51 protein-coding genes and 1 riboswitch (1 of these 52 cut by a window edge) are annotated in these 56,983 nt (G+C 72.6%); of the genes, 31 read left to right on the top strand and 20 right to left on the bottom strand.

What is annotated here, in order from left to right; all coding sequences use genetic code 11:
- From ACTG9Q_RS30045 to ACTG9Q_RS30025, 5 genes are all read left to right on the top strand, one after another.
- A protein-coding gene (locus ACTG9Q_RS30045) for a phage baseplate assembly protein V (protein WP_455576309.1) crosses the window boundary here: on the top strand, positions 1-757 show its 3' end. The gene continues 1,154 nt to the left of window position 1, outside the view; 757 of the gene's 1,911 nt are visible here — the last part of the coding sequence; the start codon falls outside the window, past its left edge; the stop codon is at positions 755-757.
- 10 nt (positions 758-767) lie between these two features.
- Complete coding sequence (locus tag ACTG9Q_RS30040; protein WP_455576308.1) at positions 768-1,175, top strand: GPW/gp25 family protein; 408 nt, start codon at positions 768-770, stop codon at positions 1,173-1,175.
- Positions 1,175-3,118, top strand: coding sequence for a putative baseplate assembly protein (locus ACTG9Q_RS30035; RefSeq protein WP_455576307.1), 1,944 nt, complete (start codon positions 1,175-1,177; stop codon positions 3,116-3,118). Before ACTG9Q_RS30040 ends, ACTG9Q_RS30035 begins: the two co-directional genes overlap by 1 nt.
- Entirely contained in the window at positions 3,118-3,654 is a 537-nt protein-coding gene (locus ACTG9Q_RS30030) for a phage tail protein (protein ID WP_455576306.1), read from the top strand. Before ACTG9Q_RS30035 ends, ACTG9Q_RS30030 begins: the two co-directional genes overlap by 1 nt.
- Positions 3,655-4,739: 1,085 nt before the next feature.
- Positions 4,740-5,663, top strand: a complete 924-nt coding sequence (locus tag ACTG9Q_RS30025; protein ID WP_455576404.1) for a zinc ribbon domain-containing protein — start codon at positions 4,740-4,742, stop codon at positions 5,661-5,663.
- 373 nt (positions 5,664-6,036) lie between these two features.
- Here ACTG9Q_RS30025 and ACTG9Q_RS30020 read toward each other — a convergent pair whose 3' ends face one another.
- Positions 6,037-8,595 (bottom strand): choice-of-anchor D domain-containing protein, encoded by a 2,559-nt coding sequence (locus ACTG9Q_RS30020; RefSeq protein WP_455576305.1) that lies wholly within the window; start codon positions 8,593-8,595, stop codon positions 6,037-6,039.
- A gap of 50 nt (positions 8,596-8,645) precedes the next feature.
- On the opposite strand from ACTG9Q_RS30020, the gene ACTG9Q_RS30015 reads away from it, so the two are divergent.
- Positions 8,646-10,064 (top strand): COG1470 family protein, encoded by a 1,419-nt coding sequence (locus tag ACTG9Q_RS30015; protein ID WP_455576304.1) that lies wholly within the window; start codon positions 8,646-8,648, stop codon positions 10,062-10,064.
- A gap of 3 nt (positions 10,065-10,067) precedes the next feature.
- Here the strand turns inward: ACTG9Q_RS30015 and ACTG9Q_RS30010 are convergent, their stop codons facing one another.
- The 6 genes from ACTG9Q_RS30010 to ACTG9Q_RS29985 form a co-directional block, all read right to left on the bottom strand.
- Positions 10,068-16,118, bottom strand: coding sequence for an NACHT domain-containing protein (locus ACTG9Q_RS30010; protein WP_455576303.1), 6,051 nt, complete (start codon positions 16,116-16,118; stop codon positions 10,068-10,070).
- 35 nt (positions 16,119-16,153) lie between these two features.
- Entirely contained in the window at positions 16,154-16,786 is a 633-nt protein-coding gene (locus tag ACTG9Q_RS30005; protein ID WP_455576302.1) for a response regulator transcription factor, read from the bottom strand.
- Between the two features lie 96 nt (positions 16,787-16,882).
- Positions 16,883-17,530 (bottom strand): response regulator, encoded by a 648-nt coding sequence (locus ACTG9Q_RS30000; RefSeq protein ID WP_455576301.1) that lies wholly within the window; start codon positions 17,528-17,530, stop codon positions 16,883-16,885.
- Positions 17,527-19,725 (bottom strand): ATP-binding protein, encoded by a 2,199-nt coding sequence (locus ACTG9Q_RS29995; RefSeq protein ID WP_455576300.1) that lies wholly within the window; start codon positions 19,723-19,725, stop codon positions 17,527-17,529. The genes ACTG9Q_RS30000 and ACTG9Q_RS29995 overlap by 4 nt, the downstream gene beginning before the upstream one ends.
- Positions 19,726-20,276: 551 nt before the next feature.
- Positions 20,277-20,999 (bottom strand): hypothetical protein, encoded by a 723-nt coding sequence (locus ACTG9Q_RS29990; RefSeq protein ID WP_455576299.1) that lies wholly within the window; start codon positions 20,997-20,999, stop codon positions 20,277-20,279.
- A 273-nt stretch (positions 21,000-21,272) separates the two neighbouring features.
- The gene (locus ACTG9Q_RS29985; RefSeq protein ID WP_455576298.1) at positions 21,273-21,896 is read right to left on the bottom strand and encodes a TetR/AcrR family transcriptional regulator; all 624 of its coding nucleotides are present in this window, start codon (positions 21,894-21,896) and stop codon (positions 21,273-21,275) included.
- Positions 21,897-22,036: 140 nt separating this feature from the next.
- On the opposite strand from ACTG9Q_RS29985, the gene ACTG9Q_RS29980 reads away from it, so the two are divergent.
- From ACTG9Q_RS29980 to ACTG9Q_RS29950, 7 genes are all read left to right on the top strand, one after another.
- Positions 22,037-23,158, top strand: a complete 1,122-nt coding sequence (locus ACTG9Q_RS29980) for an acyl-CoA dehydrogenase family protein (RefSeq protein WP_455576297.1) — start codon at positions 22,037-22,039, stop codon at positions 23,156-23,158.
- 68 nt (positions 23,159-23,226) lie between these two features.
- Positions 23,227-24,357, top strand: coding sequence for a CaiB/BaiF CoA transferase family protein (locus ACTG9Q_RS29975; protein ID WP_455576296.1), 1,131 nt, complete (start codon positions 23,227-23,229; stop codon positions 24,355-24,357).
- Positions 24,358-24,561: 204 nt separating this feature from the next.
- A complete protein-coding gene (locus ACTG9Q_RS29970) occupies positions 24,562-24,723 on the top strand; it encodes a hypothetical protein (RefSeq protein ID WP_455576414.1) in 162 nt (53 codons plus the stop codon).
- Positions 24,724-24,908: 185 nt separating this feature from the next.
- Positions 24,909-25,403 (top strand): helix-turn-helix transcriptional regulator, encoded by a 495-nt coding sequence (locus ACTG9Q_RS29965; RefSeq protein ID WP_455576295.1) that lies wholly within the window; start codon positions 24,909-24,911, stop codon positions 25,401-25,403.
- A 66-nt stretch (positions 25,404-25,469) separates the two neighbouring features.
- The gene (locus tag ACTG9Q_RS29960) at positions 25,470-26,264 is read left to right on the top strand and encodes a murein transglycosylase (protein WP_455576294.1); all 795 of its coding nucleotides are present in this window, start codon (positions 25,470-25,472) and stop codon (positions 26,262-26,264) included.
- 37 nt (positions 26,265-26,301) lie between these two features.
- On the top strand, positions 26,302-26,628 hold the full coding sequence (locus tag ACTG9Q_RS29955) for a hypothetical protein (protein ID WP_455576293.1): 327 nt from the start codon (positions 26,302-26,304) through the stop codon (positions 26,626-26,628).
- The gene (locus ACTG9Q_RS29950) at positions 26,625-26,978 is read left to right on the top strand and encodes a DUF3817 domain-containing protein (protein WP_455576292.1); all 354 of its coding nucleotides are present in this window, start codon (positions 26,625-26,627) and stop codon (positions 26,976-26,978) included. Before ACTG9Q_RS29955 ends, ACTG9Q_RS29950 begins: the two co-directional genes overlap by 4 nt.
- A 35-nt stretch (positions 26,979-27,013) precedes the next feature.
- On the opposite strand, the gene ACTG9Q_RS29945 is transcribed toward ACTG9Q_RS29950, so the two are convergent.
- From ACTG9Q_RS29945 to ACTG9Q_RS29920, 6 genes are all read right to left on the bottom strand, one after another.
- A complete protein-coding gene (locus ACTG9Q_RS29945) occupies positions 27,014-27,442 on the bottom strand; it encodes a phosphatase domain-containing protein (RefSeq protein ID WP_455576291.1) in 429 nt (142 codons plus the stop codon).
- 101 nt (positions 27,443-27,543) lie between these two features.
- Positions 27,544-28,356, bottom strand: coding sequence for a spermidine synthase (locus ACTG9Q_RS29940; protein WP_455576403.1), 813 nt, complete (start codon positions 28,354-28,356; stop codon positions 27,544-27,546).
- Between the two features lie 29 nt (positions 28,357-28,385).
- Positions 28,386-28,790: an adenosylmethionine decarboxylase gene (gene speD / locus ACTG9Q_RS29935; protein WP_455576290.1), complete on the bottom strand. Its 405-nt coding sequence runs from the start codon at positions 28,788-28,790 to the stop codon at positions 28,386-28,388.
- Positions 28,791-28,815: 25 nt separating this feature from the next.
- Positions 28,816-29,982 (bottom strand): type III PLP-dependent enzyme, encoded by a 1,167-nt coding sequence (locus ACTG9Q_RS29930; protein ID WP_455576289.1) that lies wholly within the window; start codon positions 29,980-29,982, stop codon positions 28,816-28,818.
- An 87-nt stretch (positions 29,983-30,069) separates the two neighbouring features.
- Entirely contained in the window at positions 30,070-31,647 is a 1,578-nt protein-coding gene (locus ACTG9Q_RS29925; RefSeq protein ID WP_455576288.1) for a solute symporter family protein, read from the bottom strand.
- On the bottom strand, positions 31,644-32,027 hold the full coding sequence (locus ACTG9Q_RS29920; RefSeq protein ID WP_455576287.1) for a DUF485 domain-containing protein: 384 nt from the start codon (positions 32,025-32,027) through the stop codon (positions 31,644-31,646). The genes ACTG9Q_RS29925 and ACTG9Q_RS29920 overlap by 4 nt, the downstream gene beginning before the upstream one ends.
- Before the next feature lie 632 nt (positions 32,028-32,659).
- Here ACTG9Q_RS29920 and ACTG9Q_RS29915 point away from each other — a divergent pair.
- Genes ACTG9Q_RS29915 through ACTG9Q_RS29900 form a run of 4 tightly spaced genes read left to right on the top strand, consistent with a single transcriptional unit; the run spans position 32,660 to position 37,506 of the window.
- Positions 32,660-35,905 carry a nitrate- and nitrite sensing domain-containing protein gene (locus tag ACTG9Q_RS29915; protein ID WP_455576286.1) on the top strand — a complete coding sequence of 1,082 codons (3,246 nt, stop codon included), beginning with the start codon at positions 32,660-32,662 and terminating at the stop codon, positions 35,903-35,905.
- A gap of 45 nt (positions 35,906-35,950) precedes the next feature.
- A complete protein-coding gene (locus ACTG9Q_RS29910; RefSeq protein ID WP_455576285.1) occupies positions 35,951-36,391 on the top strand; it encodes a roadblock/LC7 domain-containing protein in 441 nt (146 codons plus the stop codon).
- A gap of 7 nt (positions 36,392-36,398) precedes the next feature.
- Positions 36,399-36,929: a DUF742 domain-containing protein gene (locus ACTG9Q_RS29905; RefSeq protein WP_455576284.1), complete on the top strand. Its 531-nt coding sequence runs from the start codon at positions 36,399-36,401 to the stop codon at positions 36,927-36,929.
- Positions 36,910-37,506, top strand: a complete 597-nt coding sequence (locus ACTG9Q_RS29900) for a GTP-binding protein (RefSeq protein ID WP_455576283.1) — start codon at positions 36,910-36,912, stop codon at positions 37,504-37,506. The genes ACTG9Q_RS29905 and ACTG9Q_RS29900 overlap by 20 nt, the downstream gene beginning before the upstream one ends.
- An 82-nt stretch (positions 37,507-37,588) precedes the next feature.
- Here ACTG9Q_RS29900 and ACTG9Q_RS29895 read toward each other — a convergent pair whose 3' ends face one another.
- Both ACTG9Q_RS29895 and ACTG9Q_RS29890 read right to left on the bottom strand, forming a co-directional pair.
- A complete protein-coding gene (locus tag ACTG9Q_RS29895; protein ID WP_455576282.1) occupies positions 37,589-37,825 on the bottom strand; it encodes a hypothetical protein in 237 nt (78 codons plus the stop codon).
- Between the two features lie 51 nt (positions 37,826-37,876).
- Positions 37,877-38,545 (bottom strand): TetR/AcrR family transcriptional regulator, encoded by a 669-nt coding sequence (locus ACTG9Q_RS29890; RefSeq protein WP_455576281.1) that lies wholly within the window; start codon positions 38,543-38,545, stop codon positions 37,877-37,879.
- A gap of 63 nt (positions 38,546-38,608) precedes the next feature.
- Here ACTG9Q_RS29890 and ACTG9Q_RS29885 point away from each other — a divergent pair, with 63 nt between their 5' ends.
- From ACTG9Q_RS29885 to ACTG9Q_RS29875, 3 genes are read left to right on the top strand one after another with little or no spacing between them, the layout of a single operon-like run.
- Entirely contained in the window at positions 38,609-39,760 is a 1,152-nt protein-coding gene (locus ACTG9Q_RS29885) for an acyl-CoA dehydrogenase family protein (protein WP_455576280.1), read from the top strand.
- A gap of 12 nt (positions 39,761-39,772) precedes the next feature.
- Positions 39,773-40,924 (top strand): acyl-CoA dehydrogenase family protein, encoded by a 1,152-nt coding sequence (locus tag ACTG9Q_RS29880; RefSeq protein ID WP_455576279.1) that lies wholly within the window; start codon positions 39,773-39,775, stop codon positions 40,922-40,924.
- Between the two features lie 26 nt (positions 40,925-40,950).
- Positions 40,951-42,024, top strand: a complete 1,074-nt coding sequence (locus ACTG9Q_RS29875; protein WP_455576278.1) for an alcohol dehydrogenase catalytic domain-containing protein — start codon at positions 40,951-40,953, stop codon at positions 42,022-42,024.
- A gap of 72 nt (positions 42,025-42,096) precedes the next feature.
- Here ACTG9Q_RS29875 and ACTG9Q_RS29870 read toward each other — a convergent pair whose 3' ends face one another.
- The gene (locus ACTG9Q_RS29870; RefSeq protein WP_455576277.1) at positions 42,097-42,756 is read right to left on the bottom strand and encodes an extensin family protein; all 660 of its coding nucleotides are present in this window, start codon (positions 42,754-42,756) and stop codon (positions 42,097-42,099) included.
- Positions 42,753-43,592 carry a hypothetical protein gene (locus ACTG9Q_RS29865; RefSeq protein ID WP_455576276.1) on the bottom strand — a complete coding sequence of 280 codons (840 nt, stop codon included), beginning with the start codon at positions 43,590-43,592 and terminating at the stop codon, positions 42,753-42,755. Before ACTG9Q_RS29865 ends, ACTG9Q_RS29870 begins: the two co-directional genes overlap by 4 nt.
- A gap of 266 nt (positions 43,593-43,858) precedes the next feature.
- On the opposite strand from ACTG9Q_RS29865, the gene ACTG9Q_RS29860 reads away from it, so the two are divergent.
- From ACTG9Q_RS29860 to ACTG9Q_RS29820, 9 genes are all read left to right on the top strand, one after another.
- A complete protein-coding gene (locus ACTG9Q_RS29860) occupies positions 43,859-44,560 on the top strand; it encodes an energy-coupling factor ABC transporter permease (protein WP_455576275.1) in 702 nt (233 codons plus the stop codon).
- Positions 44,557-44,883: a PDGLE domain-containing protein gene (locus tag ACTG9Q_RS29855; RefSeq protein ID WP_455576274.1), complete on the top strand. Its 327-nt coding sequence runs from the start codon at positions 44,557-44,559 to the stop codon at positions 44,881-44,883. The genes ACTG9Q_RS29860 and ACTG9Q_RS29855 overlap by 4 nt, the downstream gene beginning before the upstream one ends.
- Complete coding sequence (cbiQ, locus tag ACTG9Q_RS29850; protein WP_455576273.1) at positions 44,880-45,617, top strand: cobalt ECF transporter T component CbiQ; 738 nt, start codon at positions 44,880-44,882, stop codon at positions 45,615-45,617. Before ACTG9Q_RS29855 ends, cbiQ begins: the two co-directional genes overlap by 4 nt.
- Positions 45,614-46,339 carry an energy-coupling factor ABC transporter ATP-binding protein gene (locus ACTG9Q_RS29845; protein ID WP_455576272.1) on the top strand — a complete coding sequence of 242 codons (726 nt, stop codon included), beginning with the start codon at positions 45,614-45,616 and terminating at the stop codon, positions 46,337-46,339. Before cbiQ ends, ACTG9Q_RS29845 begins: the two co-directional genes overlap by 4 nt.
- 193 nt (positions 46,340-46,532) lie before the next feature.
- A riboswitch (glycine riboswitch) is annotated at positions 46,533-46,623 on the top strand.
- A gap of 260 nt (positions 46,624-46,883) precedes the next feature.
- A complete protein-coding gene (gene gcvT, locus ACTG9Q_RS29840; RefSeq protein WP_455576271.1) occupies positions 46,884-47,972 on the top strand; it encodes a glycine cleavage system aminomethyltransferase GcvT in 1,089 nt (362 codons plus the stop codon).
- Positions 47,973-47,991: 19 nt separating this feature from the next.
- Positions 47,992-48,372 (top strand): glycine cleavage system protein GcvH, encoded by a 381-nt coding sequence (gene gcvH / locus ACTG9Q_RS29835; protein WP_455576270.1) that lies wholly within the window; start codon positions 47,992-47,994, stop codon positions 48,370-48,372.
- A gap of 1 nt (position 48,373) precedes the next feature.
- Positions 48,374-49,645 carry a serine hydroxymethyltransferase gene (locus tag ACTG9Q_RS29830; protein ID WP_455576269.1) on the top strand — a complete coding sequence of 424 codons (1,272 nt, stop codon included), beginning with the start codon at positions 48,374-48,376 and terminating at the stop codon, positions 49,643-49,645.
- Between the two features lie 57 nt (positions 49,646-49,702).
- On the top strand, positions 49,703-51,064 hold the full coding sequence (locus ACTG9Q_RS29825; RefSeq protein WP_455576268.1) for an L-serine ammonia-lyase: 1,362 nt from the start codon (positions 49,703-49,705) through the stop codon (positions 51,062-51,064).
- 184 nt (positions 51,065-51,248) lie between these two features.
- Entirely contained in the window at positions 51,249-53,078 is a 1,830-nt protein-coding gene (locus ACTG9Q_RS29820) for a glycoside hydrolase family 6 protein (protein ID WP_455576267.1), read from the top strand.
- Between the two features lie 214 nt (positions 53,079-53,292).
- Here ACTG9Q_RS29820 and ACTG9Q_RS29815 read toward each other — a convergent pair whose 3' ends face one another.
- The 3 genes from ACTG9Q_RS29815 to ACTG9Q_RS29805 all read right to left on the bottom strand — a co-directional run bounded on the left by ACTG9Q_RS29815 (position 53,293) and on the right by ACTG9Q_RS29805 (position 54,212).
- Positions 53,293-53,583, bottom strand: a complete 291-nt coding sequence (locus ACTG9Q_RS29815) for a hypothetical protein (protein ID WP_455576266.1) — start codon at positions 53,581-53,583, stop codon at positions 53,293-53,295.
- A 162-nt stretch (positions 53,584-53,745) separates the two neighbouring features.
- A complete protein-coding gene (locus tag ACTG9Q_RS29810) occupies positions 53,746-53,961 on the bottom strand; it encodes a hypothetical protein (RefSeq protein WP_455576265.1) in 216 nt (71 codons plus the stop codon).
- Positions 53,958-54,212: a hypothetical protein gene (locus tag ACTG9Q_RS29805; RefSeq protein ID WP_455576264.1), complete on the bottom strand. Its 255-nt coding sequence runs from the start codon at positions 54,210-54,212 to the stop codon at positions 53,958-53,960. The genes ACTG9Q_RS29810 and ACTG9Q_RS29805 overlap by 4 nt, the downstream gene beginning before the upstream one ends.
- A gap of 306 nt (positions 54,213-54,518) precedes the next feature.
- Between ACTG9Q_RS29805 and ACTG9Q_RS29800 the strand changes: the two genes are divergently transcribed.
- The gene (locus ACTG9Q_RS29800) at positions 54,519-55,859 is read left to right on the top strand and encodes a helix-turn-helix domain-containing protein (RefSeq protein ID WP_455576263.1); all 1,341 of its coding nucleotides are present in this window, start codon (positions 54,519-54,521) and stop codon (positions 55,857-55,859) included.
- 101 nt (positions 55,860-55,960) lie between these two features.
- Positions 55,961-56,848, top strand: coding sequence for an IS5 family transposase (locus ACTG9Q_RS29795; RefSeq protein ID WP_455576262.1), 888 nt, complete (start codon positions 55,961-55,963; stop codon positions 56,846-56,848).
- Positions 56,849-56,983: the final 135 nt, after the last annotated feature.

Raw genomic sequence — 56,983 nt, 5'->3', positions numbered from 1 at the left:
CGAGGGCGGCTACCACACGCGCTTCGTCGTCAGCGGCAGGCAGGACCGCTCGCTGCTGCGCCTCACCGCCGCGGGCGCCGCCCGTTCGAGCCCCACCGACGGGCTGGTGTGCGCGGTGGTCACCAACGCCCAGGACCCGGACAGGAAGGGCAGGGTCAAGGTGGCCATGCCCTGGCTGTCCCCGGACTACGAGTCCGACTGGGCGCGGGTGGCGCAGGTCGGCGCGGGCAGGCGCAGCGGGGTGCTGTTCGTGCCCGAGGTCGGCGACGAGGTCCTGGTGGGCTTCGAGTTCGGCGACGCCCGGCGGCCGTACGTCCTGGGTGGACTGATCAACGACAACTCCGCGTACGGGCACCTGTCCAGCGCGGTGAACGGCTCCGGCGCGGTCGTGGAGCGGGGGATGGCCTCGCCCGCGGGCAACCGGCTGCTGTTCCGCGACGAGCTGCCGCCCGGACCGCCCGGCGCCGCGCCGCCGACGAAGTCCGAGATCGTGCTCGGCACCGGCGACGACCAGCTCGCCCTGCGCATCGACCAGGCCGCCGGGACCGTGGCCATCACGTGCAACCCGACCCCGCCGGTCAGCAAGGGCCTCGGTGAGCTGACCATCGAGTGCGGCCAGGGAAAAGTCACGATCAAGGCAGGGCTTGGCGGGCTGTCGCTGGAAACCGACGGCGCGCTGTCCCTGAAAGGCCAGACGGTCAAGGTCGAAGGTCAGATGCTGACCGAGATCAAGGGCCAGATGATCAAGCTGAACTAGGAGGCCGGACGTGTCGGCAGACTTCGTGGGCGCCGGGTGGGCCTTCCCGCTCGGGGTCGGCGCCCAGGGCGGCATCGCGCTCGTGCGCCGCGAGGTGGAGTTGGAGCAGGCGATGCGGCTGATCCTGGCCACCTACCCCGGCGAGCGGCCGATGCGGCCGGACTTCGGCAGCCGCATCCGCGACTTCGTCTTCCGGGCGATCGACCCGGCCACCATCGCCGAACTCGCCCACGAGGTCCGCAGGGCGCTGCTGCGCTGGGAGCCGAGGGTGGACGTCGAGGTCGTCGACGTGCGCCCGAACCCGGACTCGGGGGGCACGCTGTTCATCGACATCCGCTACCGCACCAAGGACACCAACGACCGCCGCAACCTGGTCTTCCCGTTCTACACCATCCCCGAGGACGGGAGTGATTACTGATGCCGCTGCCGACGCCCAACCTCGACGACCGCCGCTTCCAGGACCTGGTGGACGACGCCAAGCGGATGGTGATGCGCCGCTGTCCCGAGTGGACCGACCACAACGTGTCCGACCCCGGCGTGACGCTGATCGAGACCTTCGCGTACATGACCGACCAGCTGCTGTTCCGGCTCAACCAGGTGCCCGACCGGCTGTACGTGAAATTCCTGGAGATGATCGGGCTTCGGCTCATCCCGCCCGCCACCGCGCGGGTGCCGGTGACGTTCTGGCTCTCGGCGCCCGCCATCGCGCCGGTCGGCATCCCCGCGGGGACCGCGGTGGCGACCGTGCGCACCGACGTGGAGGAGTCGGTGGTCTTCTCCACCGACCGGGCGCTGTCGGTCATCCCGTGCGCCCTGCACGCCGTGGCCACCCGGACCGCAGGCGATGACGAACCGGTGTTCCGCACTGACGCGCTGCGGATGGGGGAGACGTTCCCGGCCTTCTCCGCGGTGCCCGCGCCGGGCGACGTGCTGCTGGTGGGCTTGACCTCGGCGGTGCCGCACTGCGTCGTCCGGCTGGACATCTCCGCGGCCGTCGAGGGCGTCGGGGTGCACCCGGACCACCCGCCGCTGGTGTGGGAGGCGTGGACCGGGTCGGACTGGGCGCGCTGCCCGGTGGGCAAGGACAGCACCGGCGCGCTGAACACCGTCGGCGAGGTGCTGGTGCACGTGCCCGGCACGCACGAGGTGAGCGTGGTCGCCGGGGAGCGGGCCGGGTGGCTGCGGGCGCGGGTGGTGCTCGTCGACCAGCAGTTCCCGACCTACACCGCCGCGCCGGTCATCGGGGCGCTGGCCGCGGGGACCGCGGGCGGAACCGTGGAGGCGGTGCACTGCGAGATCGTCGAGGATGAGGCGCTGGGGATGTCCGAAGGTGTTCCCGGGCAGTCGTTCGCCTTGGAGCGGGGCCCGGTGGTGGCCGACGGGGCGGTGCTGGAGGTGTCCTCGGAGCAGGGCTGGCAGGAGTGGGCCCGGGTCGAGCACTTCGTCGCCAGCGGGCCGGACGACCGGCACTACGTCCTCGACGCCGCCGCCGGAATCGTCTACTTCGGACCAGCGATTCGCGAGCCGGACGGCGGGCTCCGCAGGCACGGCGCGGTTCCGCCGCCGCAGACCGCGATCCGGCTGCGGTACGCCGTCGGCGGCGGCAGGCTGGGCAACGTCGGGCGGGGGACCATCCAGACCCTCAAGTCGTCCATCCCGTTCGTGGCGGCGGTGGAGAACCCGCGCGCGGCGGTCGGCGGCGTCGACGGCGAGACCGTCGAGCAGGCCAAGGCCCGCGGCCCGATCCTGCTGCGCACGCGCAGCCGCGCGGTGACCGCGGAGGACTACGAGGCCATCACCCGCGAGGCCGCCCCCGACGTGGCCCGCGTCCGGTGCGTCACCGCGGGCGACGACGAGGCCGACGCGGGCTCCCTGCGGGTGCTCGTCGTGCCCGCCGCGGCGCAGAGCGAGGGCCGCGTCGAGTTCGCCGACCTGGTGCCCGGCGACGACATGCTCGCCCGCATCACCGACCGCCTCGACTCCGTGCGCCTGATCGGGACCCGGGTCCTGGTGTCCCCGCCGCGGTACCGGGGGGTGACCGTCGTGGCCCGGCTCATCGCCCGCCCGCGCGTCGACCAGGTCCGGGTGCGCACCGAGGCGCTGGCGGCGCTGTACGGGTTCCTGAACCCGATCAGCGGCGGGCCCGACGGCCTCGGTTGGCCGTTCGGGCGGCCGGTGCAGGCCGGGGACGTGTACGCGCTGCTCCAGCGGGTGCGGGGGGTGGACATGGTGGAGGACGTCCGCCTGTTCGGCGCGAACCCGGTGACCGGCGAGCGCGGCGCGCAGACCCAGCGCCTTGAGCTGGACCGCCACAGCCTGGTGTTCGGCTACGACCACCACGTGAAGATCGAGGACCACTGATGCGCGGCCTGCTCCCCGGGCTGGCGAGCCCGGCCCCCATGCTGGACCTGCTGCCCGCCGTCTACCAGGAGGACCCGTTCACCGCGCGGTTCCTGGCGGGGTTCGACGACGTCCTGGCGCCGGTCTTGTCCACTGTGGACTGCCTGGTCGACTACCTCGACCCGCTGCTGGCGCCCGCGGACTTCCTGGCCTGGCTGTCGGGCTGGGTGGGCATCGACCTCGACGAGGGCTGGCCGCTGGAGCGGCGGCGGGCGGTGGTGGCGACCGCGGTGGAGATGTACCGGATGCGGGGGACCGTCGCCGGTTTGCGCGCGCACCTCGAGGTCCTGACCGGCGGCGAGGTGGACATCGCCGACAGCGGCGGCGTCGCCTGGTCGGCCAACCCGGCCGCCGACCTCCCCGGCGAGGCCCACCCCCGGATGGCCGTCCGCGTCCGCGTCGACGACGTGTCCCGCATCCCGGCCGACCTGGTCGAGGCCGCAGTAGCCGCGGGCAAACCAGCCCACGTCGTCCACCGCGTCGAGGTGACCACATGATCGTCTGCAAGGGCTGCGGCCACCACAACGCCGAGACCGACACCTTCTGCGGCCAGTGCGGCGCGTTCCTGGAGTGGACGGGCGAGCGGGTCACCCCACCCCCGCCCCCGGCGGCTGAGGAGGAGGACCAGGTCGAGCCGAAACGCGGCCTCCTGTCCAGGCTCCACTCGGCCATCTACGCCGACGTGGGCAACCGCCCACCAGTGGAAAGCGCCTCCCGACCTGGCACCCCCACCGCCAGACCTGGCACCCCCACCGCCAGACCCGGCACCCCCACCGCCAGACCCGGCACCCCGGCCACCCCCGCCCGCCCCAGCGCCCCCGCGACACCACCGCGCCCCACCGCCCCACCCCGCCCAGCAGGCGCCGCCCCCGCCCCACCCAAACCACCCCCGCCAAAGCCACCACCCCCCATGCCACCCGCCGCCCCAGGCGCGGCCCCACCCAAACCCCCGGTGTCGCCCGTGGCTAGCCCTCCGAAACCGCCTCCCATGCCGCCCGCAGCCCCGGGTGCTGCAGGACCACAGAAACCACTTACTCCCATGCCGCCTGCCGTGTCGGGTGCGGCTCCGCCGAAACCTCCGTCGCCGCCCGTGGCAGGGCCGCCGAAACCGCCTCCCATGCCACCCGCAGCGCCGGGCGCGGCCCTGTCGAAGCCTCCGCCCTCGGCCGGAGTGCCAAGGCCGACCACTCCGACCACTCCGGCCGCACCGCCGCTGTCCGCGCCGTCAGCCGCGACCGTCGCCGCGCCGCCGAAGCCGCCCGCGCTGCCCGTGAGCGCGCCCGCGAAGCCGCCCACGCCGCCTGCCGCGCCGCCGAGAGCACCCGCGCTGCCGGTGGCGGCGCCGCCGAAGCCGCCTGCCGTCCCCGGGACATCGCCGTCGATACCGCTTGCGCCGCCCCGGGCGCCTGCCGCACCGGTCGCGCCGGTGGCAGGCCCGCCGACGCCGCCCGCGCTGCCGGTGGCCGCACCTCCCCGGCCGCCCCAGCCGCCCGCCGCACCGGCCGTGCCCGCCGCTGTTCCGCCGCCTGCCGTCCCCGCGGCACCGCCGCCCGCGCCGCCGAGGAGTGCTGACGTGCCCGAGATGCCGAAACTCCCGTCGGTCGAGGACAAGGCGGCGGCGCGGAACCTGGTCGTGCCGGTGGCGGGGGCCGGGCAGCACGGGAAGGGGGAGCTGCCTCAGGAGAGCAGGCAGGCCGCGCCGGTCAGCAAGAAGCGGGCGCCGACGCACAAGCTGAAGCCGGGGGAGCTGGTCTGCGGGGAGTGCGGTGAGGGAAATCCCGCCACCCGCAAGTTCTGCAGCCGGTGCGGGACCTCCCTCGCCGAGGCCGACGTCGTCAAGGTCCCGTGGTGGCGGCGGCTCCTGCCCAAGGGCGGGGCGAAGGTCCGCAAGACCGGGGACCGCCCGAAGGGGACCCGGCAGGGGAAGTCCGCGTTCGCCGAGGGGGCGGGCCGGGTCTTCGAGACCGTGCGGCGGGTGGCGGCGGTGCTGCTGCTGGTCGCCGGGATCGCCTACGGGGTGTCCGGGCAGTTCCGCGGCTGGGTCAACGAGCGGGCGCTGACCGCCAAGCAGTGGGCCGAGGAACTGGTGCTGCCGCAGTACGACCCGGTCTCGCCGGTCTCGGTCAGCGCGACGAAGGAGCTGCCCAACCGGCCGGGATCGGCGGCGGTGGACGGCAACACCAAGTCGTTCTGGAGCGCGCCGGGCACCAGCAAGCCGATCCTGGTGCTCACCTACGACCGGCCCGTCGACCTCGAACGCGCCATCGTGCGGACCGGGGCGCAGGACGGTTTCCAGAGCATGCACCGGCCCCGGAAGCTGCACCTGGTCTTCTCCACCGGCCGCACCGCCGACGTCGAGCTGAAGGACCACCCCGACCCGCAGGAGGTCAGCTTCGAGCAGGGCGAGGGCGCCACCGGCGTGGAAATCCACGTCGTGGACGTGTTCCAGTCGGTCAAGGGCACCGACCTGGCGTTTTCCGAGATCGAGATGTTCGTCCGCAGGTAGGAAGACCGCCCGGGACCGGGCACGACAGGCAACCGTTGACGGCAGGCAGTGCGGGGTTCACCGACCGCACTGCCTGCCGTTCCTCGTCCACCGACAGGACCTGCGGACGCGTCACCAGTCGTTGCTGGGGAACGGTGTCCGCGTTGTCGCACCCAGTGGCCATCTCCGGATGCCGTGCAAGTCCGATCGGGAGTGAACACGACCTCGATGCTGATACGCGGGCTGACTTGGGCGGCGCCGCTCCCAAGCGCCGGCCTGGTGCCGACCGGGCGCACCACGCCTCGGCAGCCCTCAGGCGAGACCCAGCGCGACGATCCGCTCTCCTGGTACCGCAGGCGCGCCGCGCTTCGCTGTCGCGTCGGCCGATGGCCTCTCAGCCCCGGGTCAGGAACTCCGGCGGTGACATCGACGGGTACACCACCAGCAGCGGGCCCTTCGCGCTGATCTCCGGCAGCACCCCGTCCACAGTGGCCACGACGGTGCGCTGGCCGATCGACGCCTTGGGGAAGACCAGCAGCGGCACGCTGAACGCGCCCTCGTTGGACGTCACCGCCGTCGCGATCTCCACCGACTCCAGGTAGCGCACGCGCACGGCGGTGTCCGCGGGGAACCCGGCGCCGCTGACGTTGGTGACCCGCCCCGGCCTGCTCACCCCGGGGTTGACCACCAGGGCGGGGGTGCTGCCGACCCCGCGCAGGCCGACCAGGCGCGGCCCGCCCGGCGCGTCGCTGGTGATGATGAGGCCGCCGACCCTCGGCCCGGCGACGGTCGGCCGGAACCGCACGAGCACCGAGCACGACGATCCCGACGCGACGACCGCGCAGTCGGTGGAGCGCACGGAGAAGTCGCTCGGCAGGGCCGGGACCACCGAGGCGACGGTCATCGGCGAGCCGCCCGCGTTGGTGACGGTCAGCGTGCCCGTCGGCTCGGTCGAGAGCAGCAGGCGCGTGCCGAAGTCCAGTGGGGCCGGGACGACGGTCAGCTCCGGGCCGTCGGGGACGACCGGGACGTCGGAGCCCTCGCCGCGCAGGTCGACGCCGAACTCGCGGCCGTCGGCGAGGCGGACCACCAGCCTGCCCGCCCGGGGTCCCGGCGCGGTCGGGGTGAACGCGACCCCCGCCAGGCACTCGCCCAGCCGGTGCAGGGCCACGCCCACGCACGTGTCGGCCCCGGGGGTGAAGTCGGCGCCGTCCACGGTGATCGAGGCGATCCTCAGCGGTCCGGCGCCGACCACGCGCAGGGTGGCCGTGCGGTTGAGCGTCGTGCCCACCTCGGCGGCGCCGAAGTCCACCGGGTCGGCGGCGATGGCGGGCTGGAACGTCCGCACGAAGCCGTCCCAGGACTCGTTGGTGTCGCCGGGGACGAGGTCGTCGGCGCGGGAGTCGAAGGCGACCCGGGAGCCGTCGGCGCTGAGGCTCGGCACGCCCTCGCCGTCGCTCAGGTCCAGGATCAGGTCGCTCGGGGCGAGTCCGCTGTCGTTCCCACCCGCGCAGGTCTGGTCCGGCAGCAGGACGTCGGCGCAGTCGGTGCCGACTCCCGGCGAGGCCAGCACCCCGGGGAACCGCTCGGGGCCCGCGTCGAGCACGAGGTCGCGCACGACGACCTGGCAGTCGGTGCGCGCGTCCCGCGCCGCGTCCGGGGGCGGGACGGCCAGGGAGTCGGACCGGCGCAGGCACGAGCTGTCGGACGGCGCGCGGTCCACACCGTCGTGCATGTCCGGCGAGTCGGTGACGAACGCGAGGTAGCGGGCGTCTGCCGACAGCGCGGGCCGGGCGCCGTTGCGCAGTTCACCGGCGGTGTTGCGGGAGACGATCCGGGACCTCTCCTCGGCCCGGCGGACCACGTACACGTTCGGCTGGCCGGCGAGCGGGTACCACGCACCGTCGCCGGTCTGGTACTCCTCGGCCTCGAACGCCACCACCGAGCCGTCCGCCGAGATCGCCGGGAACCGCATGCCCGCCTCGCGGCTGGTGCCCAGGAACTCACCCTCCTCGTCATAGTCCACTCGGGACACGAACCTGGTTCCCAGGTGCACCAAGATGATCGCGGTGAAGTCGGGGTCCGCGTACCCCTGCCCGGCCAGGCGCAGCAGCGGCCGGTGCCGCAGGCCCGGCTCCGGTTCGCTGTAGTCCACGACCATCGCGGCGTGCGTGCCGTCGGCGGACAGGGCCCCGTCATAGGCGCCGACGGGGAAGGTGCCGTCCTTGAGGTCCGGGGAGACGGTGGCGATCGGCGTCGACGGCGCGCCGTCGAGCAGGTCGCGGTGCCTGACCACCCACACGGTGCCGAACTCGCCCAGGGACGCCTCGTCCGTCCACAGGACACGGCGGCCGTCGGCGGACAGGCGGGGCGTGCGCGGGTGGCCATCGTAGTAGTGGGACGCGGTGATCCGGTGGTACCGCGGGGCGCTGTCGTCGAGCCGCCCGTCGCGGTCGGCGTCGCGGTCGAGGACCACCACGTCCGGGGCGCTGTCGTTGAAGACGCCGTCCGTGACGACGGCGATGTTCGTCGCCGTGGTCACGAACGCGACGAAACGGCCGTCGGCGGAGATCGCGGGCTGGCTGCTGTCGCCGTCGGGGGACCGGTCGTACACCGGCTCGCCCTCTGACGGCTCGTGCCCGAGGCTGACCTGCGTCGTCACCCCGGTGTCCAGGTCGCGCGCGAAGACGTTCGCCGACCCGTTGTTGTCCAGGTCGGTGTAGGAGCCGCGCGAGGAGAACACGATGTGCCGCCCGCCGCCGGAGATCGCGGTCTCCACCGCGTGGTGCTCCAGCAGCGACCCGTCCGACGGACGCGTCACCAACAGCGTCTGCCCCGGCGCGACCTCGGCGCCCGCCCGCGGCACGGGCACCCCCGAGACCAGCGCCACACCCGTGACCACGACAAGACCGAGCGCGCCGCGGCGGACCGCGGCCGACCCCGCTGCGCGCACCAGAGACCTCCACTATGCCGATTCTCCCGCCCACGGTAGGAAACCCACGCGTGCGGGACACCCGGTGCGCGGGTGGCGAAGCGGTCGGCCCCGGCCGCCCGATGGGGCAGCGCGCGCTGCCCGACCCGGCACCCCGCGCGGCGTCCCGGGTGCGGGCAACGCTCGCGACACTTCCCGGCATGGGAGCCACCACGTCGCTGGCGGGCCGCGAGCTGGCCGCCACCCCGGGCCAGACGGTCACCACGTCCGTGCGCGTCAACAATTCCGGTCCGCTCGTGGACCAGTTCACGGTGGACGTCGTCGGTGAGTCCCGGGAGTGGGCGACGGTCAGCCCGCAGGTCGTCAACCTCATGCCCGGCCAGGACGCCGAGGTCGTGGTGACCTTCGCGCCGCCGCGCTCGGCGGAGGTGCCCGCCGGTCCCGTCCCGTTCGGGGTGCGGGTCGCCTCGCGGGAGGACCCGCTGGGCTCCCGGGTGGAGGAAGGCGCCGTCCTCGTCGCCCCGTTCACCGACCTGCAGGTCGAACTGGTGCCCAAGACCTCCCACTGCAGGCGCCAGGCGCGCCACGAGCTGGTCGTGGACAACGCGGGCAACTCCCCGATCGCCGTCGAGCTGCACACCTCCGACCCGGAGGACCAGTTGCAGCTGACGCTCGACCACACCGCGCTGACCGTGCAGCCGGGCACCTCGGCGTTCCTCAAGCTGCGCGCCCGCCCGCACGACCGCTTCCTGCGCGGCCCGGACCGCAGGCTCCCGTTCCAGGTCACCGCGATCGCGCCCGAGACGCCGCCGGTGCACGCCAACGGAACCGTCGTGCAGCAGCAGTTGCTGCCCAAGTGGCTGCTGCCCGCCCTGGTGATCCTGCTCGTGCTGGCGATCGTGCTGGCCACGCTGTGGTTCACCGTCCTGAAGCCGACCCTGAAGTCCGCGGCGCGCGAGGCGGCCGTCGAGGCCGCCGTGGAGCAGCAGGCGGAGCTGACCGCCAAGGCCGACAACGCCGCCGCGCAGGCCGCCGCGGCGGAGCAGAAGGCCGACGCCGCGCAGAAGGCGGTGCAGGACGGCGGCCTGGCCCCGTCAGCCGCGCCCGAGGTGGTCTCCCCCGGCGGCGTGGACATCTCCAGCGGCAGCACGGTCGACTTCCGGATCACCGCTGACTCCCCGTTGCAGCCGGACTCGACGGTGTTCACCACCTTCACCGCCGAGCCGGGCGTCCCCGCCGAGAAGACCCTGGTGATCACCGACATCCTGCTCCAGAACCCCCGCGGCGACGCCGGTCTCCTGCAACTGCGCCGCGGCGACCGCGTTCTCCTGGAAGTCGGCCTGGCCAACTTCCGCGACCTGGACTACCACCTGGTGGAGCCCTGGACCTTCGCGCCGGGGGAGGAGCTGGTGCTCGCGGTGAGCTGCCAGGCCCCCACGAACGTGACCTGCAAGCCCGCGGCGTCGTTCTCCGGCAGGCTGGCGGGCTGAGATTCAGCGGAACGCGGCCAGCCTGCGCAGTTCGGTGTCCAGGAGCGGGCCGCGGACGATGGTGACGGGGTCGTCGCCGCCGCCGAGGCCCGCCTGCAGGGTCAGGCGGCGGGCGGGGGCGCCGAGGCCGCCGCGCAGGACGCGGCGGACGGCGCGGCGGTCGGGGCCCGTGCACTGGGGGTCGGCGGCGGCGATCGCGGCCAGCCGGGCGTAGCCCAGCACCAGTGACTCATGTGGACAGTTGTGGACCTGGTCCAGCAGGTGCTGGACCAGGGAACCGCCGCGCACGTGGCGAAGGGAGCGCAGCATCCGGTCGGCGGTGCGCTGGATCGAGGGGGTGGGGGAGCGCAGCGCGCAGGCCACGACGGCGAGCAGGTCAGGCCCTTCGGCGGGGGTGAGGTCCAGGTAGCGCAGGGCGCCGAGCAGCATCACCGTGGCGTGGCGGCTCACCCGGGAGGGGACCGTGGTGGCGGCGCGGCTCAGGATCGGCTGGTACCGGGCCGGGTCCCATTCGGTGAGGACGGTGGCGGGCTGGGTGGCGGCCAGGACGGTCAGCAGGCTCGTCACCGCGTCCCATTCGGCGATGCGGTGCGGCGGCGCCCACGGCGTGGAGAGGTGGGAGTGGAGGGCGTCAGCGTCCAAGGCGACGAGCCAGTCGGCCAGCACGGGCAGGGCGGCGGCGTGGTCGAGGGTGTCGGGAACCCACTGGGCCGCGTCGCCGGGTTCGCTGGAGAACTGCTGGAAGTGCAGGTTGCCGAAGTCGGCGAGGCGGTCGGGGCCGCGGGCCGGGAAGACCGGCGCCGCCGCCTCGGCGAACCGGGCGCGGGCGGCGTCGAGCAGGGCCGGGCCGGACCGCCCGGCGCCGTCCGCCGGGGGCCGGGCCCGCAACGCGGCGGCGATGGCGTTGACGACGGGGGCCACCGCGCCGATGCGGTCGTGCCGGTCGGCGGCCATGCCGGTGAGCAGCACCGGGGGCCGCGACACCGCGCGGGCGCGGGCGGTGACAGCGTTCCGCAGGGCGGGGATCACGTTGTCGTCGCTGTGGGCGGAGGTCAGCATGGCGGCCAGGCTCGCGGCGGCGCGGACCAGGTTGTCGGGGACCGCGGTGGTGGTGAGCCAGTCGGCCAGCACGGCCTGGCACTCGCCGCGCCAGAGCGTGGTGGAGTGGAGCAGGGCGCGGGCGGTGTCGGGGTCGCCGGTGAGCAGGGCGGCCACCGCGTCGGCGTCGTCGATCTCCCACTCCAGGAGGAACTCGCCCAGGAGGGCGGCGCGTTCGGGGTCGCGGGCGCGGGCCGCGCGGTGGGCGGCGGCCAGGCGGCGCCAGCAGGCCGCGCCGTGGCGGGAGAGGCGGTGGCGGCGGTAGGTCCGCTCGACGCTGCGGACCCCGCCCAGCAGGGCGAGCGAGGCCAGCGCGGCGAGCCGGGAGTCACCGGTCAGGACGAGGTCGACCGAGGCCAGGAAGTCCTCGACGGTGGCGTCACCCTGCTCGACGCGGCTGATGAGGGCCAGCGCCCTGGCGGTCGGCGCCCACGCCGCTGACGGCGCGGCGTGTTCCAGCTCCGCCGCGGTTCTCGGGTCAATGCGCTCCACATCGGACAGGATCACCGCTGCCTCATCGTCAGGGACGGAAGTGATGCGGGCCAACAGATCGGCGTCCAGGATGGTCCCGCTGCCCCGGCGCGGCACCTCGATCGTCCACACGGGATCGGGGATGTCCGCCGATTCGGGGCTGGGCACCAGCGCGGCCAGCGCCGTCATCGCGACCCGGTCGACCGTGCCCACCACCCGAGCGCCGAAGCGGTCGATGATGGTGCGCCGGGTGGCGACCGGGTCACCGGCGGCCTCCGAGCGCAGCAGCGCGCTGGGAATGGCCTCGGCCACCATCGCCCGCCACTGCCGCGCCTGCGGCGACAGCGGGTGCCAGCCGAGCCGGACCAGGGTCTCGCCGATCAGCTCGGGCGACTTGCCGCGCCCCAGCCAGTCGATCCCGCGGATCAGCCACCGCTCGCGCTGCGGGTCCTGGCCCATCCGCACGGCCAGGTCGAGCAGCACGGCGGCGACGTCCTCGGCGGGGCGGTCCACCGAGATCACCCGCCGCAACAGCGACTCCGACACCGGGACGAGCCCGCGCCTGCCCACGTAGTGGTACGCCGCCAGCCGCCGGGCGGGGTCGGTCTCCTCGTCCACGACCGGCAGCACCGACTCCGCCGCGCCGTGGACCGGCGCCACGAACCACGCCGCGGGCAGCCGCAGCGGGACCGACGCCGGTGACGGCGTCGGCAGCCCCAGCCCCGCCAGCGCGGCCGCCTCCTCCTCGGTCGCCACCCCGGTGCGCCACGCCAGGTACGCCGTCTCCACCCCGGCGGGCGTCGACAGGTCGAAGGGCCGCAGCGCGTCCAGCAGCGCGGTGGCCACCGGCTGCTCCCAGCCCGCCCGCCAGCTCACGTGCCGCAGCACGGCGGCCACGGTGTCCAGCAGGTCCAGCGCCGAGACCGCGGGGTGCGCCGACAGCGCCGCCGCGCCGCCCCTGCTCAGCGGGTCGGCCGCGCCGTCCAGCCAGGTCGGCAGCCACGGCAGCCAGGCCAGCGCCGCGCGCCGGTCCGCGGCGGTGGCGTCGGGCAGCGCGGGCGGCGTGCCGCGCCGGTCGGGGTCCACCTGGGCCAGCTCGCGGCCGATCCGGTCGGCCAGCACGATCGCGGGCCCGCCGCGGTGCGGCGCCGGGACCTGGGGCTCGTTGGCGTTGAGCTGCCTGCCCGCCACAGCCGCGAACAGCCACCGCAGGTGCCGGTGGGCCGCCGCGCGCTCGGCCGGGGTGGCCCCCTCGCCCAGCCACACCGCGCCCAGCCACCGGCCCTGCCCCCGCACGGCCGCGTCGCCCACCCAGCCCAGCGCCCGCCGCCGCTCCCGCTCGGTGTCCGGGCCCGGGGCGACGCCGTCGAGCACCGCCATCGCGAGGCGGGCCGCCGCGCGCTCGGGCCCGACCACCCCGTCCAACGCCGTCCGCAGCGCGGCCGGGTCCCCGGGGGTGGCCAGCGCCCACGCCGTCAGCGCCGCGGTGAGCGCGGGCCCCACGGGCTTGGCCAGCAGCGACGGCCCGAACTTCGGCGCCGGGGCGTGCCCGATCAGCAGGTTCTTGCCGTCCTTGTCCAGGAACACCGCGATCGGGTACACGACGTCGCCGATCCCGAAGCGCGGCACCAGCGTCGCGGCCGACTCGGTGATCACCTGCGTGCGCGGGTTGTCCGCCAGGCCGAGGAGGTCGGCCAAATCGGAGTAGCGGGTGTCGGCGGCCACGGCGCCGCGGTGGTCGAGCCCGCCGAGCAGCACCGCCAGCACCGCCGCGCACGCGGGCGAGTCCGCGCACCGCCGCCACAGCTCCCGATCACCGGTGAACAGATCACGCAGCGGCAGCAGGCCGGGCGCCAGCCGCCCGATGACCCGCTCGGCTTCCTCGCGCCGGGCCCGCTGCCAGGCGGGCAGGCCCAGCTCCCGCAGCCGCGGCGAGTCCGGCCTCGGCGGGATGTCCAGCAGCGGGATCGATGGCTCAGGGCCGGACACCACGCGCCGCAGCGCCCGGTCGACCGGCCTGCCCCACTCGGCGTGCTCGTCGCTGTCGGCCATCGCGGTGAACGCCGCCAGCACCGCATCGGACAGCCAGCGCCGCTCCCAGTACACCGAGGCCACCACCGGCAGCAGCGCAGGCGGCAGCCCCAGCGCGATCGCGTCGAACCGGTCCGCGCCGACCCGCGCGCGGACCGCGGCCACCCCGTCGACGAGGTCGGCCAGCAGGTCCGGGTACTCGCGCAGCTCGCGGCAGCCCGAGAAGGCCAGCTCGGCGAGCGCCGCCAGCTCGCCGTCGTCCCCGGTGCACCCGGTCGCCAGGCACACCTCGGCCCACACGTCGAGCTCCAGGTCCCCGCGCGCGAGCACCGCGCGCAGCAGCGCCGTGCGCGCCGGGGGCGCCAGCTCCTCGACGGCGAGCACCACCGGCTCCCGCCAGCGCGGGTCGCCGAGCCGGTCGACCATGGAGGCGAGCATCGCCTCGGTCACCCCGCCCGCCTCCGGCACCAGCGTCAGCCCGGCCAGGTACTCCTGGATGTTGAGGTGGGAGAAGGCGTAGGTGCGGTTGCCGATCTCGGCCAGCACCCCCACCCGGGTCCGCAGCACGTCGAGCAGCTCGACGCCGAGGCGCTCCGGCGCGGGGCGGGTGTACCAGGCCGGGCCCAGCAGCGCCCGCTCCATGACGTCGAGCAGCTTGCCCTCGGGGATCTCGCCCTGCGGGTAGTGGTCGTGGATGGTGGCCGCGACGTGGGCGAGCATCGCCAGCACCGGGCCGTCGGCGCCCAGCAGCTCGCGCAGCTCGTCGGGCTGGCTGGGGGTGACCAGGCCCCGCCAGCGCGCGGCCATGTCCAGGATCAGCCTGCGGTACAGCCCGGCGCGCGACTCGGGCAGGCTGCCGTGCCGGTGCCAGATCAGGCACATCGACGTCAGGTGCAGCGGTGTGCTCGCCAGCGCCCGCGCCGCGGCGCCCCGGGGGGCGGCCAGCTCGGCCAGCAGCGCTCGCGCGCCCGCCGGGTCGGCGTAGACCTCGCGGAAGAAGTTCGCCACGAACTCGGTGATCTGCTCCCACACCATCGGCCGGATCACGTAGTGCGCCGCGGACTCCAGCGGCACCGGCGCCGCGGCGTACCCGGCGATCCGGCTGGTGATCAGCAGCTGGTTGCCCGGGGACACCAGGTGCCGCCCGGCGAACTCGACGATGGCCTCCAGCAGCGCCTCCCGGTGCGCGCTGACCTCGTCCAGGCCGTCGAGGAGCACCAGCGCCTGCCCGCGCTCCAAGGCCGCCTCCAGCATCGCCTCCACCTGCCCGGCGGTGGCGTCGGCGACCGGGACCGAGCGGGCGACGAACTCCGCCAGCGGGCCGGGTTTGCCGCCCGCGGCCAGGGTGTCGGCGTGCATCCGGGCGTAGTCGGCCAGCCGCACCCGCAGCGGCACCCGGCCCCCGCCCCGGGTGACCTCCTCGGCGGCCTGGGCGCCGAGGCGCTGGCACAGCACGGTCTTGCCGCTGCCCGGACCGCCGCGCAGCACCAGCACCTGGTGGCGGGCCACCGCGTCGGGCAGCGAGACGCCCGCATCGGCCCGATCGGCCCTGTCGGTTTGATCAGCGCTGTCAGCTCGATCGGTGCTGTCGGCGGACTCCCAGGCCAGCCGCTCGTCACGCAGCCGCCCACCGCGGGCCACCAGCGTCTCGATGCGCTCCTCGACGGTGCCGCCGTCCTCGCCGCCGTCTTGGCGCCGGTCGGCGATCTGCTGGGCCAGCAGCCTGCCCGCGCGCTGGAAGTCCGCCGCCGAGCGGGCGTCGGCGTGCAGGGACACGTACAACCCGTCCAGCGGCAGGCGCACGATGCGCCGGGAGTCGTCGGCCTCGCCGAGCCTGTCCAGCGGGATGCTGCGCCACGCCGCGGCGACCTCCTCGGCGTAGCGCCGCCGCACCCGGGTGTACTCGCGCTCGGACAACTCGCCGGGGACGTCGAAGACCGGCGTGGGCACGGGCGGCAGGACCGGCGCGGCCCCGACCGGCTCGACGACGTACTTCGGCTGGTTGGTCAGCACCCGCAGCAGCGACTCGGCGCCCGCCACCGTCAGCGAGCCGACCCGGTAGCTGGTGGCGGTGTACGGGCCGAGGAAGGCCGGGATGCCGTCGACGGCCTGCCCCGGCAGCAGCACCGGCAGGATCTTGCCGAGCCAGCCGGGTTTGTTCTGGTAGTACAGGTCGCGCAGCAGCGACGCCTCGAACCGCACCCCGCGGCCCTCGTCGGCGGGCGCGTCGTCATCGGCCCGCCGACGGTACGCCGGGGACGCCACCACCAGCACGAAGTCGGCCTGGCGGGTCTGCTCCATCATCCAGACCGGCCAGTCCAGCCGGGTCTGCTCCGCGGGCCGGTCCCACCGGGCGTCGACCCCGTTCGCGCGCAGGAACGACCCGAAGCGGTGCACGGCCTCGACGTGCTCGTCGGAGTCGTGCGCGTAGGAGAGGAACGCCCTGGTGCTCACGACACCAGGATCGCAGAACCCGACCTCGGGGTTACTCAGATCAGCCCTTCACGCATCGCATAGGCAACCGCGTGCGAGCGGTTGCGCAACTGGAAGCGGTTGGTGACGTCGTGCAGGATCGACTTGACGGTGCGCTGGGAGTAGCACAGCTTGTCCGCGATCTCCTTTGTGGACATACCGGAGGCGACCAGCCGCAGCACCTCGGTCTCCCGGTTGGAGATCCCGGCCAGGTGCAGCCCGCGCGGCTCGAGCACGTGCCGCTGGAGCCGGGAGACCCGGTTCAGCAGGCGCCCGAGCAGGTCCGGCGGCAGGGCCCCCTCGCCCGCCGCTGCGGCCTTCACCAGCCGCACCAGCACATCCGGGTTGATCTCGCTGCGCCGCGCCACCGCGCACACCCCGCCCTCGACGGCGGTCAGGATCTCGGTGTCCTCCAGGTCCCCGGCCACCAGCACGATCCGGGTGAAACCGCGGCACTGCACGGACTTCAGCAGGGTGTTGGCGCGATCGTCGAACCGATCGGCCACCACCAGCGCCACCGCGCCCGCGGTGTCGTCGGTGTCCTCCAGCAGCCACACCTCTGGTCTCGTCCGCAGCGCCATGTGCACCCCGTTGCGCAAGATCGGGTCTGTGGCTCGGATGACCACCGAGATTCGGCTCTGCTCCAACATGGTCCAACCCCCTCCATCGGCTCCACTGATCACTCTGCCCCTTCAGGCGTCCCGAGCGCATGGGACCGGTGTCCCGGTTGGGACCTTTTTCTGCCCTCAAGGGCCGTTGCCCAGCCCGGCCTTCCTGGCGAGCACAATGGCCTGTGCCCGGTCGGCGACGGCCAGCTTGGCGAAGATGCTGGAGACGTGGTTGCGCACCGTCTTCGGGCTCAGGCACAGCCGGGACGCGATGAGCCCGTTGCTCGTCCCGTCGGCCAGCAGGGCCAGTACCTCGCGCTCGCGCGCGGTCAGCTCGGGGAACGGCACGTCGTGGGCGGGCGGCGGGGTGGTGAAGAAGCCCAGCACCCGCCCGGCGATGTCCGGGCCGAAGATGGCCTCCCCGCGCGCCACGGCGTGCACCGCCCGGACGATCTCCTCCTGGCCGGAGCCCTTGAGCAGGTAGCCCCTGGCGCCCGCGCGCATGGCGGCGAAGACGGATTCGCTGTCGTTGAACATGGTCAGCATCAGGATGCCGGTGTCCTGCCGCTCGGCGAGGATCTCCCGGGTGGCGTCGATGCCGGTCATGTCCGGCAGGTGCACGTCCATCACCACCACGTCGGGCGCGCACCGGCCCGCCGCGGCGATGGCCTCCGCGCCGGTGGCCGCCTCGCCGACGAGGTCCACGCTCGGCTCGCCCGCCAGCACCGTGCACAGTCCAAAGCGGAACAGCGGATGGTCGTCGACGACCAGGACCCGTGTCGTCACAGGTGAACTCCCTCCTTGGGCAGCGGCAGCGTCGCCAGCACCCGGGTGCCGCCCTCGCCGTCGCTGTGGACCAGGCAGTCCCCGCCGAGCTCGGCGGCCCGCTCCCGCATAGACGCCAGACCCACGCCCGCGGTTGCCCGCTCGGGCAGCCCGATTCCGTCGTCGACCACCTCGATGTGCAGTTCGTCGTCCACCCACAGCCGCACCGCGCACGAGCGGGCGTTGGCGTGTCGGGTCACGTTCGTCAGCGCCTCGCAGACGATCCGGTACACGGCCACGTCCACCGACGCGGGAAGCCTCGGCATGACTGTCGGAACCTCGAGCATGATCGTGACGCCCGCCCCCGACGCGTCCCGCTGCGCCGTGCGGCTGGCCAGCGCCCCCGCGTAGGCGCGCAGGGCGGGGACCAAGCCGATCTGGTCGAGCACGGGTGGCCGCAGGCCGTGCGCGAGCCTGCGGATCTCGCCGATGGCGTCGGCCAGCTCCGTGCGCAGCCTGGCCAGCAGCGCGGCCGTGGGGGAGTCGGGGACGACACCGCGGCGGGAGGCGTCGAGGCCGAGCGCGATGGCCGCCAGGGTGGGGCCCACGCCGTCGTGCAGCTCGTGCAGCAGGCGCCTGCGCTCCTCCTCGCGGGCGCGCACGAGCCGGTCGCGGCTGCGGCGCAGGTCCCGGGTCAGCTGCGCGGTGTGCACGGCGGCGCCGAGGTGGCGGGCCACCTCGGCCAACGCCACCCGCTCGCGGCGGCGCAGCACGCCGGGGCCGCCCGCGACCAGCGTGCCGATCCGCTCGCCCGCGAACATCAGCGGCAGGCGGTGGGTGTCGGCGGGCGGCTCGCCGGTGCTCGCGGCGACCTCGGGGCCGGTGCGGCCCTGGAACTCCACGGCGAGGTAGGGCAGGCGCAAAGCGCGCGAGACGGTGGCCACGATGTCGGGCAGCGTCTCACCCGGAGCGCGGGTGCCCGCCAGTCGATCGGCCAAAGTGGACACGACGTGGTAGGGGTCGTCGGGGTGGCCGAACAGCCTGCGGTTGACCCGTTCCCGCATCCAGTTGTGCAGCGGCTGCACGAGCAGCGCGACGGCGGCCGCGGCGACGGCCTGCTGCCACAGCCGGTCCATCGGCGGGAACAGCAGCGACAGCGCGGTCACCACGGCGATGTAGGCGCCGAGCATGCCCGCGCTGAGCGCGCCGTAGACGAGCGAGCGGCTGATCGCCACCTCGATGTCGAGCGCCCGGTGCCGCAGGATCGCCGCGGCGACGGCGATCGGCACCGGCAGGAACACCAGGGTGTGGTAGCGCTCGGGCAACAGCGGCGCGCCGGAGAGCGCCGTGGGCAGCGCCCACACGGCCAGGTACACGAGCACGCCCCCGCCCAGCGCCACGGCCAGCCAGCGCAGCCTCCGCCGGGCCTCCGGCACGGTGGCGTAGGTGTGGGCGAGCACCGCGAGCAGGACCGCCGGGTAGGCGAACAGGGCGGGCAGCGCCGGGGAGGCCGCCGCGGTGAACCCGCCGGAGACCACGGCCGCGATCCCGTACAGCAGCGGGCCGCCGAGGTAGGCGCCCGCGGTCTGCCAGCGCGGCCGGGGCCCGGTGAACACCAGGGCGAAGTGCAGCATCGCGCCCCAGAGCAGGACGAACGCGGCCTCCCCCACGTACCAGCGCCAGAACTGGTCGCCGACGGCGAGGTCGAGGGGCTGCAGCCCGAAGACCGCGGCCCCGGTGGTCGTCAGCACGGCGAACCCCGAGGCGAGCAGCGCCGCGCGGGCGGCGGGCTCGGTGGGGCGGACCCGGAAGATGGTGATGGAGGTGACCGCGAGCAGCCCGATCACCAGCAGCGTCGGCCAGCCGTGGCCCACGTCCCGGGTGACGGGGTAGGGCCGCAGGTGCACCGGAATGGACAGTCGGACGCCGTCGCGCCGGATGTCGTAGACGAGGGTGTCGCCCGCCTCCGCGGGCGGGCCGCCCAGTCGCGGGAGCGGACGGCCGTCGATGGCGTCGACGATGTCCCCGGGGCGCAGGGCGCTGCCGGGCGCGGCGCTGATCACGACGACCCCGGCGGGGGAGAACGCCGCGTCGCCGAGGTTGACCGTCGCGCCGTCCCCGGGAGCCAGCGCGCGCGACAGCAGGCACCACCCGGCCGCGCCGAGCATGAGGAGGGAGAGGATGAGGACCGACGCACCCGACCGTCGACCGGACACCCTGGGATCATCCCCCACCCGGGTGTCCGAAAGCACCCCCGCGACTTCCTCGGAATCACCAACGTCACCCGTCTGGTGCAGTGGCATCGGCTCCGACTTCCCTAACCGCGGCGGGTCAATGGCCTAATCCGGCCGCGTTCCCTTTTGGCCGCGATCGGTGTCCCCATGTCCACCTGCGCGCGTCTGCTCACCGGTGGACCGCTGGGCTTGGCTGGCGTTCATGGAGGTCGTGGTGGGTGCGGCGATCGTACGTGGTGGACGCTTGTTCGCGGCCCGGCGTTGTCGTCCGCAGCCGGTCGCGGGTTATTGGGAGCTGCCGGGCGCCGAGGTCCCCGGCGACGCCTCGGAAGCGTCGGTTCCGGCGGAGCTGTTCGTCGTCGAATTCGGCATCGATCTGCGCTGCGTCGACCGCATCCTCAGCGACCGGATGCTCGTTTCCCGGCCACTACTGGGCCGACGAGGTGTGGCAGTACGCCGTCTAGGCCGTGTTTCAGATGTGGGGTGCGGCCGGACTGGCGCGGCTATGCCGTGCTCCACATCTGAAACACGGCCTAGAGCGCAGGGTCTCCCTTGCGCGCCCTGTCCTCCAGGTCGCTGTCCTCTGGGCTGTTGTCCTCTGGGTGGCCTTGCGGGCCGTCGTCCGGCAGTCGCAGTCCCATGGGCGGGGTGTCCATCTCGGCACTGTCGGTCTCGGTGGGGGCGCCGCCGGTCCCGGCCGGGCGCCCCACCCGCAGCGTCGCCACCGCCGCGACCACGGCGAGCACCGCCGCGCCCATGAGCAGCACGACGCCGGGCCCGGTCTGGAACCTGAGCTCGTCGGCCATCGACCTCGGCAGCCCGACGTCGCCGGTCATCGCCCTCGCCTGCGCGACGCAGACGCCCACGGCGGCGGCCACCGCGCCCGCCCCCATCGCGGAGGTGAACCGGGCCCGCCCGACCCACACCCCGCCGTCACGGCCCGCCAGCCGGGCGAACACGCCGCCGACCGCGAGCACGAGCAGCGCCAGCACGAGGATCGGGCCACCGGCGGCCACGGCCGCCCGCGGCATGAGGAGCAGCAGGCTGCCCCGCACCAGCTCGTCCAGCTCGGGCGCGAAGCTGGCTTCCCAGAGCGACCACTCGATCGACGTGATCCCGGGGCCGCGCTGCTCCGCCCCCAGCATCGGCAGCGGAATCGACAGCGACAGCACCGGCAGGAAGGTCCCCACCAGGCCCACGGCCAGCGCGGCGACGTGACACGCGGGCGCGAGGCGCCCCACCCGGGAAACAGCCATACCGCCATCTTCCTCACCCGGCCCCGCGGGGAATCACCACCCCGATCCGCCGCGCGAGGCAAGAAGCAGCAGGTCAGCGCCGTCGGCGATGGCGAACACGCCGACCGGGGGCCGCGACTCGCCCGTCAATCCAGAGTCTTTGCGGAAGCGAACGTCCCGAAAGAGTGATTGCGCCCTCATCTCTATATGAGCGGTGGCCGACCCGAGCGAGGGCCGGGTCGGCCACCGCTGGTCAGTGCCAATCGGGTTGGGTCAATCGGGGTTGGTCGGCGCTCAGCGCGATGCCGCTGAGGCGGCCAGGTAGCGCTCCAGGACCGTCGCCTTCCACTCCTCCAGCAGGCGCGCCCGGCGCGCGTCGTCGCCGCCCATCATGGCGTCGAGGGCGAGGCCGCGGACGAGGTTCACGGTCAGCAGCATCAGCGTCTCCACCTCCGCCTCCGGCAGCTCGCCCGCCGCCTCGCGGTACAGCGACAGGGTCGCGTGCCCCAGCGCCCGGTCGACCGGGCGCAGCGAGTCCCGCAGCTCCTGGTCGGTCCGCGCGGCCACCCACAGCTCCACCGCCGCGGTCGACAGCGTCCCCGAGTAGGTCTCCCACAGCAGGTCGATCCCGTGGCTGATGCGCTCCGGGCCCGGCGGCAGCGATCGCGCCGACGCGGTGACCTGGCCGATCAGCCGCCCGAACAGGTGCTGCAGGGCCGCGGTCATCAGCTCGGCCTTGGTCGTGAAGTGGTGCTGCTGGGCCCCGCGCGAGACCCCGGCGCGGGCGCAGATCTCCTGGACGGTGGTCCGCGCGTACCCGAGGGAGACCAGGCACTCGACCGTGGCGTCGAGCAGGGCGACGCGGGTCTGCTCGCTGCGCTCCTGCTGCGTGCGGTGGGTGCGGGCGGGTGATGCCACGAACGACCTCCCAAAGGACTGGCAGGGACTTTACGGGGCCGCGGACCAGCGGGTACCTTCACGCGTGAATTTACATTCAAGCCTGAATGTTTTCACCCCGTTGGCCGCTCCCTGGAGGCTCAGTGAACCGCTCGCCGTGGATGGATGAGGACCTGGACGCCTTCCGCGACCTGGCGAAGACGTTCTGCGAGAAGGAGCTGACCCCCAACATCGAGCGCTGGATCGAGCAGAAGGAGGTCGACCGCGAGCTGTGGCGCAAGGCGGGCGAGGTCGGCCTGCTCTGCCTGTCGATCCCGGAGGAGTACGGCGGCGGCGGGGGCACCTTCGCCCACGAGGTGGTCCTGCTCGAAGAACAGGCGCGCGCGGGCGACTCCGGCTGGGGCGTGTCCCTGCACAACGGCATCGTCGCCCACTACGTCCTCGCCTACGGCTCTGAGGAGCAGAAGCAGTCCTGGCTGCCCAAGCTGGCCTCGGGGGAGTGGGTCGGGGCCATCGCCATGACCGAGCCCGGCACCGGCTCCGACCTGCAGAACGTCAAGACCAAGGCGATCCGCGACGGCGACGACTACGTCATCAACGGCGCCAAGACCTTCATCACCAACGGCGGCCAGTCCGACTTCGTCATCATCGTGGCCAAGACCGACCCGGGCAAGGGCGCGGAGGGCACCTCGCTGATCGGCGTGGAGACCGCCCGCGACGGCTACCGCAGGGGCCGGGTGCTGGACAAGATCGGCCTCAAGGCCCAGGACACCGCCGAGATGTTCTTCGACGACGTCCGCGTCCCGGCCACCAACCTGCTGGGCCCGCAGGAGGGCCAGGGCTTCATCCAGCTCATGCAGCAGCTCCCGCAGGAGCGCCTGATCATCGGCGTGTCCTCGGTCGTGGCGATGGAGCTGGCCCTGGCGGTGACCCTGCGCTACACCAAGGAGCGCGAGGCGTTCGGGCGCCCGGTGTTCGGCTTCCAGAACACCAAGTTCACCCTCGCCGAGGTCGCCACCGAGGCCCGCATCGCGCGGGTGTTCCTCGATGACTGCATCGGCAGGCACCTGCGCGGCGAACTCGACATCCCGACCGTGGCGATGCTCAAGTGGTGGTCGAGCGACCGGGCCATGAAGGCCGTGGACCAGTGCCTGCAGCTGCACGGCGGCTACGGCTACATGAACGAGTACCCGATCGCCAGGATGTACACCGACCTGCGGGTGCAGATGATCTACGGCGGCACCAACGAGATCATGAAGGAGATCATCGCCCGCACGCTCTGACCCGCTCACCCGCTCACCCGCTCACCCGCTCACCCGCTCACCCGCCGACTCGCGAGGAGAACCGACAAGTGGGACCGCTCAAGGGCCTGCGGGTCATCGAGCTGGCGGGCTTGGCGCCCGCGCCGTTCGCCGCCACCGTGCTGGCCGACCTCGGCGCCGACGTCATCCGCGTCGACCGCGCCAGGCCGGGCGCCGACGTGCTCGGCTTCCCCGACGACCCGCTCACCCGGGGCCGCCGGTGGATCGGCGTGGACGTCAAAGCGGACCGGGGTCGCGACCTCGTCCTGCGCCTGACCGACACCGCCGACGTCCTCGTCGAGGGCTTCCGGCCCGGCGTGGCCGAGCGCATGGGCCTGGGCCCGGAGGTCGTCATGGGCCGCAACCCCGGCCTGGTCTACGGCCGGGTGACCGGCTGGGGCCAGGACGGCCCGCTGGCCCACGCGGCGGGCCACGACATCAACTACATCGCCGTGGCGGGCGCGCTGGAGCCCATCGGCCAGGCGGGCCACAAGCCGACCCTGCCGCTGAACCTCGTCGGCGACTTCGGCGGCGGCGGGCTCCTGCTGGCCATGGGCGTGCTGGCCGCCCTCGTGGAGCGGCAGGGCTCCGGTCGCGGCCAGGTCGTGGACGCGTCCATGGTGGACGGGGCCGCGCTGCTGTCCACACACCTGCACGGCCTGCGCAACCTGGGCGCGTGGAACCAGCCGCGCGGGCAGAACCTGCTCGACGGCGGAGCGCCGTTCTACGACACCTACGAGACCGCCGACGGCAAGTTCGTCGCCGTGGGCGCCATCGAGCACCGGTTCTTCACGGCGCTGACCGAGGTGCTCGGCCTTGAGGACGTGCCGGAGCACATGGACCCGGGGAACTGGCCCGCCCTGCGCGCCCTGCTGGCCGACACCCTGCGGACCAGGACCCGCGACGAGTGGGCCACGCTCGCCGAGGGCACCGACGCGTGCCTGTCGCCGGTCCTGACCCCCGAGGAGGCCCGCGCACACCCGCACAACGTCGCCCGGGGCACGTTCGTCGACATCGGCGGCTCGCCGCAGCCCGCGCCCGCGCCGAAGTTCAGCCGCACGGCCCCGGCGACGCCGTCGCGGCCGAGCCAGGCGCGCGCGGACACCGCGGCCGTGCTCGCCGAACTCGGGCTCGCCGACGAGGAGGTCGCGACGCTCAAGGCGGCGGGCGTCATCGCTTGATGACCACTCGATCGAGTACCTCGCCGCGCGTGACCGTTTGATTACCTCCCTGGGGTGACATTCCCTGCCCATGGGCTGCTGTGCCGTACCTTCGTGCACGGAGAGTTCCGCGTGGCGTGGCCATCGCTGCCCGACTTGGGCGATCATGTCACCGGGAGGCGCACCGGTCGGGGTACCGCGTGCGGAGCTGACAGGGAGATGGGCATGGACGTCAAGAAGATCTTGATCGTGGCAGGCGTCGGGATCGTGCTGTTCTACGTGATCTCGCAGCCCAACTCGGCCGCCGACGCGGTGCAGGGCCTGTTCGGCTGGCTGCGCGACGGCGCGGAGGCCATCATCACGTTCCTGAGGAGTCTGTTCGCGTGAGGTAGCAGTCGGTCACTGTCGGTGACCGGTGTGGAAAAATAAGATCCAAATTGGACCGTCCGGGTGGATCTGCGGGCTTAATCACCAGACGGCGCGCATCGCGCGGAATTTGGGTCTGGCGATCTGTCGGTGCCTGCCCCTACGGTTTCAGCCATCGAGTGATCATGAGACCTCCAGGAGGCGGAATGCTCGACGAAACCGGGGTCGACGCGCTGGTCCGGCAGTGGACCGCAGAGCGCGCCCAGGACGCCGACGCGGTCGAAGCGCGAAGGATCGCGTCGGAGTGGCTGGCCGAGGCCCCAGTGCCCGCGCAACCGGGGATTCCCGGCCAGCGGGCTCGCGGTGGCGCGACACAGCGCTGGGCGGGGGTGGAGGCCACCGACCCGCGCTATGTCGACGCCATGCGCACGCGGCTGCCCGGCGTGCCCGCGGAACTGCTCGCCCAGGCGGCGGGCTGGTGGCAGATGGTCGGCGGGGTCGCCGAGGCCGAGGAGTGGTGGGACGCCGGGCTCAGCCCGCTGGACCAGCGCGCCCTCGACTACCGCGCGGCCGGGCTGGCGCCGTCGGACCTGCGCCGCAGGCTCGGCCCGCTGACCGTGCTGGAGCACCTGCGCAGGGGCAGCGCCCCGGCCTGGTGCGTGGCCCGACTGGCGCGCCAGCGCCGCGAGGGTGTGGCCTGAGCCTTCCCGCCGCCGCGTAACGTGACCCCGCCCCGGGTCGTTTGACCAGGGGAGAGGGGGAGCGTGGTGGCTGGGAGGCGCGGGGTTCCGGGCACGCTGCTGAGGCTGGCGGTGGTGCTCGCGGTGCTGGCCGTCGCCACGGCGGCGGTGTGGGTGGTGCGCTTCGCGGCCGCCCCGACCGCGGGCCCCGTCGAGGTGCCCGCCGCCCAAGTGCCTGCTGCCCAGTTGCCCGCTGCCGACGTCGAGCCCGGCGCGGTCGTCCCCGCCCCGTCGCCGCAGGCGGCCCAGGCGGGCGCCGACCCGCTGCGCGCGTGGGCGGTGGACCTGTCCGGGCGGACCGGGGTCCCGGCCCGCGCGCTCATGGCCTACGGCGGCGCCGAGCTGGCGGTGCGCTCCACCGACCCGGGCTGCGGGCTGTCGTGGGCGACGCTGGCGGGCATCGGCCGGGTCGAGAGCGACCACGGCCGCTACGGCGGGCGCGCCCTGGGCGATGACGGCCGCCCGTCCACCCCGATCATCGGGGTGCCCCTGGACGGCTCACCCGGGATCAAGGCCATCGCCGACACCGACGCGGGCGCGCTCGACGGCGACCCGGTGCTCGACCGCGCGGTCGGGCCGATGCAGTTCATCCCCGCCACCTGGGCCCGCTGGTCGGCCGACGCCACGATGGACGGCGTTGGCGACCCCCAGCAGATCGACGACGCCGCGCTGGCCGCCGGGCGGTACCTGTGCGCGGGCGGACGCGACCTCCGCACCCCCTCGGGCTGGTGGCAGGGCGTGCTGTCGTACAACAACTCGGTCGAGTACGGGCAGAAGGTGTTCGGGCTGGCGGAGTCCTACGGGAGCGCCGCCCGGACGTGAGCGCCGTCTCTCAGCGGGCCGGGGTTAGCATCGGGGCGTGAAACGCGCGGTCGTGGTGGTCGGGGTCAGCGTGCTGTCCCTGGTCGCCTGCTGCGCGCTCGCCTGGTGGCAGTGGGAACGGTTCACCGAGGCCAACGGGTCGTTCCAGAACCTCGGCTACGTCCTGCAGTGGCCCCTGTTCGGCCTGGCGCCCGCCTACATGTTCTGGCGCTGGCACAAGCTGCGCGCCGAGCCGCCGAAGGTGCAGGTCCAGCCGCCACGGCCCGCGCCGCCGCCGCGCACCCCCGCCGAGAACGAGGACGACGACGAGCTGGCGGCCTACAACCGCTACCTCGCGAGCCTCAACGCAGAGGAGACCCGATGAGCATGACCGACGAGGAGAACCCGGCCCAGGCGGTGGCCGCCCCCGGGGTCCGCGGCGCACTCGCCCGGTACCGGGTGCTGGCCTACGTCGTCGGCGTCGGCCTGCTGGCGCTGGTCGTGGCCATGGTCCTCAAGTACGGGTTCGCCAACGGCGCCGCGGTCGCCGTCGTCGGCCCCGCCCACGGCTTCCTCTACGCGGTGTACCTCGTGGTCGCCTTCGACCTCGCGCTCAAGGCGCGCTGGTCGGTCAAGGGCACCCTGTGGGTCCTCCTCGCGGGCATGATCCCCTTCGTCTCCTTCATCGTCGAGCGCTCGGTGACCCGCAAGGTCCGGGCCGGCGAGAAGGTCTAGAGGCCGCACGTCCACAAGGGACGGGCTTCCTGGCGTCACCCGACCTGCCGGGCGAACCGCCGGACCCACCAGTGCTGCCACGGCATCTCCACCGCGCGCCGGTGGTGGTGGGCGCGGGTCCAGGCCACGGCCTCACCTGCGGGAACCCCGGCCAGGACGGCCAGGCAGGAGATCACCGTCCCGGTCCGGCCGACCCCGCCGCCGCAGGCCACCTCCACGGCCGTGCCCGCCTTCGCCCGCTCGTGCAGGTCCTGGATGAGCGAGACCGCGGTCCCGAAGTCGCGCGGGATCATGAAGTCCGGCCAGTCCACCCAGGTGTGCTCCCATTCGGGCCGGTACCGCCGCAGTCTGCCGTTGCCCAGGTACAGCGCGTAGCCCGGCTGGTCGCCCCCCGGCTCCGGGTTGCGCAGCCCGCGACCGCGCACCAGGGAGCCGTCGGGCAGGTGGATCGCTCCGTCAAGCATGGCGCGCATTATCGACCGGCCCCCACCTCCGCGGCCATCGTGCCCTCCAAAGCCAAGGGGCCGTCCCGCCACGCGGCGGGACGGCCCCTTGCGCGGGAGACCTAGAGCGACTTGCGCACCCGGTACGGCGGGACCGCGCAGCCGCGCAGGGCGTCGGCGTCGATGGTCTCCGGGCGGTACGGCAGCGTGGCCAGGCGGTCCACCATGCGCTCGGTGGTGTCGGGGACCTCCTCGGCCATGCCGAACAGGAACGCCCACTCGTGCTCGTCGGAGCCGTAGTAGACGGTGGTGCCGAACACCTCGTGGAAGCGGCGCCACGAGCGCAGCAGCGTCTCGTTGCGCCACATCGTCTGGCAGCCCGCCTGGCACACCACGACGCCGCCCGGGGCCAGCACGGACCGGCAGCGGGTGAGGAACTCCTCCTCGTAGAGCCGGTTGTGCTGGGCGAACTCCGGGCGCTCGTCGGGCAGGTCGACCAGCACGATGTCGTACTGGTCGGTGGTGTCGGCCAGGAACTGCCAGCCGTCGGCGTAGTGCACGCGCACCGGGCCGTCGTGGGCCACGGCCCGCTCGAGCTCCTCCGGCGTGTAGCCGTAGGGCAGGTGCCGCGCGCACAGCTCCACGGCCTGCCGGTCGATGTCGACGTGGTCGACCACGGAAGCCCCGGCGGCCACTGAGATCTGGCTCACAACCCCTTCGCTGGAGCCGATCACGAGCACCCTGCGCACCTCGGGGACGAGCAGCAGCGCGGGCACCAGCAGCGCCTCGTGGTAGGTCAGCTGGCTGAACTCGGTGCTCTGCCGGTCGTCGTCGCAGAACAGGCTCACGCCCTGGGCGGTCGTGCCGATCACCAGGTGCTGGAACTCGGTGTTGGTGTCCACCAGCACCTCGGGCATCTCCCACACGCGGGTCATGCCCGCGCCGAGCGGCTCGATGACGACGCTCACGCGACCACCCCGGCCGCGGGCACCGGATGTCCCCTGTGGACGGTGGTGATGGTGGCCCCGGTGGCCCCGAGCCGGTCGCGCAGCAGCGCGGCGGCCAGTTCCGGGTCGGCGGTGTCCCCGCAGGTGAAGATGTCGACGAACATCGACCCGATCTCGGGGTAGGTGTGGATCGACGCGTGCGACTCCGACAGCAGGGCCAGCACGGTCACCCCTTGCGGCTCGAACTGCTTGGCGACGACGTCGCAGACCGTGGCGCCCGCCTGGCGCAGCACTTCCTCCAGGGTCGTATGGAGGAAGGTGAGGTCGTCGAGCTTCGAAGCGGCGACTCCTTCGAACTCGGCGAGGACATGCCGACCGGCGAAGTGGCCAACGCCCGCTGCGGGCGTGAGGTCGTGCGCCATCTATCCAACCTCCTACGGGGGTGTGTCAGCCGACGAACAGTGTCGGCAGGGGCGGGAATCCATTGAAGGAAACCGACGCGTAGCTTGCCGTGTAGGCGCCCGTGTCGAGGATGTCGACGTGGTCGCCCGCGCGCAGAGCCAGGGGAAGACGATACGGGGTCCGCTGGTAAAGCACATCATCACCGTCGCAAGTCGGGCCCGCGATCACCACGGGCCCGTCCGGGGTGCCCGGGCACGACGTGCGCAGCCGGTAGGCGATGTACTCGTTCTCGGTCTCGGCCAGGCCCTGGTAGCGGCCGATGTCCAGGTACACCCAGCGGTGCTCGTCGGCGTCGGACTTGCGCGCCACCAGCACCACCTCGCTGCGGATCACCCCGGCGGTGGCCACGACGGCGCGGCCGGGCTCGATCAGCAGCTCCGGCGGCGTGTCGAAGTGCTGCCGCACGGCGTGTCGGATGGCTTGAGCGTGCTCGCGCAAGGCGGGAGCGGCCTGGACGTAGCTGGCCGGGAAGCCGCCGCCGAGGTTCAGCGAGGACAGCACGACGCCGCGCTCGGCCGTGGCCCGCCCGATCCCGGCCGCCTGCGCGATGCCCGCCACCCAGGCGCGCGGGTCCGGGTGCTGCGAGCCCACGTGGAAGCAGGCCCCGCGCGCGTCCATCCCCAGTTCGGCCGCCCGCACCAGCAGTCGTGCCGCCATCTCCGGCGCGCAACCGAACTTCTTGCCGAACGGCGTGCCGGACCCCGGCGCGTCCACCAGGAACCGGCACCACACCTGGGCGCCGGGGGCGTTGGCGGCCAGCTTGTCCAGGTCGTCCTCGGAGTCGAAAGTGAACCGGCGCACACCGAGGCCGTGGGCGTAGGCGATGTCGCGGGCCTTCTTGATGGGGTTGCCGTAGGACAGCGACTCGGGGTGCGCGCCCTGCTCCAGGCAGAGATCGATCTCGCCGGTGCTGGCGACGTCGAAACCCGAGCCCTGCCCGACGAGGGCGGCGACCACCTCCGGCGCCGGGTTCGCCTTGACCGCGTAGAAGACGGCGGCCTCGGGAAGTTCATCTCGCAGCGAACGGTGGTTGGCCCGGACGACGTCCAGATCCAGCACCAGGCACGGGGTCTCGGGCGCGTGCTCGTCCAGGAACGCCCGGAGGCGCTCCTCGCTGCCGGCCGCCGCCGAAGTCTGCAACACGGCGTGCACTGTAGTACCGAATCGGGAGAACTGTTTCCCCGTGCCAGTCCGCGCGGGCCGCGGGCGGGCGTCCCCGGCTGCCGCGACCACGGGCCGCTAGCGGCCGATGCCGGTCAGCGACCGGACCTCCATCTCCTTTTGCAGCCCTTCGTCGGCTTTGTCCGAGGAGAGCACCGTGCCCAGGTACCCGCAGATGAACGACACCGGGATGGAGACGATCCCCGGGTTCGACAGCGGGAACACCTGGAAGTCCGCGCCGCTGAAGATCGACGTCGGGGCGCCGGAGAACACCGGGGAGAAGAACACCAGCAGCAGGCACGACCCCAGGCCGCTGTACATCGCCCACAGCGTCCCGGTCGTGTTGAACCGCTTCCAGAACAGCGAGTACAAGATCGTCGAGAGGTTCGCCGACGCCGCGAAGGCGAAGGCGAGCGCGACCAGGAACGCGACGTTCTGGCCGTTGGCCATGATGCCGCCGACGATCGCCAGCACGCCGATGACCACCGCGGTGATCCGGGCCACCCGCACCTCGCTGGCCGCGTCCGCGCGGCCGTGGCGGAAGATGCCCGCGTACACGTCGTGGGCGAAGGAGGCCGACGCGGTGATCGTCAGCCCCGCCACCACCGCCAGGATCGTGGCGAAGGCGACCGCGGCGACGATGCCCAGCAGGACCGTGCCGCCGATCTCGAAGGCCAGCAGCGGGGCCGCGGAGTTAACCCCGCCGGTGGAGGCCAGGATGCGCTCGGAGCCCACCAGGGCCGACGCGCCGTAGCCGATGATCAGGGTCGAGCCGTAGAACACCGTCATCGAGCCCACGGCCCACACCACGGACCGCCGCGCCTCGCTCGCGTTGGGCACGGTGTAGAAGCGCATGAGGACGTGCGGCAGGCCCGCGGCGCCGAGGATCAGGGCCAGCGACAGCGAGATGAAGTCCAGCGGCGACCCGCCGTACTGCGCGCCCGGCTCCAGGATCGCGCCGCCCTTGGCGTTGTTGGCCGCGGCCTCGTCCAGCAGCGCGCTGAGGCTGAAGCCGAACTTGCCCAGCAGGAAGACCGTCATCAGCACGACGCACAGAATCAGGATCGACGCCTTGATGATCTGCACCCACGTGGTGCCCTTCATGCCGCCGACCAGCACGTAGAAGACCATGATCATGCCGACGACGGCGATCACCAGCGCCTGGCCCGCCTTGCTCTGCACGTCGAGCAGCAGCGCGACGACCGCGCCCGCGCCCGCCATCTGGGCGAGCATGTAGAAGAACGAGATGACCAGAGTGGACGTCGCCGCCGCCGCGCGGACCGGGCGCTTGCGCATCCGGTAGGCGACGACGTCGCCCATGGTGAACCGGCCGGTGTTGCGCACCAGCTCGGCGACCAGCAGCAGGTTCACCAGCCACGCCACCAGGAAGCCGATGGAGTAGAGGAACCCGTCGTAGCCGTTGATCGCGATGGCGCCCGCGATGCCCAGGAACGACGCGGCGGACAGGAAGTCCCCGGACAGCGCGATGCCGTTCTGCACGCCGCTGAAGCGCCCGCCCGCGGCGTAGTAGTCCGCGGTGGAGCTGTTGCGCGAGCTGACGCGGTAGACGATGTAGAGGGTGATGAGGACGAACGCGGCGAACACCACGGTGTTCAGCGTCGGGTTGCCGACGCCCTCGGCTGCCAGCGGGCTCACTCGGCCACCCCCGCCGCGGCGCGGATCGCGGCCACGTCCGGGTCGATCCGCGTGCGCGCCCACCGCAGGTACAGCGCGGTGATCGCGATGGTGGTCGCGAACTGCAGCAGCCCGAGGACCAGCCCCACGGTGACCGAGCCGAACACCCGCGCGGACATGAAGTCCCTGGCGTAGGCGGCGAGCAGCACGTAGGTCATGTACCAGACGAAGAACACCACGCTCATGCCGAAGACGAAGCGGCGGAACCGGCTCCGCAGCGCGGTGAACGCCGGGCTGGCGTGGATCGCGGCGAAGTCGGGGCCTGCGGGCGGCGCTGCGGCGTCGGGCGCGATACCGCCGAATGTCGCGACCCGCGGTCGCGGGGGGACGACCTCGGTCATGCGTTCCTCCGGGGAAAGGGTAATGCCGAATGCGGCGGGCGTCATGGTAACCAGGGCTGTCCAGTACGCCTAATGCGAAGGCATTGTCACTTCTATCGATCCCGGCTAGTGCTCGCGCGCTCTTAATGCGCGCCCGGATACGCCTGCCAGGGCATATCGGTGCGGTGGGATCACGGAACGATGACGGTCACGGATGGATTCGTCCTCAAAGGTCAAACCACTCGTAGTGGTGAATCCCGTGATCACCTTGCGTTGGGCGAGTTGCAGCGCTACCTGGCCTGGTGATGTGCGGGGCGTGGGGCAGGGTAGGAAAGTAACCCGATCTAGCGATTAAGTCGGTAAATCAACCGCGAAGGGTGACCGGAAGGCGATCTTGATGCGGTGAGCGGTACGGCCGGAGCTGGTTTTCGCGGTATTTTCCCAGGTCACGCCGCGTGCGGTGGAAAAGCTTTCCCGACCGCCCGATTCCGCTAGGCTTCTGGCCACGTTGTCGCCGGTCTGAGCTTTTCGGCGAACGCGATCCGCAGGTGTGGTGCCCGGTCCGACCTGTGCTGCCCAGTAATCAGTCACGGAAGGAGCTGCGCGGTGAGGTTATTCCCCGTGACGCCGCCGTCGAGGCCAGGGGAGTGCGCGTGAACGAGACGGTGTCCAAGACCGCGGGTGGGGAAGCCCGCGGTACCCGCTGGTCGGCCATGACCCGGTGGCGGGACTGGAACCTGCCGGTCAAGCTCAGCGCCGTCATCCTCGTCCCCGTCGTGTTCGCCATCGTCCTCGGCGCGCTGCACATTGGCACCCAGATCGACCGCGCGGACTCCTTCCGCCGCGTCGACCGGCTCGTCGTGGTCAACGACGACCTGCGCAAGGTGCTCACCTGGGTGCAGCGCGAGCGCACCAAGGCGGCCACCCTGCTCACCGGCGGCTCCCGCGACATCGCCTTCGAGCTCAACGCCGAGCAGCGCAGCGCCGACGCCGCACGGGCCAACCTGGTCCGCTCGGCGCGGCGGGCCAGCTTCGCCAACGCCGCCACCGCCGACCGGTACGCCACCGTCGGCGTCCAGTTCACCAAGCTGGACGCGCTGCGCGTCCGCGTCGCCCAGCGGGAGGTCAACGGCTCCCAGGCGCTGGCCGGGTACACCGCGATCATCCGGTCCCTGCTCGCCTTCGACCGCGCCGCCACCGAGGAGATCGCCGACCCGGGCCTGTCCGGCACCGCGGGCGCGCTGCACGACCTCGAAGCGGCCAAGGAGGAGGTCTACTACCAGCAGGGCCTGGTCGCCATGGGCATCGCCCGCGGCGGCCTCAGCGGCCCGGAGCTGGAGGCGCTGCGCAGTTCGCAGGCCCGCCTCGACGAGCACATCACCGAGTTCCGCGCGGTGGCCACCACGCGGCAGCAGGCCGAGTTCGACCGGCTGCTCGACGTCCCCGGCGTCAGCGCCCGCCTCGACCTGCTGCGCCTGGTCGTCGGCGGCGACAGCGAGACCCTGCTGCCGGTCGGCGTGCCGCTGCCGATCACCTCGGTCGACTGGAACAGCGCCTCGGAGCTGACCTCCGGGCGCATCAGCAACGTCAGCAGCACCCTGGGCCAGGAGATCACCGCCCGCTCGGCCGCCCTGCAGGACGAGGCCAGCGACGGCGCGGGCATCGCCTCGGTGGTGCTGATGGTCGCGCTGGTGGCCGCCGCGGCGGTCATCACCATCATCGGCCGCCAGCTGCTGGGCTCGCTGAACCTGCTGCGCCGCGGCGCGCTGCGGGTCGCGGAGGACTCGCTGCCCCAGGCGGTGGCCCGCATCCGCGGCGGGAAGAACCTGCCCGCCGAGCCCGAGATCACCCCGGTCCCGGTCACCACCGGCGACGAGGTCGGGCAGGTCGCGCGCGCCTTCGACGCCGTGCACCGGCAGGCGCTGCGCCTGGCCACCGAGCAGGCGGGCCTGCGCGCCAACTACAGCGACGTCTTCGTCAGCCTCTCCCGCCGCAGCCAGGGCCTCGTCCAGCGCCAGCTGCACCTGCTGGAGCGCCTGGAGCGCGACGAGGAGGACGCCGACCAGCTGGCCGTGCTCTTCCAGCTCGACCACCTCGCCACCCGGATGCGCCGCAACAACGAGAACCTGATGGTCCTCTCCGGCGCCGACCTCGCCCGCCGCGGCAACCCGCCCGCCCCGCTGGCCGACCTGCTGCGCGCGGCGGTCTCCGAGATCGAGCAGTACCAGCGGGTCGTCATCCAGCCCCCGGCGAAGGCGCAGGTGGTCGGGTACGCCGTCGGGGACCTCGTGCGCCTGACCGCCGAGCTGCTGGACAACGCCGCGGCGTTCTCCGCGCCCGCCACCCAGGTGACGGTGTCGAGCCACTACAGCCCCGGCGGCGCGATCAGGGTCGAGGTGGCCGACCGCGGCATCGGGCTCTCGCCCGCGGAGCTGGCCGAGGCCAACGCCCGGCTCGCCGACAGCGGCGCGGTCGACGCCACGACCGCGCGGCGGATGGGCCTGTTCGTCGTCGGCAGGCTCGCCGCCCGCCACGGCGTGCGGGTGTGGCTGGAGCCCGCGGTGGACCAGGGCACCCGGGCGATCATCACCGTGCCCGCCGAGCTGACGCTGGCCGCCGAGCCCAGCAGGCCCGTGCCGTCACCCGCGCCATCATCAGCGCTGGCACCCACGCTGGCACCCGCGCCCCGGGAGGTCGTCGGCCCCGAGGCCGACGCGCCGCTCCGCCGAGCGGCGACCAACGGCCATTCCCCCGTCGAGCCCGCGCGCGCGACCAACGGCCACCACGCCGACGTCCTGCCCCGCACGAACGGCCACGCGCTCCCGGCGGACCCCCTGCCACGCCGGGGGACCAACGGCCACGGCCCCGACGAGCACCACACCAACGGCGCCGCCCTGCCCGAGCCGTTCGCGATGTGGACCATGGACGAGACCGCCATCATCGGACCGTCCACAGCGGACCTGCTCGACCTGCTCTCCGCGGGCGACGGGGCGTCGTCGCCGGAGAGCCCGGCCGACACCGCCGAGCCCGCTCCACAGGAGAGCGACGAGCCCGCGGGGGAGGTCGGCGGGAACGGCACTCCCGGCGGCCCCCCCGCCCTCCCCCTGCCCCGGCGCGAGCCGCGCCGCGCGCCGGAGCCGGACGAGGCCGAGACGGCGCGCTACGCCGAGGCCCTGTTCACCCCCAGCGAGCCGGACCAGTCCGACACGGGCTGGTGGGACACCACCCTGGTGCACGAGCGCGCGCCCGCCCTGCACGAGACCACCCCGATCTTCGACGAGATGGTCTCGGCCTGGTTCCGCGCGGTCACCGACGCGCCGGACAACGCCTGGGACTTCGTCGCCGACACCGGTTTCCGCACCGCGCGCTCGGTCTCCGCGGCCGAGGCGGAGGAGTACACCGAGTCCGGCCTGCCCCGGCGCACGCCGCGGCGCAACCTGGTGCCCGGCAGCGTGGACTCCCGCGCGCACCACCGCCCCGCCTTCGCCCAGCGCTCGGCCGACGACCTGCGCGACCGGCTCTCCAGCTACCAGCGCGGTGTGCACCGGGCCCGAGGCGTGCACCACACCGGGCCCGCGCACGCCTCCGACGGGCTCGACCTGCGCGGCGCCCGCTGGCGCTTCGCCGCGGACGTCGGCTGGCAGGCCGCCGACGCCCTCGCCAACTCGGTCCCGGCCGCGAGCACCACCACCGGCCTGCCCCGGCGCACCCCGCGCGAGCGCCTGCTGCCCGGCAGCCTCGACGCCACCGCCGCGGGCCCGAGGATCGAGCGCGACGCCGAGGCCCTGCGCTCGCGGCTGGCCGGGTTCAAGCGCGGCCTCGACCGCGGCCGCGACAGCCTGGCCCAGCGGGTCGCCCCCGCGGGCCACGCCGACCACCCCGGCGACGGCGATGCGTGACGCCACGCGCCGGTCATGGACCGCCTCACCACCGAATGGAGCACGATGACGTCCACGCGATCGAAGCCAAGCCAATTCGGCTGGCTGGTCAACGACTTCGCGGAGCGGGTGACCGGGGTGGCGCACGCCGTTGTGGTGTCCGCCGACGGCCTGCTGCTCACCTCCTCCAGCAGGCTGCCCGTGGACCGCGCCGACCAGCTGGCCGCGGTCGCCTCCGGGATCATCAGCCTCACCCAGGGCGCGGCCCGCTGCTTCGACGCGGGGTCCGTGCGCGAGACGGTGGTCGAGATGGAGCGCGGCATCATGCTGCTCATGGCCATCGGGGACGGGTCGTGTTTAGCGGTTCTCGCGGCCCCCACCTGCGACATCGGGCAGGTCGCCTACGAGATGACGCTGTTGGTGGACCGGGTCGGCCAGCTGCTCACCCCGGAACTGCGCGCCGCGCTGCAGGGGGCGGCCGGAAGGATGGTGGGGCAGCCCGCATGACCGCCACATGAGCCGCGACCACGAGCCGACCATCGCCGACGTGATGAACGGGCTCACCCGGACGCGCAAGCGCAAGCCGCCACCGTCCCCAGTGGAGCCGCCGGGACCGCCCGCGCGGTCGGACGGCGGTGCGCCGGAACCGGGCTGGCCCGCCGCCGAGCCGGTCGTGCCGATGGTCCGCCTGCAGGACCCGGCCGAGAGCGCCGCCATCGTCCGCCCGTACGCCTGGACGCGCGGGCGCACGAGGTCGAACTTCGAGCTGCGGCTGGAGACGATGGTGTCGACGAGCGCCCGCGCCGCCGACGCCTCCGCCTTCGCCGAGTCCGAGCACCGGGCCATCGGCGAGCTGTGCCGCGAGCCGCGCTCGGTGGCCGAGGTCGCCACCCTGCTCGGCGCCCCGCTGGGGGTGGCCAAGGTCCTGCTGGGCGACATGGCCCAGCTCGGCCTGGTCACCGTGCACAAGACCGCAACCGGCGGCGCCAACCGGGCGCACCTGGTGTTGATGGAAAGGGTACTGAGTGGACTCCGTCGACTTTGACCCCGCGCCGAGCCTGACCTCGGTGAAGATCGTCGTCGCGGGCGGTTTCGGGGCGGGCAAGACCACTTTCGTCGGCTCGGTCTCGGAGATCATGCCGCTGACCACCGAGGCGGTCATGACCAGCGCCAGCGCGGGCATCGACGACATCGCCGCCACCCCGAACAAGACGACCACCACGGTGGCCATGGACTTCGGCCGCGTCTCCCTCGACTCGGACCTGGTCCTCTACCTGTTCGGAACCCCGGGCCAGCAGCGCTTCTGGTTCATGTGGGACGACCTGGTCCGCGGCGCGATCGGCGCGGTGGTCCTGGCCGACACCCGCCGCCTGGCCGACTCGTTCTCCCCGATCGACTTCTTCGAGGAGCGCAACCTGCCCTACGTCATCGGCCTGAACCGCTTCGACGGCCACCTCACCCACGGCGTCGAGGAAGTGCGCGACGCCCTGGCCATCCCCCGGCAGGTCCCCATCGTCCCCTGCGACGCGCGGGACCGGGAGTCGGTGAAGAACACGCTGATCACCATGGTCGAGTACTCGATGCGCCGCTGGGTGGCGCTGCACGGCGCCGGGGTGGGCTGAGCCCACGCCGCCGGACAGGAGTCGGCCCCGGTCCCCTCAGGTCGAGCTGGTCCCACCTGTCACATCCGACCCGCCCGGATGGTCAGTGCCACGACACTGACCGACGGAGATCGCCCCGATCGTCGACAAGTCGCCCGCGGCCACTCGCCAACTGACCGGCCGCGCCCGCCGCGGGATGCGGGGAGCGCCGGTCCTGGACGCGCCCCTGTCCGAGCAGCGGGCCGTGGTCGACGCCTTCCTCACCGCCGCCCGCGGCGGCGACCTCGCCGCCCTGGTCGCGGTCCTCGACCCGGATGTCATGGTCCGCGCCGATATTCACACCACTCCGGCCCTGGTCAACGGCGCCGCGGTCGCGGTCGCGGTGGCCCTTCTACGGCGACAGGGTCGCGCGCAGGGCGTCGAGGCCGGTCAGGAACGCGTCGAGGGCCAGTTCGAAGGAGTCGGCGTCGATCTCCTCGGCGTGCTCGCGCAGGCGGTGGGCCTGGGTGAGGTGCGGGTAGCGGTCGACGTAGACCTGCACGTCGTCCTCGAAGCCGCGGGAGAACGAGCTCATCGCCGCGCCCAGCACCAGGTACTTCGTGGACGCGCCGATCATCGTCGCGTAGCGGGGCGGCCAGCCCGCGGAGACCAGGCCGCCGTGGACGGCGTCGGCGCGGGCCAGGGAGACCTCCCTGCGGGCCGGGCCGGTGGCCAGGACCGGGACCATGTTCGGGTGCGCGGCCAGCGCGGCGCGGTAGGACCGGGCCCAGACGCGCAGGCCGAGGCGCCAGTCCGCGGGGAACGCGCTGGTGTCGACCGCGGCCATGATGTCGTCGGCGATGTCCTGCAGCAGCTCGTCCTTGGTGCCGTAGTGGGTGTAGAGCGAGGGCGCCCGCACGCCCAGCTCCTCGGCCAGCCGCCGCATCGACAGCGCCGCCAGGCCCGCGGAGTCCACCACGGAGAGCGCGACGGTCCGGATGCGCGGACGGCTCAGCAGTGGTGTGCTCGGCCTCGGCACAGGTGTCTCCCAGGTCACGCCCCACACCCGTTGCCGGGGCATCGGCGGCGATCCTATCCTGACGATACCTAACACTGTTCGGTTTAACCCGAGGGACGGAATCGCATGGACCTCTCGCTCACCGCGGAGCAGCAGGCGCTGTGGGACCTCGCCCGGAGCTTCATCGACCGCGAGGTCGTGCCGCACACCCGGGAGTGGGACCGGCGCGAGCAGGTCGACCGGGCCATCGTCGGCAAGCTCGCCGACGTCGGCTTCCTCGGCATGACCATTCCGGAGGAGTACGGCGGCTCCGGCGGCGACACCCTCTCCTACTGCCTGATGATGGAGGAGCTGGGCCGCGGCGACTCCGCCATCCGCGGCATCGTCAGCGTCTCCCTCGGCCTGGTCGGCAAGTCCATCGCCGCCTGGGGCACCCACGAGCAGAAGCGGCACTGGCTGCCCAGGATCAGCTCGGGGGAGTCGCTGGCCTGCTTCGGCCTCACCGAGCCCGACACCGGCTCCGACGCCGCCGCCCTGGCCACCAGGGCCGTGCGCGAGGGCGACGAGTACGTCATCACCGGCTCGAAGATGTTCATCACCAACGGGACCTGGGCGGACGTGGCGCTCATCTTCGCGCGCACCGGCGGTCCCGGCCCCAAGGGCATCAGCGCCTTCCTCGTCCCCACCGACGCCGGGGGCTTCGCCCACACCGAGATCAAGGGCAAGCTCGGCCTGCGCGGGCAGTCGACGGGGGAACTCGTCCTCGACGCCGTCCGCGTCCCGGCGGAGAACCGGCTCGGCGAGGAGGGGGTCGGCTTCCGGATCGCGATGTCCGCCTTGGACAAGGGCAGGATGTCGGTCGCCTCCGGCTGTGTCGGGCTCGCCCAGGGCGCGCTCGACGCCAGCGTCTCCTACGCCAAGGAGCGCACCCAGTTCGGCAAGCCCATCGCCGCCTTCCAGCTGGTGCAGCAGATGCTGGCCGACATGGCGGTCAACACCGAGGCCGCCCGGCTGCTCGTCTGGCGGGTGGCCGACCTCGTCGAGCGCGGCCTGCCCTTCGGCACCGCGGCCTCCATGGCCAAGCTCTTCGCCAGCGAGAACGCCGTCGCCGCGGCGAACCTGGCCATCCAGGTCTTCGGCGGCTACGGCTACCTCGACGAGTACCCGGTCGCCAAGTACCTGCGCGACGCCCGGGTCATGACCCTCTACGAGGGCACGAGCCAGATCCAGAAACTGCTGATCGGCCGCGCGCTGACCGGCATCAACGCCTTCGCCTAAGGGGGGTCCACAATGGACTTCACACTGTCGGACGACGAGACCCAGGTCCGCGACTGGGTCCGGACCTTCGTGCGCAAGGAGATCGCCCCGCTCGAGCCGGAGGTCCTGCGCCGCGAGCGCGCTCACCAGCCCGGCCTGACCGCCGACGAGCTGAGGGAGTTGCAGCTCAAGGCCAAGGAGTTCGGCTTCTGGGGCGTGCAGACCCCCGAGGAGTACGGCGGGATGGGCCAGGGCGCGGTGCTGACCGCCCTGATCGAGGCCGAGCTGGGCCGCTCGTTCGTGCCGTTCCGGTTCGGCGGCAACGCCGACAACATCCTGTACTACGCCAACGACGAGCAGAAGCAGCGCTACCTGCTGCCCACCATCGCCGGGGAGCGCCGCTCCTGCTTCGCCATCAGCGAGCCCGGCGCGGGCTCCGACGCCCGCGCCATCCGGGCCACCGCCCGCCGCGACGGCGGTGACTGGGTGGTCAACGGCGAGAAGACCTTCATCACCGGCGGCAACGAGGCCGACTTCGTGATGGTCTTCGCGCGCACCGACGAGGGCGTCACCTGCTTCCTGGTCGACCGCGACATGGGCTGGCGCTCCGAGCCGATCGACACCATGGGCCAGTGGGGCCCGGCGGCGCTGGTCTTCGAGGACGTCCGCGTGCCCGACGCCAACGTGCTCGGCGAGGTCGGCAAGGGCTTCGAGCTGGCCATGAAGTGGATCGGCCAGGGCCGCTACCTGCTGCCCGCCCGCGCGCTGGGCTCGTGCGAGCGGCTGGTCGAGATGGCACTCGAGCACGCCCGCACCCGGGTCACCTTCGGCGCGCCGATCGCCGACCGGCAGGCCATCCAGTGGATGCTCGCCGACTCCGCCGTCGAGATCGAGGCGCTGCGCTGGCTGGTGCTGCACGCGGCCTGGCTGGTCGACCGCGGCGCGGACTCCCGGCACGCGCAGTCGATCGCCAAGCTCTACGGCGGGGTGAAGGCCAACGAGATCGTCGACCGGGTGCTGCAGATCCACGGCGGCATGGGCTACACCCGCGAGCTGCCCGTCGAGCGCTGGTACCGCGAGCTGCGGCTGCTGCGCATCTACGAGGGCACCGACGAGATCCAGCGCCGCACCATCGCCCGCAACCTGCTGAAGGGGCACGTCAGCGTGTCCGGGACACTCGGGTGAACGAGTCGCCAACGCGAGGAGCGTCCATGGTCAGGGCCGCGGTGCTGTCGGAGCAGGGCAAGCCGCTGGAGGTCACCGACATCGTCCTCGGCGAGCCCGGCCCCGGCCGGGTGCGGGTCGCCATCGCGGCGGCGGGGGTGTGCCACTCGGACCTGTCGCTGGCCAACGGCACGCTGCGCCAGCCCGTCCCCGCGGTGCTGGGTCACGAGGGCGCGGGCGTCGTGGAGAGCGTCGGTGAGGGCGTGACGTCGCTGGTCCCCGGCGACCACGTGCTGCTGAACTGGTCGCCGCCGTGCCGGGAGTGCTGGTTCTGCCAGGCCGGGGAGCCGCACCTGTGCGAGCGCGCCGACTTCGCCGACGTCTCCCACGCCACCCTGCCCGACGGCGCCGCGCTGTACCCGGGGCTGGGCGCGGGCGCGTTCGCCGAGGCGACCATCGTGCCGGAGGGCGGCGCGGTGAAGATCCCCAAGGACGTCCCGCTCGCCGAGGCCGCCGTGCTGGGCTGCGCGGTGCTGACCGGCGCGGGCGCGGTGTTCAACACCGCCAAGGTCGCGGCGGGCCAGTCCGTGGCCGTTGTCGGCCTCGGCGGTGTCGGGCTCTCGGTGCTGCAGGCCGCGCGCATCGCGGGCGCCGACCCCATCATCGCCCTGGACGTGCGGGACAAGGCCGACCTGGCGATGGCACATGGCGCCACGCACTTCGTGGTCTCGGATGACAAGGCGGCCAAGGCGGTCCGCAAGCTGACCGGCGGCCGCGGCGCGGACGTCGCCGTCGAGTGCGTCGGGCACCCGGCCGCGATCCGCACGGCGTGGTCCTCGAGCAGGCGCGGCGGGCACGTGGTGGTCGTCGGGGTCGGCTCGGTGAAGGCCAAAGTGGACTTCAACGCCCTGGAGCTGTACTGGTTCGGCCGCACCCTCAGCGGCTGCGTCTACGGCCAGATCGATCCCGACACCGACGTCCCGCGCCTGCTGGGCTGGGTGGCCGACGGCCGCCTGGACGCCGGGTCGCTGATCACCGCCCGCACCGACCTCGCCGGGATCGAGGACGCGTTCTCGGCGATGCGGGCCGGTCAGGGCGGGCGCACGCTCGTCGTCCCCTGAGTCGGGGCCGTCGGGGCTCTGGAAGAAGGGGGTCCCTGCCCGGAGGTGAGCACCCCGGGCAGGGACGCCTGCTCAGATCCCCTGGTTGGCGAAGCCGCGCTGGGCGATGCCCGAGAGCATCGAGCGCCACGCGGTGGTGCTGGTGTGGGGGTCACCGGAGACACCGAGGCGGGACTTGGCCGTGGTGAAGGCGTTCTGGGTCAGCGGACCCCAGTCGCCGTCCACGGACAGCCCGGAGTTCATGAAGTTGTTGCACATCGACTGGACGAACTTGGTGTCGCTCTCCGAGCCCGTCGAGCACAGCGTGGGCAGCCCGCCGAAGTCGGAGTGGATGTGGTCGCCGTGGGCGGCGTCGTACCAGCCGTCGAGCACGAAGCGGAACCGGCGGCGGCAGACCGCGTCCACGGCCAGGTACCGGCGGCGCACCGACTGGGTGCCCGAGGCGTGGTGGCGGTCCAGCGGGGAGCTGACCTGCCCGCCGGACCACTGCACGTAGTCGAGGTCCATCGCCGTGCCCGCGCCGTGCTGGCCGGTCTTGTTGACGTAGAACCCGGCCGAGACCAGGTAGCTGATGTTGCCGTAGCCGCTGGACAGCGAGCGCAGGTCCCGGATCCAGAGCACCATCGAGTCGTAGAACGCCTGGGTGCACTGCCAGGAGCGGATGGTGGTGTTGCCCCGGCTGGAGCGCCAGTAGTACACCGGCGTGCCGTCGATGTAGCTGAAGGAGATCATCGGGTCCCCCTGACGAGCGTGCCCTGGGTCAGCCAGAAGTTCCCGCCCACGGCGTGGGCGTCGCGCGGGACGTCGACGACCGTCCGGTCGCCGCCGATCACCCCGCGCACGGGAGCGGTGTCGTCCAGCGCGTTGCCCTCCCACCGCTGACCCACCAGCTCGCGCACGGCGGTGGCGGTGACCCGGGTGCCCTCGCTCCAGGACGCGCCGGTGGGGGAGTGGAACAGGGCCGTCCCCGCGAGGTCGACCGCCGCGGCGGTCCAGCCGTCGGCGGTGCCGGTGACCGCGGTGATGGCGAGCTGGTCGGCCCGGCCGAGGCCGCGCACCGGGACGGTGAGCCAGTCCCGCGACGCGGTCCGGAAGGCGGCCACCGCGCGCCGCGGCGTGCGCTCGGCCGAGAGCAGCGAGCCCAGCGCGAGCACGCCGCCGGGGCCCGCGCCGACCGCGGTGAACGCGGCGTCGAGCTCGTTGCGCCGGGCCGCGGAGGTCCACGCGACGCCGTCGGCGGACTCCCAGATGACGGCGACGCCGTCGCGGGAGCCGACCGCGACGTAGCCGCCCGGTCCCGCGGTGACGGCCACGACGTCGGCGCCCTCGAGGCCGCGGGTCGCGGTGGTGGCGCCGCTCGCGTCGGCCAGCAGCCAGTCCTGCGAGCTCAGGGCCAGGACGCGGTCGCCGACCGGTCCGGCGGCCCGGTCGATCAGGGGGGAGGCGGCGGTCATGGAGGACGCGGGGGACGCGGCGGCGGTGCGGCCCACCGCGGCGAGGGCCGCCGTGGTGGCCGCCAGGGTGACGAAGGCCCGCCTGCGGAGGCGGCCTTCGGGTATGTCGGACATCGGTGCTCCTTTGCGCAGGGAAGAAGCTCACGCCGGACGAGACCACCGGGATGGCCGGGACGACGAGTTGGATCGGGTGACCGCCGCGTCGAGCGGGGGAGCGGCGGTTGGATCTTGAGGAGATACGGCTGCTGTTCGGAATATGCCAACGAAGATGAGGGACCATCAATCACCCAAACAGCCCAAGTGGCACATTGTCGCAAGTAGTTGGCGGTAACCAGGTATTGGCATCTAAGCTGGGGCGACCCCAAACCCCGGGAGGTGCTGTGTCCTCCACCCTCGCCATGCACATGAGCGACGGCCTGCTCGACGCCCCGACCTCGGTCATCTTCCTCGTCATCGGCGGAATCGGCGTCGCGGTGGCCCTGCTGCGCTCGCGCGGCGACCTCGACGACCGCACCGCGCCGATGGCCGGACTTGTCGCGGCGTTCATCTTCGCCGTGCAGATGCTGAATTTCCCAGTATTGCCAGGGGTGAGCGGCCACCTGCTCGGCGGCGCGCTCGCGGCGATCCTCGTCGGGCCCTGGGTCGGCGCGCTGTGCGTCGCGATCGTGCTGGTGGTGCAGGCGGTGGCCTTCGCCGACGGCGGGCTGAGCGTGCTGGGCGCCAACATCACCAACCTCGCGCTGATCGGCACCGCCGCGGGCTTCCTCATCGCGCTCGCCCTGCGCGGGCTGGTCCGGCGCGGCCGGGCGGGCCTGCCTGCGGTGGCGTTCACCGCGGCGCTGGGCAGCACCGTGCTCGCCTCGCTGGGCTTCGTGCTGGAGTTCGCCATCGGCGGCGACCCGGCCTTCGACCTGGGCGCGGTGACGGCCACGGTGGTCGGCGTGCACGTGCTCATCGGCATCGGCGAGGGCGTGATCACCGCGCTGACCGTGGGCGCGGTCGCCGCCGTGCGCCCCGACCTGGTCCACCTGCTGCGCGGCGCCCACAGGCCGCTCGTCCTGCGCGAGGGGACGCCCGCATGAGCAACCGCCGCTTCCTGATCGGCTTCCTGCTCGCGGCGCTGCTCATCGCGGGCGCGGTGTCCTACCTGGCCAGCTCCAGCCCCGACGGGCTCGACCACGCCACCCTGCGGGGTTGCGAGGAGGTCGACGGCACGCTCGTCGGCGACTGCATCGCCCAGGACGCCCGCGACCACGACCTGGCCGACGGCCCGCTGGCCGACTACGCCGTCGCGGGCGCCGAGGGCACGACCGGGGTGGCGGGGGTCATCGGCGTGGTGCTCACCCTCGCCGTCGCGGGCGGGCTGTTCTGGGTGCTGCGCAGGCGGACCCCGCGCCAGGGGTGAGGCAGCCACCCCGGTCCGGCGCGACGCCGGTGCACCGGCTCCCGGCCCAGGTCAAGCTCGTCGGCGCGCTACTGCTGGTGCTCTGCGTGGTCGCCACGCCACGCACCGAGTTCTGGGCGTTCGGCGCCTACCTGGCGATCCTGGCCGGGGTGTGGGCGACCGCGCGCGTCCCGCCCGGCTGGCTGGCCAGGCGCGCCCTGATCGAGACGCCGTTCGTCCTCGCGGCCCTCGCCGCGCCGTTCCTCGCGGGCGGCCCCACCACCGAGGTGCTGGGCCTGACCGTGTCCGAGAGCGGGCTGCTGGCCGGGTGGAACCTCGTCGCCAAGGGCACCCTCGGCCTGCTGACCTCGCTGACGCTGGTCGCCACCACCGCCCCGCGCGAGCTGCTCCTGGGCCTTCAGCGCCTGCGGGTCCCCGCGGTCGTGGTGATGATCGCCACGCTCATGCTGCGCTACCTGGAGGTCATCATCGCCGAGGCCCGGCGGATGCGGGTGGCCCGGATCAGCCGCGGCCACGACCCGCGCTTCCTCTGGCAGGTCGGCGCGACCGCCCGCGGCATCGGCACACTGTTCCTGCGCAGCTACGAAAGGGGGGAGCGGGTGCACCTGGCGATGGTCTCGCGCGGCTACGCGGGCGCCCTGCCCGACGCGGGCGCGCCCGCCCGTCCCCGCGCCTGGCTGGCGGGCGTGGCCCCGGCGCTGGCCTGCGCCGCGGTCCTGGCGGCCGCGCTGTGACCCCGGCCCTGCTGGTCGACGGGCTCGCCTTCGCCTACCCCGACGGCCACCAGGCCCTCTACGGCGTGGACCTGCGCGTGGAGCAGGGCGAGCGGGTCGCCCTGCTCGGGCCCAACGGCGCGGGCAAGACCACCCTCGTGCTGCACCTCAACGGCGTGCACACCGCGGGCGCGGGCCGGGTGGAGGTCGGCGGGCTGGCCGTGGTCAAGGCCAACCTCAAGGAGATCCGCCGCCGCGTCGGCATCGTCTTCCAGGACCCCGACGACCAGCTGTTCATGCCCACCGTGCGCGAGGACGTCGCCTTCGGCCCGGCCAACTTCGGCCTCCCCGACGTCGGGGCGAGGGTCGAGCGGGCGCTGGCGGCCGTCGGCATGGGCGAGCACGCCGACCGCTCCCCGGCGCACCTCTCCGGCGGCCAGCGCCGCAGGGTCGCGCTGGCCACCGTGCTGGCCTGTGACCCGGAGATCCTGGTGCTCGACGAGCCCAGCGCCAACCTGGAGCCGGTGGCCCGCCGCGAGCTGGCCGACGTGCTCATCGGCCTGGAGCGCACGCTGCTCATGGTCACCCACGACCTGCCCTACGCCCTGCAGCTGTGCCCGCGCTCCGTGCTGATCGACAACGGCGTCGTCGTCGCCGACGGCCCCACCCGGGACCTGCTCGCCGACACCGCCCTGCTGGCCGCCCACCGCCTGGAACTTCCGTTCGGGTTCCGCCTGGACTAGTGTCCCGGCCTAGAACCTTCGCCGTGTATCGGCGTGTGCACGGCGTGGCTGGCAAGGCGGCGGAACGTCCTCGTATTGGGCATACTTGGGCGTTCCGGCAACGCAGCCAGGCGCGTCGTGGGCATGTCGAGACATGGTGAAGGTTCTAGGCCGGGACACTATCGTCCGGGCCACAACCGCATAGTGGGCCGCACGAGCCAGAACGGGAGAGCCTCCGCCACGCGCGGGGCACCGAAGGAGCAAACTCCCCGGAAACTCTCAGGTAAACCTACCGTTCACCGGCCAGGCCACTCTGGAAAGCGGGCGCGACGTCAGCGCCTCACCCACGGTGCAAGCCGCCTTCTCGGCGGTGAAGCTCTCAGGTGCCATGACAGAGGGGGAGTTCCGAGACCCGCGGGTCGGCTTCCGGCCGCCCCGTCGTAGCCGTAGGAGCTCTGGTGCCCCCGTCTTGCCGTCCTTCCCCGTTCCCCTGCGGCCCGCCGCGCCCCGTGGCACGCTGCCGCCGGATCAGCCGTCCCCGCGCGCCCAAGGAGTCCGCCCACCCATGAGCAACCCGTCTCCGCTGCACGAGGTCCACCAGTCCCTCGGCGCGTCGTTCACCGACTTCGCGGGCTGGTCGATGCCGCTGCGGTACAGCAGCGAACTGGCCGAGCACAAGGCGGTGCGCACCGCGTCCGGACTGTTCGACCTGAGCCACATGGGCGAGATCGCCGTCACCGGCCCGCAGGCCGCCGACGCCCTGGACCACGCGCTCCTCGGCACGCTGTCCGCGGTCAAGCCGGGCCGCGCGCGCTACACGATGATCTGCGCCGAGGACGGTGGCGTGCTCGACGACCTGGTCGTCTACCGCCTCGACACCGAGGAGTACCTGGTCGTCGCCAACGCCTCCAACGTCGGCACGGTCCTGGCCGCGCTGACCGAGCGGGCCGCGGGGTTCGACGCGACGGTGACCGACCGCTCCACCGAGTACGCGCTGATCGCCGTGCAGGGCCCCACCTCGCCCGCGATCGTGACCGCGGTCACCGGCTCGGACCTCGACACCCTGAAGTACTACGCGGGCAGGCCCGCCACGGCCGCGGGCCACGACATCTTGCTGGCCCGCACCGGCTACACCGGCGAGGACGGCTTCGAGCTGTACTCCGCCGCCGAGCACGCCCCCGCCGTCTGGGCGGCGCTCACCGAGGCGGGCGCGGAGCACGGCCTGCTGCCCGCGGGCCTCGCCTGCCGCGACACCCTGCGCCTGGAGGCCGGGATGCCGTTGTACGGCAACGAGTTGACCGCCGAGCTGACCCCGTTCGACGCCGGGCTGGGGCGGGTCGTGAAGTTCGACAAGCCCGAGTTCGTCGGCCGGGACGCGCTCCAGCGTCGCAAGGAGACCGACCGCGCGCTCGTCGGCCTGCGCGGCGAGGGGCGCCGCGCCCCCCGACACGGGTACTCCGTGCTCGACGCCGACGGGACCCCGGTCGGTACTGTCACCAGCGGCGCGCTCTCGCCGACCCTCGGGCACCCGATCGCGATGGCCTACGTCCCCGCCGCGCTCAGCGCGCCGGGGACGGCGTTGACCGTCGACATCCGGGGCGCGAAGGCCCCCGTCGAGGTCGTGGCACTGCCCTTCTACCAGCGTCCCGCCTGACCAGGAGACCGACACCGACATGAGCACCCCCCAGCACCTGTCCTACACCGAGGACCACGAGTGGGTCGACCTGTCCGACCCGGCGGCGGCCACGGTGGGCATCACCGGGTACGCGGCCAAAGCCCTCGGCGACGTGGTCTTCGTGCAGCTGCCCGAGGTCGGGGCGAGCGTCAGCGCGGGCGACGCCTGCGGCGAGATCGAGTCCACCAAGTCGGTCAGCGAGCTGTTCGCGCCCGCCGACGGCGAGGTCGTGGAGATCAACGAGGCCGTGGTCGACACCCCCGAGCTGGTCAACACCTCCCCCTTCGGCGACGGGTGGCTCTTCCGCATCCGGGTCGACGGCGAGCCCACCCTGCTCGACGCGGCCGCCTACGCCGAGCTGACCAAGGAAGAGGAGTGAGATGACGTCCTTCTCCCAAGACCTCGCCACCGTCGACCCGGAGATCGCCGCCGCCGTCGCCGCCGAGCTGCGCCGCCAGCAGTCCACCCTGGAGATGATCGCCTCGGAGAACTTCGCCCCGCTGGGCGTGCTCGAGGCGCAGGGCTCGGTGCTGACGAACAAGTACGCCGAGGGCTACCCCGGCCGCCGCTACTACGGCGGCTGCGAGCACGTCGACGTCGTCGAGCAGCTGGCCATCGACCGGGTGAAGGCGCTCTTCGGCGCCGAGCACGCCAACGTGCAGCCGCACTCCGGGGCCCAGGCCAACGCCGCGGCCATGGTGGCCGTCATCAAGCCCGGCGACACGATCCTCGGGCTGGACCTGGCCCACGGCGGGCACCTGACGCACGGCATGAAGATCAATTTCTCGGGCAAGCTCTACAACGTCGCCGCCTACCACGTCGACAAGCAGACCGGCCGCGTCGACATGGACGAGGTCGCCGCGCTGGCCGCCGAGCACCAGCCGAAGCTGGTCATCGCGGGCTGGTCGGCGTACCCGCGCCAGCTGGACTTCGCCCGGTTCCGCGAGATCGCCGACAGCGTCGGCGCGCTGCTCATGGTCGACATGGCGCACTTCGCCGGGCTCGTCGCCGCGGGGCTGCACCCCAACCCCGTGCCGTACGCCGACCTGGTGACCACGACCACGCACAAGACCCTCGGCGGACCCCGGGGCGGTGTGATCCTCTGCAAGAAGGACCTGGCCAAGAAGGTCAACTCGGCGGTGTTCCCCGGCCAGCAGGGCGGTCCGCTCGAGCACGTCATCGCGGCCAAGGCGGTCTCGTTCAAGATCGCCGCGTCCGAGGAGTTCGCCGAGCGCCAGCGTCGCGTGCTCGAGGGCGCCCACATCCTCGCCGAGCGACTGTCCCGACCGGACTGCGCCGAGGCAGGCGTGAAGCTGTCCTCCGGCGGAACCGATGTGCACCTTGTGCTCGTCGACCTGGTGGAGTCCGAACTGGACGGTCAGCAGGCCGAGGACCGGCTGCACTCGGTGGGCATCACGGTCAACCGCAACGCCGTCCCGTTCGACCCCCGCCCCCCGATGGTCACCTCGGGCCTGCGCATCGGCACCCCCGCGCTGGCCACCCGCGGCTTCGACGCCGAGGACTTCGCCGAGGTGTCCGACATCATCGCCGTCGCGCTGCGTCCGGACTTCGACGACGCGACGAAGCAGGCCCTGCGCGAGCGCGTGGACCTGCTCGTCAAGCGCCGCCCGCTCTATCCAGAGCTGGGCTGAGCACCGCGGGTGGGGCCGCGACCCGGCCCCACCCGCAGCACCCGGAAGGTCCCTACCGTGGCCATCAGCACCTTCGACCTGTTCAGCATCGGCATCGGCCCGTCGAGTTCCCACACCGTCGGACCGATGCGCGCGGCGCTGATGTTCGCCTCCCGCCTCCCGCTCGAGCGGGTTGCCCGCGTCCGCGCGGAGCTGTTCGGCTCGCTCGGCGCCACCGGCTTCGGCCACGGCAGCGACAAGGCCGTGCTGCTGGGGCTGGAGGGGGAGCGGCCCGAGGACGTCGACACCGCCACCGTGTCCGAGCGGGTGGCCGCGATCCGCGACGCCGGGCGGCTGCGGCTGCTCGGCACGCACGAGATGGACTTCGACCACGACGCCGACCTGGTGCTGCACCGGCGGCGGTCGCTGCCCCTGCACCCCAACGGCATGACGTTCCAGGCGTGGGACGCGGCGGGGGAGTCGCTGGCGGCGCGGACGTACTACTCCGTCGGCGGCGGGTTCGTGCTGGACGAGAACGCCGCGGACGGGCCGGTGATCTCCGCGGACACCACCGCGGTGGCCTACCCCTTCCGCACCGCGGCGGAATTGCTGGCGCACTGCGCGTCGTCGGGCCTGTCGGTCGCCGGGGTGATGCTGGCCAACGAGCTGTCCTGGCGCACCGAGGACGAGGTGCGCGCCGGGCTGCTGCACATCTGGCAGGTCATGCGCGACTGCGTGGTCCGGGGCTGCGAGGCCGAGGGGGTGCTGCCCGGCGGCCTGCGCGTGCCCCGGCGCGCCAAGGCGCTGCACGAGAAGCTGCTGTCCGAGGACGGCGTCGGCGACCCCTTGTACGTCATGGACTGGGTGAGCCTGTTCGCCCTGGCCGTCAACGAGGAGAACGCCGCGGGCGGGCGGGTGGTCACCGCCCCGACCAACGGCGCGGCGGGCATCATCCCGGCCGTCCTGCACTACTACGAGAAGTTCGTCCCCGGCGCCTCCGACGACGGCGTCGTCGAGTTCCTGCTGACCGCGGCGGCCATCGGCGTCGTGCTGAAGGAGACCGGCTCGATCTCCGGGGCCGAGGTCGGCTGCCAGGGCGAGGTCGGCTCCGCCGCGGCGATGGCCGCCGCCGCGCTGACCGCGGTGCGCGGCGGCAGCGTCGCGCAGGTGGAGAACGCCGCGGAGATCGGGCTCGAGCACCACCTGGGGCTGACCTGCGACCCGGTGGGCGGGCTGGTGCAGATCCCGTGCATCGAGCGCAACGCGGTCGGCTCGACCAAGGCGATCCACGCCTCCCGGATGGCGCTGCAGGGCGACGGCACGCACGTCGTGCACCTGGACAAGGTGATCAAGACGATGCGGGAGACCGGCGCCGACATGCACACCAAGTACAAGGAGACGGCCCGCGGTGGTCTCGCGCTCAACGTCATCGAGTGCTGACTACTGACTGAGAGCGCTCCCAAATTCTCCGTGTGACGGTCTTGTCACCACGATGTGTCGTGCGTTACGGTCGTTCCTGGGAGCGCTCCCAACTCATAACCCCCCGGTCTTGCGGCAGATGCCGAATCTTCAAGACGAAGTGGGAGCGCTCTGAGACGGCGGTCTGCTCGCAAGGAGGCGACGCATGAATCTGCGCAAAATTGGTCGATCTCGAAAGCTAGCCGGGGCCATGGCGGTGACATCGGTGGCTGCCCTGTCCGCGACCCTGGTCGTGGCCGGAGGGTCAACCGCCAGCGCCGCTCCCGGATGTCGGGTCAATTACGCTGTGACGACGCAGTGGCCCGGTGGTTTCGGGGCCAATGTCACGCTCACCAACCTGGGCGACGCCATCAACAACGGCTGGACCTTGGAGTGGGACTTCGCGGCGGGACAGACCATTCAGCAGGGCTGGGGTGGCCGGTTCTCGCAGTCGGGCGCCCGAGTGACGGTCCGCAACCCTGAGTGGTCCGGCTCGCTGGGCACCGGGGCCTCGGTCACCCCCGGCTTCAACGGTGTCTGGACCAGCGCGAACCCGGCCCCCACCACCTTCCGCCTCAACGGAACGGTGTGCACGGGAACGCCGCCCACCAGCACCACCACCACCACCACCGCGACGTCGACCACCACGACGACGAACACGTCGACGACGACGACCACCACCACTACCGGCACCCCGCCGACCAAGGTGGACAACCCGTACGTCGGCGCGAACGTCTACGTCAACCCGCAGTGGGCGCGCCAAGCCGCCGCGGAGCCGGGCGGCTCGCGGATCGCCAACCAGCCCACCGGTGTGTGGCTGGACCGCATCAGCGCCATCCACGGCAACGGCTCGCCGACCACCGGCACGATGGGCCTGGTCAACCACCTCGACGAGGCCGTCCGCCAGCTGGCAGCCGCGCCCACCCGTCAGCTGGTCTTCCAGGTCGTCATCTACAACCTGCCCGGTCGCGACTGCGCCGCGCTGGCCTCCAACGGCGAGCTCGGCCCCACGGAGCTGCCGCGGTACAAGACCGAGTACATCGACGTGATCGCCGAGATCCTCAAGCGCCCGGCCTACCGGAACCTGCGGATCGTCACGGTCATCGAGATCGACTCCCTGCCGAACCTGGTCACGAACGTGACGCCGCGGCCCACCGCGGTCGCCAACTGTGACGTGATGAAGCAGAACCAGAACTACCAGAACGGCGTCGCCTACGCGGTCGCCAAGCTGGGCGGGGCCATCCCCAACGCCTACAACTACATCGATGCGGGCCACCACGGCTGGATCGGCTGGGGCGACCCGGTTCCGGAGTACGACAACTTCCACGCCGCGGCGCGGATGATGGCCACGATCAACGGCCGCGAGGGCGCGAACCTCAACATGGTCCACGGCTTCGTCACCAACACCGCGAACTACTCGGCGCTGCGCGAGCCGCACTGGACGGTCGACGACGTCGTCGGTGGCCGCCCGGTCAAGGAGGTCGCCAAGTGGGTCGACTGGAACGACTTCAACGGTGAGCTCGGTTTCGCCACCGGTTTCCGCGCGGAGCTGATCAAGAACGGCTTCCCGGCGAACATCGGCATGCTGATCGACACCAGCCGCAACGGCTGGGGCGGCCCCAACCGTCCCACCGCGAAGTCCACCTCCACGAACCCGGACACCTACGTCAACGAGTCGCGGATCGACCGTCGCCTGCAGAAGGGCAACTGGTGCAACCAGGCCGGTGCCGGTCTCGGCGAGCGTCCCAAGGCCGCTCCCGAGCCCAACATCGACGCCTACGTCTGGATCAAGCCCCCGGGCGAGTCCGACGGCGCCAGCCGCGAGATCCCGAACGACGAGGGCAAGGGCTTCGACCGGATGTGCGACCCGACCTACACCGGCAACCCGCGCAACGGCAACAACCTCTCGGGCGCCCTCGCCAACGCCCCGCTCTCGGGCCACTGGTTCTCCGCCCAGTTCCAGGAGCTCATGCGCAACGCCTACCCGGCGCTGTAAAGAGCGACAGCAAGCCCTGAACCACAACTGAAAATCCAACGCCCGCGGGCGGTGTCCCCCGGACACCGCCCGCGGTGCGCGTGCAGAATGACCCCCATGCGAGATGATCTTCGCGCGGTCATGGAACTGCAGGCGGAGTGGAACCAAAGGGCCACCCCGGCGATGGACCGTCGAGGCACGGTGATCCGCGACGTCATCCCCCGCCGGCGACGGGTCATCCCTTCCCGCTGGTGCCAGTTCGTTCTGGTTGTCCAGCGCGGCCAACAGCTCGTCTATCAGCCTCAGGTCCAGTGTTCTCCTTACAACGCAAGCGGTATTGCTCTACACAGCGCAGCAAGGCATCGTGCAGGTCGCGGTACCAGCGTTTCGTAAAAGCCGAGCGTTCCAGCCCAGCATTGCGCTCGCGCGCGGCCTCCAGCGCCGCGACGTACGCCTCGTAGTAGGTGAAGTACTCATGATCAGTTGCGCCGTCGAGCAGCGCGAACCGCATGAAGTGGTCGACCACCTCATGGATGTTCGCCGACCTGGGCCACGGCGGCACCATCCAGCACTGCGGGTCACGCAGGGAACGAAGGCCACCGCCCGGCGCACGAGCCACAGCGCCCTCCACGATGACCAACGACGGCGTTGACATGAACACAGCTCCAAGTGATTGCAGGACAGGGGATCAACGCACGGTCGACGGCAGGCGCGGATGCTTCTTGGCCGCCTCACGGATCTTCTGGTAACCGCGCTCAGCGGCATTGGCGATTACCTGTTCCACGGCCGAAGTGCAGACCATCGCCACGAAGCTCAGGGCCGCCAGCTCCAACACCGACAGCTCCACCGACAAGGTCACTTGTTCGAGCGGTCTCGGCGGGGTGGACCGCTTCTTGCCGCTCACGGGGACGTCTTCTTTAGCGTCCGCGTCAACTCGGCGTGCTGATATTCGACAACGCTTGCGAGCTGGTCGAGCCGGTCACGCAAGTCCCGCGCCTCAGCGGGGGTCAACAGCGCGGCCTCAGCCGGAGGCGCGACCAGCACCACCTTTCCGCTGGTGGGTGCCGTCCACAGGCCGATGCTCCGCACCCGCCGGAAGCCATCGGTACAGGTGATGTGGGACTTCAAGGGATCAAGTCCGGCGCTGGTGGTCAAAGCGGCTACCTCTGTCCGTCAGGTGGCTGGGTGGCACCCAGCCCCGGAGCCTGCCGACCTGGAACCGGGGGAAGGTTGAGCCTGTGGGGAGGCGGTCGAGGCTCGCGGCCGTTCCTTGTCGGGGCATCCGGGGCCGGGTGCCTACCTCTGAGCCTTGCTCTCCTCGCCCGAACCGGGAACAGAGGTCAAGCCGCCGACCAACCCGCCGTTACCCCGGAGCTTTGCCCGGAGGATTGGCGATGATCAGCAGGCCGAGTGGCCTTGGAGCGCTACTCTGGGCGCAGGAGCGAACACGGATGAGACACGGTGAGGGCCATCCCCAACGACCAACTGCGCGCCGCTCGTGATGCCGCCGGCCTGACGCAAGGCCAGCTGGCTGAACGCGCAAACGTGCAGGTCGAAGTCCTCACCGGTCGTCCGGGTGCGATGGATGCCGACTACATCGGCAAGCTCGAACGAGGCGTGCACCGCTGGCCCAACCGGCACTACCGAGCTGCCCTCCAGATGGTGCTCGGCCACCAAACAGACGCCGACCTCGGCTTTTTCAGTACCCGTTCCCGCATGGCTACCGTGGAGGCAGGCCCCCGGTATCTCGAAGGAGGGGACGACGTGGAACGACAGACGTTTCTCCGAGTTCTGGCCGGTTCAGTCGCCGGTGTTGGACTTGCTGACCCGCTGGGCGAGTTCGCCAGCGCAACGACAGCTGGCAGCGGCCAGCGAATCGGCAAGGCAGATGTTGACCATGTGCGGCACCTCGCACGCATGTTCGCCAGCCAAGATCACCAGTATGGCGGCCAGCTCTCCTCGCGGGCGGTGATTACCCAGCTGTCGGCGTCCGCCGAGTTGACCGATGGCTCGTTCGCCTCCGAACCGGTTCGCCGCGCACTCTTCTCGGCCGTTGCCGAGTTGGCCGACACCGCCGCCGGGGTGTGCTTTGACGCTGGCCTCCACCGCCAAGCTGAGCGAGCCTTCCGCTTCGGAGCCGGCTGCGCCACCGAGGCCAGCGACTGGACGATGCGGGCGAAGACGCTCTCCGGTCTCGCAAACCTGGCGGTTCACCAGCGCCGCACCGATGACGCGCTGAGCCTCGCCGAGATGGCGTTGGTTCGAGCCGACCGGCTGAGCCCCAAGGTTGGCGCGATGATGCACACCCGGCACGCCCGTGCGTTGGGACTTGTTGGCGCACGTCGTGGAAACGACTGCGCCGCTGCCGTCGACAAGGCCGAGACGTTGTTCGCTGCCGTCACCCCTGGAGACGAACCGGAGTGGATCGCCTACTACCAACGCGCCCATCTTGATCGGGATGCTGGTCGAGCGCTGCTTCACCTGGCGCTGAACGGTGGCGACCACCAGGCCGCACGTCAGCGGTTGGAAGCCTCGATCACCCAGTTCTCCAACAGCCACTCACGCGGCAAAGCACTGGCCACCGCGAACTTGGCCGCGTTGGTCATGGCCTGCGACGACCCGCACGAAGCAGTGACGCTTGGCCACGAGGCGCTGGTGTCGATGGGGTCGGTCCGATCTGATCGGGTCAACGACGCACTGCGCCAACTCATGGACGCCGGCAAGCAACACGCCGACATGCCTGAGGTGCGTGAGCTGGTGAACCGGATCGACCACACGCTTCGCGTCGGGGCCGCCACCTAAGTAGCTGTTTTCGAGCTTGAGCAGGCGGGGCTTTGGTGCGGGGACGAGGGAACTCCTGGTAGATCGGACGTTGTCGAAGCGCCGCTCTGCCAGGAGTTCCGTTGTTATCGTGCCCGATTCCCGAGGGTGGTTCCACCGCGGGTGCCCCGTGCTGTCGCCTGTCCGCCTCCCACCAGCCCGTTCGGCGGGCGCGGCGGTATCCCACCGACCTCACCGACGCCCAGTGGGCCGAGCTGGACCCGCTGCTGCCCGATCCCGCGTGCCTGACTGGTCGGGGCGGGCGCTGCGAGAAGCACTGTCGGAGGGTGATCGTGGACGCGATTCTTTATGTGGTCGACAACGGCATCAAGTGGCGCGCGCTGCCCGCCGACTTCCCGCCGTGGCAGACCGTCTACAAGCGCTTCGCCCTGTGGGAGAAGGCTGCTGGCTCGCAGCGGCTGCTCGACGGGTTGCGCGACCGTGCCCGGCTGGTCGCCGGTCGGGTGGCGGCGCCCTCGGCGGCGATCGTCGACTCACAGTCGGTGCGCGCGGCGCAGACCGTGAGGAGGGCAACCCGCGGTTTCGACGCGGGCAAGAAGGTCAACGGCCGCAAGCGACACATCGTGGTGGACACCGTCGGGCTGCTGTTGGCAGTGCTGGTGACCCCGGCCTCGACGCAGGACCGGGTCGCCGCTCGCAGTCTGCTGCGCCGGATGCGGAACACCGCAGGTCGACGGGTGTCGTTGGTGTGGGCCGACGGCGGCTACACCGGCACCCTGCTCGACTGGGCCCACACGACCCTCGACCTGGTGATGGAGATCGTCAAACGGCCCCATCTGCCGCACTTCACCGTGCTGCCCCGCAGATGGGTGGTGGAACGCACGCTGGCCTGGATCACCGGACACCGCCGCTGCGCCCGCGACTACGAACGTCTACCCCACCACCACGAAGCCATGGTCCGCTGGTCCATGATCCGCATCACCAGCCGCCGCCTCACCCAACCCCAGTAGATCGGAAACAGCTACTAAGGGATGTCTCGTAACTGACCTTGTGGTGCTCCGGGCCGGTGTCGATCGGTTTAGCCGGTGATGGTGAGGTTGTGGAGGAAGGCGATGCCCGCGGCGGTGGTGGCGAGGGTGTGTCCT

The organism is Actinokineospora lacus (assembly GCF_053813445.1).
The sequence above is the reverse complement of the archived record's forward strand: the minus strand, read 5'-3'. Positions and strand labels throughout refer to the sequence as shown.

What these genes read in the sequence shown, in the direction of transcription:
- ACTG9Q_RS30035 (WP_455576307.1), top strand. Translation starts at nt 1,175, where the DNA reads ATGCCGCTGCCGACGCCCAACCTCGACGACCGCCGCTTCCAGGACCTG.
- ACTG9Q_RS30030 (WP_455576306.1), top strand. Translation starts at nt 3,118, where the DNA reads ATGCGCGGCCTGCTCCCCGGGCTGGCGAGCCCGGCCCCCATGCTGGAC.
- ACTG9Q_RS30025 (WP_455576404.1), top strand. Translation starts at nt 4,740, where the DNA reads ATGCCGAAACTCCCGTCGGTCGAGGACAAGGCGGCGGCGCGGAACCTG.
- ACTG9Q_RS30005 (WP_455576302.1), bottom strand. Translation starts at nt 16,786, where the DNA reads ATGTTGGAGCAGAGCCGAATCTCGGTGGTCATCCGAGCCACAGACCCG.
- ACTG9Q_RS29990 (WP_455576299.1), bottom strand. Translation starts at nt 20,999, where the DNA reads ATGGCTGTTTCCCGGGTGGGGCGCCTCGCGCCCGCGTGTCACGTCGCC.
- ACTG9Q_RS29980 (WP_455576297.1), top strand. Translation starts at nt 22,037, where the DNA reads ATGGATGAGGACCTGGACGCCTTCCGCGACCTGGCGAAGACGTTCTGC.
- ACTG9Q_RS29970 (WP_455576414.1), top strand. Translation starts at nt 24,562, where the DNA reads ATGGACGTCAAGAAGATCTTGATCGTGGCAGGCGTCGGGATCGTGCTG.
- ACTG9Q_RS29965 (WP_455576295.1), top strand. Translation starts at nt 24,909, where the DNA reads ATGCTCGACGAAACCGGGGTCGACGCGCTGGTCCGGCAGTGGACCGCA.
- ACTG9Q_RS29950 (WP_455576292.1), top strand. Translation starts at nt 26,625, where the DNA reads ATGAGCATGACCGACGAGGAGAACCCGGCCCAGGCGGTGGCCGCCCCC.
- ACTG9Q_RS29945 (WP_455576291.1), bottom strand. Translation starts at nt 27,442, where the DNA reads ATGCTTGACGGAGCGATCCACCTGCCCGACGGCTCCCTGGTGCGCGGT.
- ACTG9Q_RS29940 (WP_455576403.1), bottom strand. Translation starts at nt 28,356, where the DNA reads ATGACCCGCGTGTGGGAGATGCCCGAGGTGCTGGTGGACACCAACACC.
- speD (WP_455576290.1), bottom strand. Translation starts at nt 28,790, where the DNA reads ATGGCGCACGACCTCACGCCCGCAGCGGGCGTTGGCCACTTCGCCGGT.
- ACTG9Q_RS29920 (WP_455576287.1), bottom strand. Translation starts at nt 32,027, where the DNA reads ATGACCGAGGTCGTCCCCCCGCGACCGCGGGTCGCGACATTCGGCGGT.
- ACTG9Q_RS29910 (WP_455576285.1), top strand. Translation starts at nt 35,951, where the DNA reads ATGACGTCCACGCGATCGAAGCCAAGCCAATTCGGCTGGCTGGTCAAC.
- ACTG9Q_RS29905 (WP_455576284.1), top strand. Translation starts at nt 36,399, where the DNA reads ATGAGCCGCGACCACGAGCCGACCATCGCCGACGTGATGAACGGGCTC.
- ACTG9Q_RS29890 (WP_455576281.1), bottom strand. Translation starts at nt 38,545, where the DNA reads ATGCCCCGGCAACGGGTGTGGGGCGTGACCTGGGAGACACCTGTGCCG.
- ACTG9Q_RS29885 (WP_455576280.1), top strand. Translation starts at nt 38,609, where the DNA reads ATGGACCTCTCGCTCACCGCGGAGCAGCAGGCGCTGTGGGACCTCGCC.
- ACTG9Q_RS29880 (WP_455576279.1), top strand. Translation starts at nt 39,773, where the DNA reads ATGGACTTCACACTGTCGGACGACGAGACCCAGGTCCGCGACTGGGTC.
- ACTG9Q_RS29875 (WP_455576278.1), top strand. Translation starts at nt 40,951, where the DNA reads ATGGTCAGGGCCGCGGTGCTGTCGGAGCAGGGCAAGCCGCTGGAGGTC.
- ACTG9Q_RS29870 (WP_455576277.1), bottom strand. Translation starts at nt 42,756, where the DNA reads ATGATCTCCTTCAGCTACATCGACGGCACGCCGGTGTACTACTGGCGC.
- ACTG9Q_RS29865 (WP_455576276.1), bottom strand. Translation starts at nt 43,592, where the DNA reads ATGTCCGACATACCCGAAGGCCGCCTCCGCAGGCGGGCCTTCGTCACC.
- ACTG9Q_RS29855 (WP_455576274.1), top strand. Translation starts at nt 44,557, where the DNA reads ATGAGCAACCGCCGCTTCCTGATCGGCTTCCTGCTCGCGGCGCTGCTC.
- gcvT (WP_455576271.1), top strand. Translation starts at nt 46,884, where the DNA reads ATGAGCAACCCGTCTCCGCTGCACGAGGTCCACCAGTCCCTCGGCGCG.
- gcvH (WP_455576270.1), top strand. Translation starts at nt 47,992, where the DNA reads ATGAGCACCCCCCAGCACCTGTCCTACACCGAGGACCACGAGTGGGTC.
- ACTG9Q_RS29830 (WP_455576269.1), top strand. Translation starts at nt 48,374, where the DNA reads ATGACGTCCTTCTCCCAAGACCTCGCCACCGTCGACCCGGAGATCGCC.
- ACTG9Q_RS29820 (WP_455576267.1), top strand. Translation starts at nt 51,249, where the DNA reads ATGAATCTGCGCAAAATTGGTCGATCTCGAAAGCTAGCCGGGGCCATG.